Below are 57,671 nucleotides of genomic sequence, written 5' to 3' on the forward strand. Positions count from 1 at the left end.
CAAGCATCGCAAAAACACTCGCCCATACGCTCGATGCAACAAGCCTGCCCAGCTCACCCATCGGTGCCTGGATGATGAGTTTTTCACGTTTGTTAAGACGCGCGGCAAGGAACGAGACGGCAACGGCCGTTGCGGCCCATAGCAAGTACTCCTTCGATCCGTCATAAAAGGAGTACGCTCCATCCGATACCTGCAGAAACGGAAGCAGAGGAGAGAGCGGCGCCAAGACAAGACGCCCCGCGGCAAGAGGGTACAGAAGCGCGGGCATGCTTGATGAAGAGGTATAGACGCCCTCCTCCCCCGCATTCACAAGCGCATCCGCATAGGATGCTGACAATTCCTGCTCAACACGGGTTATTCCCGACTCGAGGTATTCAACCCGTCCGTCGATGCCAGCCGCGCTCCTGAAGACGGGCAGAGCACAAAGAACCATCAACGCAACAACGGCAACACAGAGCGACCTGGAGGAGAGGAGCGACCTAAAGATTGCCTTCGAGATTTTGAGCATATTCATCGCCAACCTTAACCTCATCCAGTCGGAACAGAGGGGCCGAACAAAATGCTCGGCCCCTCCTCGCATCTAGTAGGTGCTATAGACAAATTGCCATTTATCAGTTGTGCCAAGAACACCACAGGAACACATTGCAGCGAGGCGGGATTCCCTATGATGCGCGGATCGGCGATAGCCATTTCGGTAGGAGATCGTCTTGTAAGAGATGTTGAACATCGAGATGCTGTGCCCGCTCACGCCGCGAGGACAGCTGTAGCTCCAGTAGGTATCGACGACGTCGTCCGTATACCCGAGGGGCTCAACGAGGGCACACTGGCTGCTCTCCTGGGAAGGAGGCATCGGGGTATCCGCAAAAGCGGGGGCTCCCGGCAGCAACAGACAAAGAGCGAGGCCGAGGAAAACCAAGAGCTTACACGACTTAACAGTACTGAACATAATCCTCTCCAATCTAGAGGGGTTTCGGTTGCAGCATGCTGTGATTACTTGCCGGCAAAATCAATTTAACATAAACTGTTAAAAAGTAACCTGAGGTTTTTAAATTCTTCGGAGGTTATTATGAGTTACGACAATCGCACTCCCCGGCTTCATTCCTTCCGCATCGCATGTGCGATAGCCTCTGCGGCCCTTTGCGTCACCGCCATCGCACAAGTGGCGTTCTCCTTAAAGCCAGCAATCGAAGTGCTCGACAACCCTGTAATTGCAGACTCCCCCGCGTATCCAGCCCTTGCGATCTCGACATTGGCCCCTGCCGTCATCGGTATCGCCACGACCATCCTCAGCGCCGTTCTCGTGTGGACGATCAAGAGCGGAGACCCCTTCAAGAAAGGGTCTGCGACATGCTTGAAGGTGCTCGGCATTCTCTTCGTTGTTCAAGCTGCCACCAGCTTCTACGCCGGCTCACTCGAAACCTCCGTTTCGATGTTTGGCGGCGAGGGGGCCGTCGGCGCCCAAGAGATCGCTTCATCATTCGACTGGACCTCTCTGGTTCTCGGCATCGTCTTGCTCATGCTTTCCCAGCTCTTCTTGTACGCCCGAGAGCTGTACCTCGACTCCGACGAGATTGCGTAAGGAAACGCCATGCCCGTAATTGTTCGCCTCGACAAGATCATGGCCGAGCGAAAGATTTCCTCGAACGAACTTGCCGAAAGGATTGGAACCACGCCCGTGAACCTGTCCCGTATAAAAAAAGGGCATATTCGCGGCATTCGCTTCAACACACTCGAGCAGCTATGCCTCGCCCTTCGTTGCCAACCCGGAGACCTTCTCGAAGTCATGAGCGAAGAGGATGCCCGAAAGGAGTTCGGACTCGATTGGTCCGCCGAGGATTAGGGGGCGGTCGTACTCGCCCTGCACACGGGGATGCGAATCGGCGAGGTCTGCGGCCTTCGGTGGTGCGATGTGGATTTCGAGACGGGCCTGATCTCGATCAGGCACTCGGTGGCGTACGCGAAGGGGATGGGTTCGTTCATCAAGGACACCAAGACCCATGACGCCAGGGGCATCCCCATCGACCCGGTCGGCCTGCTCCCCTTCCTGAAGGAGATCCACGAGATCGACCGCGGGAAGCTGCGCTCGCGCAACCTTACCGGGGCGGTCGAGATCGGGAACTGCTACATCCTGTCGGAGCCGGGCGCGGCCTTCGCGACGGCGAGCTATATCCGCAGGGCGTTCAAGACGTTCTCGGAGACCAACGGCCTCATGGGCACCAACGACGAGCTGATCACGTTCCACGGCCTGCGCCACACGTTCGCCACGCAGTGGATCCGCCAGGGCGGCGATATCAAGGCGCTCCAATCGATCCTCGGGCACAAGGACGCCATGGCGACGCTCAACGTCTACGCCGACATCGAGCCAATCTCCAAAATCCATAACATGCTGCGTGTCTCGCCGTGCCTCTGGCGCGGGTACCTCGGGCCGAGGGTCGATCCGGGACCCATGTTCCAGCAGAGAATCCAGGAGTCCATCGAGACGCTCCAGGCGTTCGGCTACGGCGTCACCGAGCCGGACGACCGAAATATCGTCATACGCGACGTGAAGACGATCAGTCGGCTCTACCCCACCGAGTACGCCGCGGTGCTGGGCCCATCCCAACTGAGGTCACGGTGGCCCGATAGGGGCGCCGCCCGCGGCATGCGCCGCGGAGCGGTATCCCCCACCGAATAGTGGGGGATGCCCCCCGTTTTCAGTTTGGAATCAGCGGTCGGAGGCGTTCGGCTGACTGCGGGAACGGCCTATCCGCTCGATGTGTTCGGCTGAGTTCGGAAATCAACCCAACACGAGCTGGACGCGCGCCAGACGGCTCTTCCCCATGCGGCCTGCCCCCTCACGCTCATGTTGCAGACGTGTAACGCCGCTGTAAGCGCACCCCTTTTGGCGCCAGACAGGTACAATGATGAACACTGTACCGTAGCGGAGCGCCCCGCGCGCGCCGCAATCACGCGAAAGGGTTTCCCATGGCCGAGATCTCGTCCTCCCGTATCGTCATCACCGTCCTTGGCAAGAACCGCCCCGGCATCGTCGCCGGCGTCACCCGCGTTCTGGGCGAGGCCAACGTCGACATCCGCGACATCACGCAGTCCATTATCGAGGACATCTTCACCATGACCATGCTGGCCGACACCGCCGAGTCCAAGCTCGACTTTGCCGAGCTGCAGAAGGCCCTGGCCGAGGCCGGCGAGCTTTCGGGCGTCAATGTGTCCATCCAGCGCGAGGACGTCTTTAACTTTATGTACCGCCTGTAGCGAACAAGCCGCTGGGGATAGCCTGACGCGCGCATGCCCATGCAAGTCACCCCGATGCGGCCCGGAGAGGAGCGCGCATGGCCTACGACGCCAAGAAAATCTATTACCGCTTCGATGACCACTTGAGCCGCCTGGTTCTGGATTACGAAGCAAGCCGCCAGATTTCGCCTGAGAGCGAAAACCTCTACCACGGCCTGCCGACCGACCCTTATGACGAGGGCCTGTTTGTCGAGCACAATGTCAAGCGCGGCCTGCGCAATGCCGACGGCTCGGGCGTGGTCGCGGGCCTCACTCGTATCTCGGATGTGCACGGCTACAACAAGGTCGACGGAAAGGTCGTGCCCGATCAGGGCAAGCTCACGCTTCGCGGCTACAGCATCGAGGATCTGGTCAACAATGCCCAGGCCGAGAATCGCTACGGCTACGAGGAAGTCGCCTATCTGCTTATCACGGGTTCGCTGCCCAACAAGGAAGAGCTCGACGGCTTTTGCGAGCGCCTGGGCGCCTTTAGACATCTGAGTGACGAGTACGTTAAAGAGTTCCCTATGACCACGGTGTCTTCGAGCATCATGAACGTGCTCCAGCGCGCCGTACTGTTGCTCTACGCCTTCGATGCCGAACCAGACGTGATCACGCCCGAGCACGAAATCGACGTCGCCATTTCCATGCTTGCACGTCTCCCGCGCATCGCCGCCTTCGCACACATGGCCTCGGTCGCCAAGCTTCGCGGCTCCGAGGTTCACGTGCCACACCCCACGCCCGGCCTTTCCACCGCCGAGACCATCCTGCAGGTCCTGCGCGGCGGCATGGCGTTCACCCGCGATGAGGCGATGCTGCTCGACGTTATGCTCATGCTGCATGCCGAGCACGGCGGCGGCAACAACTCCACCTTCGCCTGCCGCGTGCTGTCGTCTTCGGCCACTGACCCGTATTCCGCCTACGCCGCGGCTATCGGATCGCTCAAGGGCCCGCGCCACGGCGGTGCCAATGCCAAGGTCGTGTCTATGCACGAGGACATCCGCGCGCATGTCTCCAACTGGGAGGACGAGGACGAGGTCGCGGCCTACCTGGGCAAGATCCTCGACAAGCAGGCCTTCGACGGCACGGGCCTCGTCTACGGCATGGGCCACGCCGTCTATACGCTCAGCGACCCGCGCGCCGAGGTATGCCGCCGTTACGCGCGCGCACTTGCCGCCAAGAAGGACTTGGGCGAAGAGTTCGCACTCATCGAGCGCATCGAGCGCCTGGCACCCCAGGTCATGCGCGACCACGGTATGACCAAGCCCATCTGCGCCAACATCGACCTGTACACGGGCTTTATCTACAAGATGCTCGGCGTGCCCGAGACGCTCTTTACGCCGCTGTTCGCCGTCGCCCGCATGGCAGGCTGGTCGGCGCACCGCATGGAAGAGCTCTTCTGCGCGCACCGTATTATTCGCCCGGCCTATCGTCCGGTGATCGAGCCGCTGGAGTACAAGCCACTCGCCGACCGCTAGGACGCGGACCGTTATAGAACTCGAGCGTGGCCAGGGCATCGCCGCCCTCGGCCACGCTTTTTATGCCAGCAGAAAGGGCTGCATCAAATGATTGTGTTTTCCGATATGGACGGAACGCTGCTGACGAGTGATAAGCAGATGAGCGACGCCACCTGGGCGATGCTCGACGAGCTTGCGCGCCGCGGCATTGAGTTTGTGCCCTGCACGGGACGTCCACTGTCAGGCGTCTTTGAGCCCATCCTCGCCCATCCCGCCGTGCACTACGCGGTCTGCGCCAATGGTGCCAGCGTCTGGCAGCTCGACAACGATACGCCCACCGATGCCTCACGTGCTACGCGCATTTTGAGCCGACCACTCGACCGCACCATCGCCCACCGCGTCCATAGCATTGCCGCCGGCCATGACGTCACCTTCGATATCTTCGCGGACGGGCAGTGCTTCCTCCCCCGCTCGCTCTACACGCGCCTGGACGAATTCTGCGGCGGCGACCCCCACATCGCGGCTTCGCTCAAGCGCACACGAACACCGATCGACCTGGATGTCGACAGCAAGATCGACGAGGTCGAAACGCTCGAACGCATCGCCATGTACTGGCACGACCCGGCCGATCGCGACACCATCGCGGCGGCGCTCGACACGCTCGAAGGCATCGAGGTCACGCGTTCGTACGCCATGAATATCGAGGTCATGGGCGAGGGCGCCACCAAGGGAACGGCCCTCACGTGGCTATGCGAGCACTTGGGCGAGCGTCTCGCCGACGCCTGGGCGTTCGGCGACAACATCAACGACATCCCCATGCTGCAGGCAGCGGGCCACGGCACGGCCATGATCAACGCCGAGCCCGAGGACCGCGAGGCCTCCGACGCCATCACCGAATACGACAACGACCACGACGGCGTCGCCCGCACCATCATGGACGCCCTCGCCTAGCAGCAGCAACCCGGCAGAAAAGGAACGTCCCCATCTGCCGGATTAAGCAAGGCTCTCCAGAACACGGCGGAGTTCTTGCTGGACGGCGTGGTCGCGGTTACGACCCACCATGCGATCGGCCACCGCCTTGAGCGCGGGGCGCGCGTTTTCCATCGCGCAACCCGTGCCGACAAAGCGAATAATCTCGTAGTCGTTCATCGAGTCGCCAAACGCCATAACCTCATCGCGCCCAATGTCATAATGCTCCGCGAGCTGCGCAATACCCGAAGCCTTCGATACGCCGGGCTGCATGGCGTCGATCCACGCGTTGCCCGAAGGCGCAAAAGTAAAGAGCTGACCGAGTTCGCGCTGTAGTACGTAAGCGCTGTCCATAACAGCACCGTCATCGCAAAAGATACTCGCTTTGATGATATTTACGCTGGGATCGGGCAGCTCCCAAATGCGCTCGGCATTGGGAAGGTCCTTATCGACCTCGCGCACGAACTTGCTCTCGTCATCGAGCAAAAAGGACTTGGCTCGGTCAAAGAGCGCAAGATGCAAATTGGGAAACGTCCTGACGGCCTGGGCGAGTTTTCGAATCGCCAGGTGCGAATACACCTCGCGGTCTACCATTTTGCCGTCGGCGTAGACCTGGGCACCGTTAGCTGCGACAAAGTCCATCTTGTCGCGAACGGGCGCAAAGAACTCGCACAGGCGATCGTAGCGGCGGCCTGACGATACGGCAAAATGCACGCCACGCTCGCGCAGCGCCAAAATTAGTTCGTAGGTCTCGGGAGGCACCTGGCCGTTTTCGTCAAGCAGCGTGCCGTCCATATCGGATGCAATCAGTTTAAACATAGAAAAGCTCCCTTCGGGCTTGTTGGAATCGAACGTGTATCCGATTCCAACGTACCCAAAGGGAGCTCAAATATAAGACGCCGCAGTCATAAACGTTACATAGACCCGGCAAATAGCTCACGCGTGCCAGAGGTCTCACGGTCGCGGCGTCAGGCGACACGCCAAAGAGTGTCCCCGACGACTAGTCGTTTAAGAACGTCCCCAATGACTAGTCGGCGTAGGTGAAGGTTGTAACGTCGAACATGCCCTCGGGGCGGATGCGGAGCGTCGGGATGACCGGCAGGGGCAGGAAGATGATGCCCATGATGGGGTCGAGCGGCGGCTCAATACCCATGGCGCGTGCCTTGACCATAAAGTCGTCGTGCTGCGCGGCGACATCCTCGGCCGTGCCCTCGCTCATCAGGCCGCCGAGCGCCAGAGGAATGCGCGCCACGACCTCGCCGTTGCGCACCAGCACGTGGCCGCCCTGGCCAACAGCCTCGACGGCAGCCATCATATCGGTCGCGTTGTCGCCCACCACGCACACGTTATGCGAGTCGTGGCCGATCGTCGAGGCGATAGCGCCGCCCGTGATGGTAAAGCCGCGCACCCAGCCGCGACCGATGTGCTTGCCAACAAGACCCAGGCCCGCAGGACCATCACCGTCGGCGCCCTCGGCTTGCAGCGACACGCCGCGGCCGTGACGTTCGATCAGCATAATGCGGCGCAGGCCCTCGTCAGTCTCGGGACGAACCATGCCCGTGATAGCCATGCCCGGGATCACATCAATAACCGCCTCGCCCGGCTTAAAGGCATAATCGAACACGTCAAGCGAAAGCTTCGGCAGCTTAACGGAGGCGCGCAGCTCATCGGCAAGGGCCGCAACCTCGGCCATCTCGGGTGCAATCTCGCCCACAAAGGCGCCGTCCTGTGCCACGAGCGCACCGGCGGCATACACGAGATGCGGAGCCGCGACAAACGTCAGGTCGTTGAGCACCAGCAGGTCGGCGCGCTTGCCCGGGGCGATCGCGCCGCGGAGCTCATGCGGGTCACGACAGCCGTGGTCCAGGCCAAATGCCTCAGCCGTGGAAAGGGACGCCATGGAGATAGCGACCACCGGGTCGATGCCGGCCTCGATGGCCACGCGGCAGGCATTGTCGATCATGCCGGTCGAAAGAGCATCGGAGGGAGCGCGGTCGTCGGTCGCAAAGCAGCAGCGGCGGGCGCGGGCAGGGTTCTCCAGCAGCATCGGGGACAAATTAGCCAGGTCGTGGCTGCACGTGCCCTCACGCAGCATCACATACATGCCGCGGGACAGCTTGTCGAGCGCCTCCTCGGGAATCGTCGACTCGTGGTCGGCAATGATGCCTGCCGCGGCATAGGCGTTGAGATCCTTGCCGGCAACGAGCGGGGCGTGACCGTCGACCTGCTTGGACGGCGTCTGGTTGGCAGCGTCGATACGAGCACAGGTCTCGGGATCGGCCATAAAGACGCCCGGCAGGTTCATCATCTCGCCCAGGCCAAAGACATCACCCGGATGCTCGGCAAAAAACGCCTGCATATCGGCGGCCGAAATAACGGCACCGGCCTGCTCATCGGGCAGCGCGGGCACGCACGAAGGCATCATGTACTTGATGGAGATGGGTGCGCGGCGACCATCCTCGATCATAAAGCGCAAGCCGTCGAGACCGGCAACATTGGCAATCTCGTGGCTGTCGACAATGGCGGTGGTAGTACCGCGCGTCGCGGCCATGCGAGCATACTCGGCGGGACGGATGTTCGAAGACTCGATATGCAGGTGCCCGTCAATAAAGCCGGGAGCAAGATAGCGGCCCTGGCAGTCGATAACCTCGGTCGCCTCGTAGGTGCCGGCGGCATCGTCGCGACCGTCGTAGAGCACGCCGACGATTACGCCATCCTTGACGGCAACGCTACCGGGTGCCACGCGCTGGCCATATACGTCGACAATCTGCGCATTGGTAAACAGCGTGTCGACGGGCACGCGACCCTCGGCAGCGTCGATCACAGACCTCATGACCTCAACGGACATACATACTCCTTTAACCGTAGAAAAAAGCTGCAGGGCGGACAGACCTTCACCGCAGCAAACCAATAGCCATTGTATGCCCAAACGATGGGACAGCAATACACCCCCCTGCAAATGACGAGAGTGGATAATCTCCCACTTTGAGCCCACAAACAGGCCAAAAACGGAAGATTATCCACTCTCATTCTGTGAGGTTAACTTACTCGTTAGACCAACTTAAATCCTTTGCGCTTGCCTACGGAGAGGGTGTCGCCCAGCTTGAGGGCGCTGGGGTCGATGTTGTAGCTCTTGGGAGCCACGGCCTCGCCGTTGATCTTGACGCCGCCGCCGTCGATATCGCGGCGGGCCTGGCCGGCGCTGGCCGAAAGGCCCAGGTCCTTGAGCAGGCCAGCGAGGTAGATCTGGCCCTCGTCGTTGACGGTCAGCTCAACGTGCTTCTCGGGGAAGTCGGCAAGCTGCCCCTCCTTGAACACGCGGTCGAACTCGGCCTGAGCCTCGTCGCCGGCACCGGCGCCGTGGTAGGTGTCGCACAGGTCGCGGCCAAGAGCGCGCTTGAGCTCGTAGGGGTCGGCAGAGCCATCGGCCAGAGCAGCATCGATCTTGTCGACCTCGGCCGGGGTGAGCGAACTGGCCAGACGATAGTACTTGCCAATCATCTCGTCGGGGATGGACATGGTCTTGCCGAACATATCCTTGGGAGCATCGGTCAGGCCGATGTAGTTGCCATAGGACTTGGACATCTTGCGCACGCCGTCGGTGCCCTCGAGCAGCGGCATGGTAAGCGCGATCTGCGGCTCCATGCCCATCTTCTCCATAAGCTCGCGGCCGGCGAGCAGGTTAAAGAGCTGGTCGGTGCCGCCCATCTCCACGTCGGCCTTAATCTGAACGGAGTCGAAGGCCTGCATCACGGGGTACAGGAACTCGTGCAGGGCGATCGGCGTCTGGGACTGGTAGCGCTTGGTAAAGTCGTCGCGCTCAAGGATGCGGGCGACGGTAAACTTGGAGCACACCTGCAGCAGGCCGGCCAGATCCATCGAAAGGATCCAATCGCCGTTGTGCACGATGGTGGTCTTCTCGGGGTCCAGGATCTTCATGGCCTGGCTCACATAGGTCTCGGCGTTGGCCTCGATCTGCTCCTGCGAAAGCTGCGGACGCGTGGAGTTCTTGCCCGAGGGGTCGCCGATCAGCGCGGTGCCGTTGCCGATGATAAGGGTGACGTTGTGGCCCAGGTCCTGGAACTGGCGCATCTTGCGCAGCGGCACGGCATGGCCCAGGTGCAGATCGGGGCTGGTGGGGTCGACGCCGAGCTTGATGTTGAGGGGCTCGCCCTTCTCAAGCTTCTTGCGAAGGTCGGCCTCGGGGACGATCTTCGCAGCGCCCGAGGTGATGATACGCATTTGCTCGTCAACAGACAGCATTGGGTATCCTCCTTTTGCTATAGCACCCTCACCGGATACGGCGGTGCTGGAAGTTCATAAACTCACTTATGATAACCAAAACGGCGCGACGCGGCACCTATGTCAGGAAAATCCTCGTCCTGCCGCGTGCATCGATGGCAACTGGCAAACGCGTGCCATCCCGCTCAACCAGATAGCGCGCCTGCCGACGACGCATGCAATCGTGACAACATGCCCCGGCTTGCGCCGCATCGGTGGCGCAAGCCCCCTCGGCGGTCAGCAGGCAGTGCTCGCACACCATGAGCTCGGTGTGGTCGGCATCGACGGGGCCCAGAACACCAAGTTCGGCCGTCAGTTCGGCAATACGCTCCGCATCATTGCCGAGCAACTCGGCCGGCAAGTACACCCGACCCGCGCCGAGCCCACGTAGCCAGGCAAGCGTAGTCCGGTTCGCACAGAACACCGGCGCCGCCACGTCAAACGTCACGCCCAGCTCGCGAGCGATCACCACCTGCCCCAGGTTGCGGCAGACGACGCGCCCGGCACGCTGCATCAGTGAGCGGGTCCGGTCAGCGTCACCCGTGCGGCACACCTCGTCGAGCACCACAACGGCGTCGGACAAATCGAGTTCTCCGCGCGGGTCGGCATCCATCAGCTGCCAAGCAAAAACCATGCGAGCGGGAATCGCGCACTCCACCAACTCCGTCGACGCACCGCCATCCACCGCAACGTCCTCAAAGGGTAGTACCTCAACGGCACGCGCAACGGGCGCAATCGCATCTGCCTCGGCCCGCATGCGCTCCAACACCGCCGCCGTCTGATCCAACACGCCGGCGCTGCGAATCAGGTACACCTCGCAGCCCGTGTCCACCTTACGCTTGCAATGCACGACAACGCGTTCCCCCGCCGCGGCACTCACCGGGCAGGGCACCTGCGGCCAGCGCTTGGGCACATCGGGACGCGCGTCGACACCCGGATAGAACCGAATCTCGAGCGTGTCACCCGCCGCCACGGCGGCGTCGAGCTCAACGGCCACCTCTTCGTGGCCCACAGCGACCAAGCGCCCCACGCGCACGCCCTGGTTGATTGCACGCTCAAAGCTCATAAGCTCGGCGCCCGAACGCCCTCGCAGGTACGCATCGGTAAACCCACGGTTAAACGACCTTCCCAGCTCGCGTTCGAGCGCCGGCACCGCATTGGCATCCCACGTGCCGTCGCGCAGCATATCGAGCGCGTGACGCCACGCCCTCACCACGTTAAAGACATAGTCGGGATTCTTCATGCGACCCTCGATCTTGAGCGACGCCACGCCGGCGGCAACAAGCTCGGGCAGGTGCGCAATGCCCAGGTAATCACGCGGGCACAGCAGACGGTCCCCCTCAACGGCGACGACGCTCTCCCCCGCCTCGTCCACTAGGTCGTACGCCAGGCGGCACGGCTGTGTGCAGTCCCCGCGCATCGCCGAGCGCCCGCGCCTCAGGGCTGAGAACTCACAAGCACCCGAGTAGCCAATGCAGATGGCCCCGTGGCAGAACACCTCGATAGGCACGCCCGTACCGCACAAGGAGGCAATCTCGTCGACCGTCAGCTCGCGTGCCGTCGTCACGCGCTCGACCCCCAGCTCATCGGCGGCAAGCCGCACGGCGCCTTCGCTATGAACGCCCGCCTGCGTAGACAGGTGAATCTCGACGCCGGGAATCGCCGCACGCAGCGCGCACGCCAATCCGGCATCGGCAACAATCAGGGCATCGGCGCCCAGCTCCAGTGCATGAGCTCCCAACGCCACCGCGTCGGACAACTCATCGTCAAACACGAACACGTTGAGCGTCACGTACACACGCACGCCATGGGCATGCGCCACGGCACAACCGCGCGCAAACTCGTCATCCGTAAAGCCATGGGCGCTCACACGGGCGTTAAAGTCGCCCAACCCCGCATAGATGGCATCGGCGCCCGCGGCGATGGCCGCAAGCATCTGGTCGAGTCCGCCCGCCGGCGCCAGCAGCTCGGGCAGCGCCGCACCGGCACCATCCAATCCAGTCTCGTATTGTCCGCACGGCCCCATCGTCCGAATCGCCATCGGCAAACTCCTTACCAAGGTATGCATTCACTCTGAAAAATGCCGTCTTCCAGCATACACGAGGCCTCGCGCGCCCCGTTTGGTTTATCGTGTAATAACTTATGTCCATCCTGCCCCGACGGCACATCCACCGTCCGGCACGACATACCTGGAGGTCAATATATGGGTCCTCGCCAACGACAGGGACGCAGCCGTTCAAAGACGCATGCCCTGCCCATAATCCTGCTCTCGTTTTTGGGCTTTCTGCTTATCGCGGGCGTGGCATTTGGCATCGGCATGGTCGGCAACGTCAACCGCTGGCTGTCCGATCTGCCCGACTACACCGACGCCAACGCGTATCTGGTGAGCGAGCCCACCGAGATCGTCGACTGCAACGGCAACAAGATCGCGAGCTTCTACACGCAAAACCGCAAGTCCATCACCAAGGACGAGGTCTCCCCCTACGTGCTGCAGGGCACCGTTGACGTCGAGGACGAGCGCTTCTACGAGCACGGCGGTATCGACCTGTGGGGTATCGCGCGTGCTGCGGTGGCAACCCTCGGCGGCGGGCACGAAGGCGCCTCGACTATCACCCAGCAGCTGGTGCGCAACACCATCCTGCAGGAGGAGCAGTTCGACTCGACCATCGAGCGTAAGGTGCGCGAGGCCTACATCGCCGTCAAGATGGAGGACATGTACTCCAAAGACGAGATCCTCATGATGTACCTCAACACCATCTATTACGGCCACGGCGCCTACGGCATCGAGGCCGCAGCCGAGACCTATCTGTCCAAGAGCGCCGCCGACCTCACCCTCAGCGAGGCCGCGCTGCTCATCGGCCTTCCCAACTCGCCCTCGCAGTACGACCCCACGGTCAACCCCGACCTGGCGCTGTCCCGTCGCAACAAGGTCCTTGACAACATGTTGCGCCTGGGCCACATCACGCAGGAGGAGCACGATGCCGCACAGGCCGAGCCCATCACCCTCAACGTGACCGAGATTTCGGGCAGCGGCGTCGACATATACTCGCAGCCCTACTTTGTCGCCTATGTTAAGCAGCTGCTGGAGCAGGAGTTCTCGACCGACGTGCTCTTTAAGGGCGGCCTGACCGTCAAGACCACCATCGACCCCACCATGCAACAGGTGGCCGAGGAGGCTGTGCGCTCGCAGCTCGACACGCTTTCGCTCGACGGCCTGGACATGGGCATGGTCGTCGTAGACCCCAAGACCGGCTACATCAAGTGCATGGTGGGCGGCTACGACTACAACGCCGACGAGAATCACGTGAACCACGCTACGGCAAAGCGCCCCGTAGGCTCCACGTTTAAGGCCTTTACGCTGGCAACTGCCATCCAAAACGGTATGAACCCCAACGTCACCCTCAACTGCAACTCGCCTCTTACAGCCAAGGGCACTACGACCAAGGTGCAAAACTATGCCAACCAGAGCTATGGCAACATCACGCTTAAGCAGGCAACGGCGTACTCATCCAACACCGGCTACATTCAGGTGGCAGAAGCCATCGGCAACAACAAGATCATGTCGCTCGTCAAAAAGCTCGGCATCGATCCCGCCAAGGACAATATCGAGGACGTTCCCGTCATGACGCTCGGCACCGGGTCCATCTCGCCGCTCGAGATGGCATCGGCCTACGCCACTTTTGCCAACGGCGGCCATTATCGCCAGCCGATCGCCATCACCGAGATCGACTCGCGTACCGGCTCGGTGCTGTACCAGCACACCGACAATCCCACGCAGGTGCTCACCGAAGGCGAGGCTGCCGCGGTTACCGACGTTCTATCCGGCGTCATGCAGGGCAGTGGCACGGGTGCCGCCGGCGCGCTGAGCGTCAACCAGCCCTATGCCGGCAAGACGGGTACCACTGACAACACCACCAACCTGTGGTTCTGCGGCTACACGCCGCAACTGGCGTGCGCCCTGTGGACCGGTTATTCCGCAGGCGAGATTCCCATCCAAAAGTACGGTACGGACCTGCTGGGCGACAGCACCAACCTGCCCGTCTTTAAGAAGTTCATGAACACTGTTTTGGCTGGAACCGAGCGCGAGGAGTTCCCGACCGGAACGGCCCCCACGTACAAGAACAATAACGTCTGGAAGTTCTACGGCACCAACAACACCAAGAAGACGGAAAGCGACGAGGACGAAGACAAGGACGAAGAGGAAACCACCACCACGACGACCACAACGACCACGACCACCGAGACCACAGGCGGCGACACCACCGGCGGCACCGGTACGACCGGTGGCTCGACGGGCGGCTCCACTGGTGGTTCGACCGGCGGCGATGGCGGCACGCCTACGCCTACGCCCACTCCCGACCCCTCGCCCACGCCCACTCCCGACCCCTCGCCCACGCCTGACGATACGGTCGGCTAGAAATCATCCGGCCATAAGCAACAAGGCCCCCGAGCAGCTTATTAAACCGCTCGGGGCCTTTTAGTTTAAAGCGACCTGGTGGGCGGTCTTTATGCCTGCAAACAAAAAAAGGGGGTACCGACCAACGTCGATACCCCTTACAAGCCACTATGTCAGCGCACGCAGGGCCAAGCGCACGACCCGCACGCCTACTTGCGAGAATTGCTCAGCTTATTGATCAGCGCCTCGAGACGCTCGCCGTCCTCGGCCGTCTGGGCAATAACCAAAATCGTATCGTTGCCGGCAAGCGAGCCAAGCACATCGGGCAACTCTGCCGCATCAACGGCGGCGGCGATGCCGGAAGCCGTGCCAGGCTGAGCCTTGATCATAACCAGATTATCGGTGCGCAGAACGCCCGTTACGAGCTCGGAAACCATACGCTGCAGGTGCAGGTCCTCTGCCAGAACATAGATGCCCTCAGGGAGCTTACGCAGCCCCATATCGGCAATATCGCGAGAGACAGTCGCCTGCGTGCAATCAAAGCCCATAGCGCGGAGCTCATCGACCAGCACGCGCTGCGTGCGGACGTCCTTATTGCGCACAATATCTCTAATGGCATCCTGGCGCCCATTGCGTTTTTTAGCCATACAAACCCTCACTCCAAAAGATGGCGGAGACAATCAATCAATAATTGAATAGTTTAACGCTATTTGAAAGCTTTTGTGTATAAGAACGCATTTCGAAACAATTCCATGTAAGTTTGTTTCGAAATGATCGCCCCTAGGCAGTTTTGGCACCAGTTCGGTTAAGAAAAGCAGCCAAATGCGTATACATCACGCAACGCGTAGGCTTCGCGCTTGCAATTGGCCCAAACAACAAACCGAGTCCGCGGTGGTCATCCTTAAGCGCCGCAACCATCTGACGAGTTCGGGGTGCCTCGAGCATATCACGCATACGGGCGGAGCGCTCAATTGATGACACCCCATGCGGGCTCAGACACAAATTCTCGATGCAGGCGACCAGTCCGGCAAAGTAGAACTTCTGGCTTGCCAGCATGAGCCAACCACCGCTATCTGCTTCCGAGAGTGAGTCCGCAAGCTCATCGAGCGCTCGGGTGTCATCGGATACCTTGGCATACATGGTGGGATCAAAGGCATCTGTAAGCTTAGGCGCCGCCGCGTGGAAACAAGCGTCGCCGCATCCGGAGACGCGCTGTGCCTGCGAGAGCGCACACGCCATAAACCCAACAGTGCGAAACGTCTTATCGCACAAAAGGCATGCTTCAAACAGCGGACGGGTGTACATCACGCCAGAGACTTGAGCAACCAGGCCGCCTAAAATCAACTGAGGCAGCCCGGCGACCATCGATGATTTGCTATCAATGGAAATATGAGTAGCATCCAAGACGCGCGAATGGCGCTCTCGATGTGCATCATAGCGGTCGAGCGACACCGTGGGGAAGACTATGTCTGCCGCAGTATCGCACGCGATATCGACCATCTTGGAAAGGGCGTGCGGAGCAAACCACTCATCGGCGTTCATGGCGATGATTTGAGAGCCGCGCGAGGCATCAAAACCGGCACGAAGACAAGCGCCGCGCTTAGCGTCCTCGACGTCAATCAAATCAATATGGATGTCCCTGTCGGCAGCAACTTGAAGCGAATGGCGCACACCGGGCGCAGCATCGCGGCAGACAACGACAATCTGCAAATCATAGAGGTCTTGGCTCTGGATACTCTCGAGCGCACGCATCGCATAGCTGGGCGAACCTTCTACCACAAGGATCACCGAAAGTCGCGGATGCGAGCCACGTCGAACCAAGTTATCCGTCCTCTCGTCAGCAGTGAATCAAACTGTCGTTCATGGTACACCCCGGCAATAAAAGCAATGAGACACCGGTTGTATTGCACGCCAAGAACAGATGTTGCACACGCGCAGCCCACAGATGACAGGTGTCGACGCACGACGCGTCGAGCCCTCCCCTAGTCGATCACGACAAGCTCGGCGGGATCGTAATCCACGCCCATAAACGTAAGGCCGCAGGCAGGAGCCGTGGGGCCCGCAGCGGTACGGTCGCAAGCATCGATGACCTCACGCATCCACCCAGGTTCATGGCGATGCATGCCAATCTCGACAAGCGTGCCCACGATCGTACGGACCATCGAATGCAGAAACGCATTACCCTCGATGGTGAACGTCAGGATGTCCTCGCCAAACGCAACCTCATGGCCAAACTCGGCACGCATCACGCAGCGATGCGTGGGCTTGCCAACGGCCGAGGCAACCTTGCAAAAGCTTTTAAAGTCCTGCTCGCCCAGCAGCGCGGGGCAGGCAGCAGACATTGCCTCAACATCCAAGGGATAGCGATGCCACCACACCGCACCGCGGGACAGCACGGGGCGCGCATCTCGATCGGCAATACGGTACGTATACGTACGGGAACGCGCGTCAAAACGTGCAGAAAAGCCTTTACGGGCCTTGTAGACCTCGTTTATGGCGATATCTTTGGGCAGCAGGGCATCCATAGCCCGCAGCCACCTACGGCGCGTACACGCGAGCTCAGCGTCCGTTACGGGCACGCTGATGTACTGAGCCACGGCATGCACGCCGGCATCGGTACGCCCCGCGCATGTCAGATCGATCGGGCGGCGAAGCAGCGTCTCGATGGCTCGACGCAGCTCACCCGCAACCGTCGTCTGTCCCGGCTGCTCGGCAAACCCGCTATACGACGAGCCGTCATAGGCGACGCGGAATACAAGGGTGGCGTCAAGCTCGAGAATCGAATTGATATCAGACGGCGCAGTCATGGGCGCTCCCAACAAACAAGCAACAGTATCGCGACAAAAAAAGAGGGGTACGCGAACGTACCCCTCGAATATAGCCTATGCAGACGGAATGTCTACTCAGCGGTCTCCTCAGCAGGAGCCTCCTCGGCAGCGGTCTCCTCGACAGCCTCGACCTTCTTGGGAGCAGCGGCCTTCTTGGGGGCCGGAGCAGCCTTCTTAGCCTTAGGCGTGCAAGGCTCGGTGACGAGCTCCATGATAACGATGGGAGCGTTGTCGCCCTTGCGGTTACCGAGCTTCATGATGCGGGTGTAACCGCCGTTGCGGTCCTGCCACATGCCCTGAGCAGCCTTGTCGAAGATCTCGGCAACGAGCTGCTTATCGCCGAGCTTGGCGATAGCCAGACGACGAGAGTGCAGGTCGCCCTTCTTGGCCCAAGTGATGATCGGGTCGACGACCGAACGCAGCGCCTTAGCGCGGGTCTCGGTGGTCTTGATGCGGTCGTTCTCGAAGAGGGCCTTAGCAAGGCTCTTCTTCATGGCCTTGGTGTGGCTCGCATCGGTGCCGAGCTTCAGGCCCTTCTTAACGTTGTGACGCATGGTCTAGTTTCTCCTCAAATATGCGAAGCATTAAGCCTTCAGGCTCAGGCCCATGGACTCAAGCTTGTCCTTCACTTCCTCGATCGACTTAACACCGAAGTTACGGATGTTGAGTAGATCGTTCTCCGAGAACTCAACGAGCTGACGGACCGAGTGAATGCTGGCGCGCTTAAGGCAGTTGTAGGAACGGACGGAAAGGTCCAGATCCTCAATCTGCTTGTCCAGCTCGGCGTTGTCGTTGGTGACCTCGGGAGCGAAGATCGAAGCCTCCTCCTCGACCTCGGGGGTCTCGGCAAGGTTCATAAAGGCGGCCATATGCTGGTTGATGATATTGGCAGCCTGGACCACGGCGTCGCGCGGGGCGATGGAACCGTTGGTCTCGATCTCGAGGACAAGGCGGTCGTAGTCGGTGTGCTGACCGACACGGCAAGCCTCAACGAGCTTGGCGCAACGGGAAACCGGCGAGTACAGCGAGTCGACGTGGATCACACCGATGGGATCGTTGTCGCGCTGGTTAGCCTCGCCAGAGACATAGCCGCGGCCATAGCCGATGCGCATGCTCATGGTGAGATGGCCACCCTCGGTGAGCGTAGCAATGTGCTGCTCGGGGTTGACCAGCTCAAACTCGGACGGAATAAAGAAGTCCGCACCGGTGACCTCGCAGGGGCCGTCAACCGAGATGGTGGCGGTCGCCTCGTCGGTCGTGCCGAGAGCCCTGAAGACAAGACCCTTGACATTCAGGACGATGTCGGTGACATCCTCGACCATGTTAGGGATGGTCATGAACTCGTGCTGCGCACCATCGATCTGAATAGCCTCGACGGCGGCACCCTCGAGCGAGGACAGAAGAACGCGACGAAGGGAGTTACCCAGCGTATCGCCGTAGCCACGCTCGAGCGGCTCGACGGAGACACGAGCAGACGTCTCGTTGATCTCTTCGACCTGAACCTGAGGCCTAATGAATTCTGACATGTATTACCTCCAGCCTCAGCAGCCCGGATGGACTACTTAGAGTAGAGCTCGACGATGAGCTGCTCGTTGATATCACCGCTGATCTGCTCACGCGTCGGCAGAGCGAGCACGTTACCAGACAGCTTCTCGATATCGACCTCGAGCCAGCCAGGGACCTCAAAGCGCTCGGAGGAAATCAGGGCCTCCTTGATGGGGAGGAGGTCACGGAACTTCTCGCCGACAGCGACGACGTCGCCGGCCTTGACGCGGTAGGACGGGATGTCCACGCGCTTGCCGTTCACGGTGAAGTGACCGTGACGGACGGACTGACGAGCCTCTTTGCGGGTGCGGGCGAAGCCAAGACGGAAGACGACGTTGTCGAGGCGAGACTCAAGGATAATCATGAGGTTCTCACCGGTGACGCCGTTCATCTTACGGGCCTTGTTGAAGTAGCCGTGGAACTGCTTCTCCAGAACGCCATAGATGAACTTGACCTTCTGCTTCTCGCGCAGCTGCATGCCGTACTCAGATTCCTTGCGACGGCGCTTGGGCTGACGGATAGATTCCTTCTTGCTGCTGTAACCGAGCTCAGCGGGATCGATCCCGAGCTGACGGCAGCGCTTAAGAACAGGAGTCCTGTCGATTGCCATATTGATACGATCCTTTCAGTTACACGCGGCGACGCTTCTTGGGGCGGCAGCCGTTGTGCGGAATGGGGGTCTTGTCCTGGATGCTCGAGACCTCGAGGCCAGCAGCCTGGAGGGAGCGGATGGCGGTCTCACGACCGGAGCCGGGGCCCTTGACGAAGACGGAAACCTTCTTCATACCGTGCTCCATGGCCTGCTTGGCAGCAGCCTCGGCAGCCATCTGGGCAGCGAACGGCGTGGACTTACGGGAGCCCTTGAAGCCCACCTGGCCAGCCGACTTCCAGGAAATGACGTTGCCCTGGGGATCGGTGATCGAAACGATCGTGTTGTTGAACGTAGAACGAATGTGAGCCTGGCCCACGGAAATGTTCTTACGGTCCGCGCGCTTCAGACGGGCAGCGCGAACGTTCTTCTTAGCAGTAGCCATCTATCTAGCGCTCCTTATTTCTTCTTCTTAGCACCGATCTGACGCTTCGGGCCCTTGCGGGTACGAGCGTTAGTGTGGGTGCGCTGGCCGCGGACCGGGAGGCCCTTGCGGTGACGAAGGCCGCGGTTGCAGCCGATGTCCATAAGGCGCTTGACGTTCTGGTTGCGCTCACGGCGGAGGTCGCCCTCAACCATGATCTGGTTCTTGTCGATATAATCACGGATGGCGTTAACCTCATCTTCGGTGAGGTCCTTAACGCGCGTATCCACGTTAACGTTGCACTCGACGCAAATCTTCGTCGCAGTGGTGCGGCCGATGCCGTAAATGTAGGTCAAACCGATCTCAACGCGCTTCTCACGCGGGAGGTCGACACCATTAATACGGGCCAACGTAGTCTCCTCTCTTAACCCTGACGCTGCTTATGACGGGGGTTCTCGCAAATGACGAGGACCTTGCCATGGCGCCTAATGATTTTGCACTTATCGCACATCTTCTTGACCGAAGGACGTACCTTCATCGTTCTTCCTTTCGGTAGCGCTCAAACTACTTCCCTACTATCTACTCGCCCAGCCGCAGGCGTTTAAAACTATGGCTGGTCTTCACACACAATCCGACCGTAGGTTGAGCTAAGCCTGCAGTCGGAAATGGAGTGCGTGTATGCGTGCCGCTATTTGTAGCGATAGGTGATGCGGCCGCGGGTCAGGTCGTACGGGGAAAGCTCCACGACAACCCTGTCACCGGGGAGAATACGGATGTAATTCATTCGGATCTTGCCAGAAATGTTGCACAGAACCGAATGACCGTTCTCGAGCTCGACCTTAAACATGGCGTTGGGCAGCGGTTCCTTTACCGTACCCTCGAGCTCAATTGCGTCTTCCTTCTTCACAAGCAATCATCTTTCTCTAGAAAACGACAGCGATTGAATATTCTACAATACGTATGCACGCATCGTAATATCTTCGTAATGGCTCCACAACTACGTGGAACTTGTTACATTTGAAATGTAAAACAAAGCCGTTCCCTGATGCCCAAGATCGCCTTGAAATGAGAAGGAATAGACCTTGGGGTCATGCCTTCGAAATTGAAAGGCGAGGTTGGGCATCAGGGGGCGGCGACTTTTACATTTCTCCGCCCTGCAGGGAGCACCAAGCACCTTGCGCGTCCGTGGTGAGAATCACCGGACCGTCATTGGTAATGGCGACGGTGTTCTCGTAGTGCGCGGCGGGCAGGTGATCGTTGGTCGTAACAATCCAACCGTCGGAGCCCGAGCTCACATGGTTGGAACCCATCGTAACCATCGGCTCAATGGCAATGACCATGCCGGTCTGGAGGCGCACGCCCCTCCCCTTCTTTCCATAGTTAGGAACGTTGGGGTCCTCGTGCATCACACGGCCAATGCCATGGCCCACATAGTCGCGAAGCACGCCGTAACCGTGAGACTCAGCGAGGGACTGAACGGCATAACCGACGTCGCCGATATGGTTACCGGGAACAGCCTGCTCGATGGCAGCCTTAAGGCAATCGCGCGTAACCTCGCACAGGGCCTTGGCCTCAGGCGTAGGGGTGCCGACGAAAAACGTCCAAGCGTTATCGCCAACCCAACCGTCGACAACGGCTCCCGTATCGATGGAGATGATATCGCCATCGCGCAGGATCATGTCGGGGTTGGGAATACCGTGGACCACAGCATCGTTGATCGATGCGCAAATAGTCCCCGGGAACCCGCCGTATCCCTTAAAGGCAGGGGTGCCGCCATGCATGCGGATAATCTGCTCCGCGAGCTGATCGAGCTCAAAAGTCGAAACGCCGGGGCGCACCATGGCTCCAACGTGGCGGAGCGCCATCTTAGATAGCGCTCCTGCCTTTTTCATCTGCTCGATTTGCGTTGCAGACTTAATCTTGATCATAGACCGAGAGCCTCTTTGACATCCCCGTACACGGTCTCGCGAGCCTGCTCACCGTTGACCGACTTGAGCAGACCTTGGCCACTATAGTAGTCGACGAGCGGGCTCGTGGACTTCTCGTAGACGTCGAGACGGTTCTTGATGGTCTCGGGCTTGTCGTCGTCGCGCTGATACATCTCGCCGCCGCACTTGGGGCAGGTGGTATCGGAAGCCGTGCCGGTGTAACCGCAGGCGCGGCAGGTACGACGCGAAGACAGACGCTCGATGATGACCTCGGGGGCCACATCGACCAGAAGGGCGCAGTCGATCTCGCGACCCATGGTGGAGAGCTCGGAATCGAGCGTCACGGCCTGGGCGGTGTTGCGCGGGAAGCCGTCGAGGATGAAGCCCTGCTGGGCGTCATCGGCGGCAAGGCGCTCCTTGACAAGATCGATCACGAGCTGGTCGGGAACGAGCTCGCCAGCGTCCATGTACTTCTTAGCCTGAATACCAAGCTCGGTGCCACCCTTGACGGCAGCACGCAGCAGGTCGCCCGTGGAAATGTGAGCGACGCCAAACTCGGCGACGAGCTCCTGTGCGACGGTGCCCTTACCGGCACCCGGAGCTCCGAGCAATACGAGGTTCATGAGCAATCCTCCTCTAGCCTATTTAAAGAATCCATCGTAATCATACATCTTGATCTGGCCTTCGAGCTTATCGACCGTATCGAGCACGACGCCGACCATGATGAGGATGGACGTGCCGCCAAATGCCTGGATCAGCTGGTTACCCGTGAAAGAGAAGATGATCGAAGGCACGATGGCGATGAGCGCCAAAAAGACAGCGCTGGGAAGCGTGATCTTGTTGAGCGCGTTCTTGATGTAGGCCGCGGTAGCTCTACCCGGACGCACGCCCGGAATAAAGCCGCCCTGCTTCTTAAGGTTGTCGGCCGTGTCATCGGGGTTGAACACCATGGAGGTGTAGAAGTATGCGAAGAACACGATGAGGACAACATTAAGCACCCAGTTGAGCCAACCGGTCGAAAGCGCAGAGGCAGCTGCCTGAATCCAGCCGATGCCGGGGAAGAACACGGCAATCTGAGCCGGGAAGTACAGCAGCGCCGAAGCGAAGATGATCGGCACGACGCCCGCGGTGTTGACCTTGATGGGCAGGTAGGTGGTCTGGCCACCCATCATGCGACGACCCACAACGCGCTTAGCGTAGGAGACCGGAATGCGGCGCTGGCCGCGCTCAAGGAAAACAATCAGCGGGATAACCAGCAAGATGATGGCGCAGATGATCACCATGGTGATGATGCCACCGGCATTGCCCTCGGTGCTGGAGAAGATCGCCTGCGGCAGGCCGGCCATGATGTTCGCAAAGATGATCAGCGACATGCCATTGCCGATACCGCGCTGGGTGATGAGCTCACCAATCCACATGATCAGCATGGCGCCCGCAGTGAGCGTGCCGACGATCATGAGGTCGAAGATGATCTCGGGAGCGCCGGCGCCAGTAAAGCTGATGCCGAAGCTCTTAAAGAGGAAAAGGTAGCCCACGGAGTTGAGGATTGCCAGAGCCAGGGTGAGGTAACGCGAATACTGCGTAATCTTGGTCTGACCGACCTCGCCCTCGCGGGCAAGCTCATGCAGGGAAGGCACAACGGCCTGGAGCATCTGGAGGATGATCGAGCTGGTGATGTAAGGCATGATGCCCAGCGAAAACACCGACACATAGCTCAACGCGCCGCCAGAGAAAAGATTCAGGAGGGCCATAGCACCTGCGGCGACCGAATTGTTATCGGTCGAGAAAAGGCCCAGCATCCCCTGGAAGGGAATGCCGGGCACAGGAACGTGCGCACCAATACGGTACACGACGAGCATAGCTATGGTAAAAAGAATCTTTTCACGCAATTCTTTGATGCGGAAAGCATTCTTAAGACCATTTAGCACGGCAGCTCGACCTTTCCGCCAGCGGCCTCGATCTTGGCCTGCGCAGAAGCGCTGACCTTGTCGACCTTGACCGTGAACTTCTTGGTGAGCTCACCATTGCCGAGCACCTTGACGGGCTCGAACTCGCTCTTAGTGATGCGAGCGGCCTTAAGAGCGGCACCGTCGATCACAGCGCCGTCCTCGAACTTACGCTCGAGACGCTCAACGTTAACAGCGGTGTACTCGATACGACGGGGGTTGCGGAAGCCCGGAAGCTTGGGCAGGCGCATAGCCAGCGGAGTCTGGCCACCCTCGAAGCCGGCACCCTTGGTGCCGCCAGAGCGGGAACCCTGGCCCTTCTGACCGCGGCCAGAAGTGGTGCCGTGACCCGAAGAATTGCCACGGCCGACGCGCTTGCGGTTCTTGGTGGAACCGGGCGCGGGAGTAAGATCGTGAAGCTGCATTTGCTACTCCTCTACAATCTCGACAAGGTGCTTGACCTTGAAGATCATGCCGCGGACGGACTCGTTGTCAGCAATCTCGCGAACCTCGCGGATCCTGTGGAGACCGAGGGCACGGACAGTACGGACCTGGTCCTGCTTGCAACCGTTGGTGCTGCGGACCTGCTTGATCTTGATGGTGTCAGCCATGCTTAGTTCTCCTTACCGACGAACATCTCGGAGACCGTCAGGCCACGGCGAGCCGCGACGTCCTCAGGGCTGGAGAGCTCCTTGAGGCCCTCGACGGCAGCCTTGATGATGTTGAGGCCGTTGTCGGTACCGAGGGACTTGGACAGGACGTTCTTGATGCCAGCAAGCTCGAAGAGGGGACGCACAGCGCCGCCGGCGATAACGCCGGTACCCTCGACAGCGGGCTTGATGATGATGCGGCCGGCACCAAAGTGGCCGAGAACCTCGTGCGGGATGGTGCCCTGCTCGGTCACCGGCACGTGGAACATGTTCTTCTTGGCATCGAGAGACGCCTTGGAGATGGCCAGGGGCACCTCAGCGGATTTGCCCATGCCAACGCCGACGTTGCCCTTGCCGTCGCCAACGACGACGAGAGCGACGAGGCTCATGCGACGACCGCCCTTGACGGTCTTCGACACGCGGTTGATGTAAACGACGCGCTCCTCGAACTCGGAGGCCTCGCGCTGCTGCTTCTGATTACGAGCCATGTGCTACATACCTCCTAGAACTCGAGACCGGCGGCACGAGCACCGTCGGCGAGGGCCTTGACGCGGCCATGGTAGATACGGCCACCGCGATCGAAGGCGACCTTGGTGATGCCGGCCTCGATGGCGCGCTTGCCAACGAGCTGACCGACCTTCTCCGCAGCCTCCTTGTTCGAGGTGTGGGTGCCCTTGAACTCGGCCTCGAGGGTCGAGGCAGAGACGAGCGTCAGGCTGGAGCCCTTGCTGTCGTCGATGATCTGGGCATAGATGTTGGCGTTAGTACGGGTCACGCGAAGACGCGGACGCTCGGAGGTACCCGAGACCTTGCCGCGAACACGACGCTGACGACGCTTGAGGCCTTCCAGCTTCGCCTTATGCTTGTTCATACGTAAACTCCTAAAAAGGTTGATCTTGCCAGCACCTGACGGGGTGCTGGTCTTATGCGAGTGAGTCGGTTACGACTACTTGGCGGCCTTACCCAGCTTGCGGCGGATGTGCTCGCCAACGTAGTGGATACCCTTGCCCTTGTAAGGCTCGGGAGGACGATGGCCGCGGATCTCAGCGGCGATCTGACCGACCTGCTGCTTGTTGATACCCTTGACGTTCACGTGGGTGTTGTCGGGAACCTCGAAGGTGATGCCCTCGGGAGCCTCGACGATCACGGGGTGCGAGAAGCCCAGGGAGAACTCGAGGTTCTTGCCCTTCTGCTGCACGCGGTAACCGACGCCGGCGAGCTCGAGCTTCTTCTCGAAGCCCTCGGAAACGCCAACAACCATGTTGTGGATGAGGGCGCGGGTGAGGCCGTGGCGGGCACGGGTCTCACGCTCGTCGTCGGGACGGGAAACGGTGAGGACGTTGTCCTCGACGTTGATAGCGAGCTTCTCAAAGACATCGAGCTCGAGCTGGCCCTTGGGGCCCTTGACGACAACGTTGTTGCCGTTGACTGCCACTTCGACTCCGGCGGGAATCTGGACAGGCTTATTACCGATACGAGACACGGTGATCTCCTTTCCTTCTACCTACCGAGCGAATTACCAGACGTAAGCGATGATCTCGCCGCCGACGTTGTGCTTGCGAGCATCGCGGTCGGTCATGACGCCATGGCTGGTGGAAATAATGGCGGTACCAAGGCCACCGCGGACGCGGGGCATGTCGGCAACGCCGGTGTACTTACGCAGGCCCGGCTTGGAAATGCGGCGGATGCCGTTGATGACCTTAGCCTTCTTGGGACCATACTTAAGCGTGATGTGCAGAGTCTTCTGGGGAACGGTGTCCTCGACATCGTAGCCCTCGATGTAGCCCTCCTCGTGCAGAACACGAGCGATCTCGACGAGCTTCTTGCTGCTCGGCATGGAGACCGTGGCCTTGTTCACAGAGTTAGCGTTACGGATGCGCGTAAGCATATCTGCGATCGGGTCTGTAAGGTTCATACAGATTCTCCTTCGTTCTTGATGAACACGTGCTCTTGGTTCTTCGCCGCCCTTAACGGCAAAGCCTTTTTAGCGCGTTTTCCCTGTTCCAAACTGATGCTTGAAACGCTGGTAGTGACTTACCAGCTGGCCTTCTTAACGCCGGGAAGCTCGCCCTTGAGTGCAAGCTCGCGGAAGCAGACACGGCACAGGCCGAACTTGCGGTACACAGAGTGCGGACGGCCGCAGCGCTGGCAGCGCGTGTACTCACGAGTAGAGAACTTCTGCTTGCGATTGCACTTGACGATCATCGATGTCTTAGCCACTTATATCCTCCTCACATAGAGTATTGTTCGCCCCAAGCGCCGCCCCCTTGTGGGAACGGCGCTTATAGGGCAGGTGAACCTATTTCTTGAACGGGAAACCGAAGGCGTCCAGAAGGGCCTTGGCCTCCTCATCGGTGTTGGCGGTGGTCACGAAAGTGATGTCCATACCACGCTGGTGATCGACGGAGTCGAAGTCAATCTCGGGGAAGATGAGCTGCTCGGTGACGCCCATGGAGAAGTTACCACGGCCGTCAAAGCTCTTGGCGGAGATACCGCGGAAGTCGCGGATACGGGGGATCGCGACGGAGGTCAGACGATCGAAGAACTCCCACATACGGTCGCCACGCAGGGTAACCTTGCAGCCGATCGGCATACCAGCGCGCAGGCGGAAGGTAGCGATGGACTTGCGGGCACGGGTAATCATCGGCTGCTGGCCGGTGATGGCGCGCAGGTCGCGCACGGCACCGTCGATGGCCTTGGAATCGGTAGCGGCCTCGCCGACACCCATGTTCACGACGATCTTCTCAAACTTGGGGATCATCATGACGTTCTCGTACTGGAACTTGTCCTGAAGCTGCTGCTTGACCTCATTGTTGTACTTGGTCTTCAGACGCGGCACATACTTCTCTTCTGCCATTGTTCACTCCTTCTTGGGGTTTTAAGCACGGGGCGTGGCCACGATGGGTTGTCCTCGTGCCTCCTGGCTGCATCCGCGCCGCTCATGGCATTTCGCGGTTTGGACTCGACGCAGCAGGAGCCGACAAAACAATCGGTACTATACGCGCATTGGGTGCGTATTTCCAGAAAAACCTCGTCTGCCTGCACAACTCCACAACTCCCCCGCACAAATATGACCCGCATGTGCCAGGGTAGCTAATTTGGGACGGGGCTTTTTTAGCTACCCTGCGACAAGGTAGCTAAAAAAGCCCCGTCCCAAATTAGCTACCCCTGGGATGCGAGTAGCGCTTGCGGGGGACGAGCTTGGTGCGGCGCAGGTGGATCATTTGGGCGGCGATGGAGATGGCGATCTCCTCGGGGTCCTCGGCCTCGATGGCGACACCGATTGGCAGGTGCAGCTCGTCGATCTGGTCCTGCGCAAAGCCCTCCTGCTCCAAGCGGGCCCGCACAAAGGCCGTCTTGCGGCGCGAACCCAAGCAACCCAGATAGGCAGGCTTGGCGCGCATGGCCTGAATCACCACATCGATATCGGACTTGTGGCCTGCTGTTGCCACGACCACCAGGTCGCGCGGACCGATGGGACACAGCTCGATCAGGTTCTTGTAGTCGACCAGGCGACGATCGTAGACACCGGGCACCCATTCGGGCGTCAACGTGCCGGGACGGTCATCGCACGCCACGACGGCAAAGCCCGCCGCCGTGAGCACACGTGCCGTCGCGGCGCCCACGTGCCCGCAGCCAAAGATGTAGGTCAGACCCTCGGGGCAGAGCGTCTCGATGTGCGCCGCGGGAATCTCGGAGGCCGCGTTGGTGTAGGTGACCTTACTCCCCTCCTCCACCAGCGAAAGCCTGGGGCAGCCCACAATGGTGTGGCGCGATTCCTCGCCATGGCACTCGGCCACATCGCCCTCGAGCGCGCTCGCGATAAACGGTTCAAAGTCGATGACGAAGTCGCCGATACGTCGATACGCCAAGACGTCGGCAACCGACTGGAACAACGGCGTCTGGGTCGCGTCCAGGTGCAGTTAGCACAGGCAGATGGCTCCGCCGCAGATCATGCCGGTATCGGAGTTCTCGCCGCCCATGGTGTAGCGGACCAGACGCGATTTACCCCCGGCCAGCAGCTCGCGAGCCTCGTCCAGCGCAAAGAGCTCGATTTTGCCGCCGCCGACCAACGTCGCCTTGTCCGAAATATGGTTGATATAGCTGGCATCGCCGCGCGGGTCGACGTCGGCGCACTTAAAGCCCTCGGTCGCCTGAACGCCGTCGGCCAAAAGGCCGCGCAAGCAGCCGTCAATCTGCGTGACCATGGGCGTATCGCCCGCGTAGCCAATCACGTCTCCGGCGCTCACGATGTCGCCGATGGTGCGGTCAGATCGAAACACGCCGACGGCGGGGCTGTGGATAACGCGCTCTTTGCCATATCCGGCGATGACGCCCGGCACGCCCGTGTTGGGCTGGGGCGAGCCCTGGGTAATGGCACGGCCCAGGAAATGCCCGCGCATGGTTTCGATCACGGCGTCGCAGTCAACCGGCGCGGTGAAGCCCGGTCCCACGGCAATAACGGCAGGCGCCATGTCGCGCGTGGTACCCAGGTTGCGCTTGGCCAGAATCGCGTCGACCACAGCCGCAGGCTTCAGTTCGCCGAGCATCTGCGCCTGGGGGTCCACCACCACGGTGACATCCCCGCCTCGGTAATCTCAAGCGCCTCGGCCGACGTCTGCGCCAAGCGGGCGCGAATGCCCTCGACCTGGACCTCGCCCAAGCGAATGGCCTCGCAAAAACTGATTGTGCGACGGATGCACGTGGGGACCGCGATATCGGCCATAACGACCGACACGCCGACGCGCACCAAACGGGCAGCGACACCCGTGGCGATATCGCCGGCGCCGCGAACATAAACAAGCATTCCCGGGGCACATCCCTGTGCTACGGTTTGAGCAGAGCAAAAGCGGTTCGACCGCTAAGCAGCGACAATCCGTCATCCTTGCCCTTAAGCCCCATAAGGTCGGGAAAGAGACTCGCAGGGAACAGCACCGGCGAGGCGGGTTCACCGTTTAGGGCAAGACGCACGGGCGCGACGCCGCCGTTGGCCTTAAAAGCGCTTATCCCGCACGCCCACGATGCAAAAAGGGGGGCACCCCGCCGGTTGGCAAAGTGCCCCCTTTACATGGTTTACCTCAACCCGGCTTTAGGCCTGGAACCAACGGGCGGCGTTGACCTCGCCGTGCTCGCAAGAGGCGCCTGAGATGTCGGCGGTCTTATAACGCAGCGACGCTTTCGTTATTTGCGAACAAGTGTGGTTTATGGCACAGTGAGCCCAAACAAATTTTTAGGAAGGCACCCATGACCCCCGCACAGATTGAGTTCTACAAGCGCCTTGCACACGGTCTGGCGCTCCAATTTGGCCCCAACTGCGAAGTCGTCGTCCACGATCTGGAAACCGAGGACGTGGACCACTCCATCGTAGTGATCGAAAACGGCCACGTCAGCGGGCGCAAACTGGGTGACGGCCCCAGCCATATCGTGTTTGAGTCCATGCACGAGGGCACCACCGACGTGCACGACCGCGAGCCATACCTCACCAAAACCACCGATGGCAAGCTGCTCAAATCGTCGACGATCTTTATCCGCAACGACGAGGGCAAGCCCGTCGGCATTTTGGGCATCAACTTTGACATTACGCTTATGAAGGCTTTTGAGCGTTCGCTCGACGCCTTTACCGGCACCGGCGGCACGGGCTACACCGAGCCCGAGCCCATTACCAAAAACATCGGCAACCTGCTCGAGGACCTGCTGCACGAGTGCGAGCAGTTTGTGGGCAAGCCCGCGGCGCTCATGACCAAAGACGAGCGTATTCGTGCCATTGGCTACCTCGACCGTCGCGGCGCCTTCCTCATTTCAAAGTCGAGCGAGCGCGCCTGCGAGTTCTTTGGCATCTCCAAATACAGCTTCTATAGCTACCTCAACGAGGCCAAGGCGGCGGCCGGCGACAAATAGTCAGCGCGCCTGCACCCCTCCCCTTTTTGGGCGCGAGTTCTGGAAAGCACGAATCCAAGACCGAGCCGCTTGGGAAGTTCCATATAATCGATGTCATTGGTATTTCGAAAGGGTGGAACAGAATGGCGTTGAGCAAGGCATCATGCACCGGTCGCGGATTGATTCCGGCAATTGATGGACATGTGCACCGCATGTTCGATGAGGGTGAAGACAACCTGTTTTCGCTGAGCCTTGACGACGTGATGGATGATCGCCCGTGGACCGCCGATGAACTCATGGGCGGCGGGGCTCGCCCGTCAAGCCCCAATCCCGCACTTGCGCCTAAGCCCGCATCTGCGCCGACTCCTGCGCAGTCGCCTGTTTCGACGCCCGCGCCTACGCCCGCACCCACTTCGGCGCCCACGCCCGCTCCCCGCCCCGCAAGCGACCCGACCGAGACGGCGGCATTTCTCGCTGCAGCGACGCAGGGCAAATCGGCCGACAGCACCGTCATGTTCAGCGCCCAGCAGTTGCCTGTTCCTGCGGCACGCAAGCCTCAAGTCACAAGGCTCGATGAGCCCGCTACCCATCAGGTGGCCTACGATTCCTGGGCTGCAGCCGATCTGGATGAGACCTCTACCGGCATGCTGGCGCTCGACGTTCCAGTTAACCCGCTTTTTGCCGCCAACACGAGCGCCGCGGACTATGAGGGCGGTGCGGCATATTCCGATTATTCCGATGGCTATGATGGCACCGGTCGCATCGAGACCGAGGATTATGGCACCGCATCGAGCGATTATCTCAACGATCCGTACGCTGCCGCGCCTGCACCGGAATATGACCCGGAGGCCGCGTCCGCACCGGCGTATACCAAAAGCACGGGCGAAGAGCTCTTCGCCGATTATTACGCCGAGGAAAAGGCACTGCGTTTCTCGGAATTTCCGCAGGCAGTCAAGGTTGCCTTTATCGCCATTATCATTGCCCTACTCGGCGTCATTGCGTTTGAGGGATTCCAGCTGTTCCGCGGCCCCACCCAAGCGGAGTCGGAGACCCAGCAAAAAGAGGACGATAACGAGTATCTGGACATCAACACCCTCAAGGGCGACCCCAACGACGGAGACGACGAGTAGCGAGGGTTAAGTGAGGGCCGGAAGAGTCGACGGCACGTTACGGCTCCAAAAGCCCTGCCATAAAGATGGGCAGATACAGCACGTCACCATCGCGGTGAAGATTACATTCCGCAAGTACCAGGGCGCGATCGATTCCGTAGCCCTTCGTTGTCAGTGCGTTATCGAGCGCCGCGTGGCACTTAAAGCTCTTGCCCGATTTGACCTCGATGGCAAACACTTCCCCATCGAACGTCTCTTCCACAAAATCGAGCTCACCGACCTTTTTGGACGTAAAGTAGCGCAATCTAAACCCATGAGCTTTGAGCTCTTGGGCAACGAAGCCCTCAAACGCCGCCCCCATGTTCATGCCAAAGGCGCCTTCCGCCTCCCCATCAAAAACGCCTTGGGCGACCCTTTTGGAATACGACGACATGAGCATTCCGGTGTCCAGGTAAAACAGCTTGAACAGATTTCGTTGCTCCCCCAATAAAAGGGGTGCAACGGGCGCCGTTACGTTATACACGGGAAGCGCGACACCCGCCTCCGATAACCAGAGAAAATGATCTGTCACCTGCGAAAAACGTTTGACACCGTTAATCGATGACAGTTTGAATCGCTTGTTTTTGGAGCCGGCCTCGCTGGGAATCAAATCATAGATATCGCGAATAACCAAGCGTAGCTCGGGCGGAGCGTACTTTGCGATGTCATCGCGATACAGGGCGTGAAGATCGCGGTGGATGTTTCGAACCTCGTCGACATTGCGCGTCGCCAAGAAGGAATTGACCGCGTCGGGCATGCCTCCCACCACCACATACTGATGGAACAGATCGAGCAAGCGGTCATACAGGTAGCCGGGGAGCTCCCCTTCATCCTTTAGACAGCCCCTGAGCATGTCAAACACGCTGGCACCAACGCCATTTGCCCAGCAAAACTCCTCAAAGTCGAGCGGGTACATCTGGACCTGCTCGACATACCCCACCGGCAGGGAATCGATGCCCTCGAGCTCAACGCCAAGGAGCGATCCGGTAAGGATGTATCGAAAGTCGCCGCGCTGGACCAGGTACTTGATAAACGTCACCACGTTGGGGCATCGCTGCACCTCGTCGATAACCACGACGGTCTTGTTCGCAACCATCGGCTGCGTCGCAGCGATAGACATGCGCATAAGCAGGTCATCCGCGCTTTTTGCCGCCAAAAACGAATCGCGCACGGACGCGTCGGCGATAAGGTCGAACGTCACGACGTTTTCGAACGATTCGTTTGCAAAGACGTTGACCAAATATGACTTTCCTACCTGTCGGGCACCCTTGACCAAAAGAGCCTTGTTAGGCGACGAGGCAAGCCAAGATTCAAACCGTGCTTTCGCTTTTCTCTGCAGCATAAGCGCACCTCTTATTACGTGCTGTTTTAGCACTAGGATACACTTTTCCGTAGTTATTAGGTGCTTATTTCGACACTTTTCCGAGGTTTTAAAGTGTGTATTACAACACTTTTCCATACTTTTATATGGGAAAATTCGACACTTTTTCGGATTTAAGCCTAACAGCAGCCGGCGAAATCAAACGCCGCCCGCGCATCATTTCGCAGGAGGCGCTTGATTTGTGTCCGCGCGCGCTGATAGACTCCATCGTGCCCGCAAGGAGCGGGCGCGTTTTATCCAGAGTCGGAGTAGAGAGTTGGCTCCACGATCCCGACGCCAACCGGCCAAGAGGCACGGTGGCCCTGCCAACATCGATGAAAGGAGTCCGTATGGACAATTTCTCTGTGCGCAGCGAGCGCAATTTCCACAACCTGGTCGTCAAGACAAACCGAATGCATCTTCTAGACGGGCCGAGCGGCCATGCCTCGGCCATGGTCAAGAACAGCCTCTCCCACCAGATGCGCTTTACCGTGCAGATGTTCGAGGAAGAGCCCTGCACCGCCGGCGACCCGCACGTGCTGCAGATTCAGCTGCTCGGAGACGATTCGCGCGAGCCGTCCAGCTGGAAGCTGTTTGCCGACGGCGCATGCATCGCGAACGGATCCGGCGCCTTTGCCCGCAAGTGTTTCTACGAGGGAGCCGAGGTGTTTTTGGACCTGTGCCGCGATGCCGTCGAGGCTGCCGCGCTACGCCAATGGAGCCAGAGAGAGTATGAGCTGCTGAGCGCGGCGCGTGGGATTGCGGGAGTGTAAGCGAACGCACCCGCCACGCGAGACCGCGACATCGTTGTTGGCAGGATTGTCCCTGCCTGACTCTTTGATTCCACGCCTGACCATATTGCCGTTCACCCGTTCGCCTCAACAGTCGCCAGCAATGCAACGCTATAATTCTGTAAACGCATTTGTATTGCATTTCGAGCGATGGGAGCGCAGATGCCCGATAGCTACAAGGAGCTCATCAAGAGCAGTCCCGACGAAACCGAGATCAGGAGCTTCCTGGTAAACGGTGACCAGGTCTCCGTGACCCTGCGCATCCCCGATACCCTGCGTGACGCTGCGAAGGAGGAGGCGGCACTGCGAGGCATGAGCTTCTCCGCCTTCGTACGCACCTGCATGATTGAAGAGCTCGCGAAGAAGGGAGCGTGAGCATGATCAGGGTTAAGACTCTCACCGTCCAGCTCATAGACGCGCAGCCGGACCGCATCCGCATCTGTCGCATCGACGGCGAGTCGCTCGTGACCGTCATCGTTCCGAGGGAAGACCTCGCCGAGGCGAAGTCGCTACCGAACATCCCGCAGCGCGGCATCTACTACCTACTCGACGAGGACCACGGCAACGTGAGCCGCGTCTATGCCGGGCAGACGACCCAGGGCATCGCCCGGCTCGACGCACACAAGGCAAAGAAGGAGTTCTGGAACAAGGCCGTCATGTTCCTCGACGATGACCAGAACATCAGCAGGGACGCACTGGACGTCCTCGAGGCAAAGGCCATCGACTACGTGCGCATCCACGGTTCGTACGAGACCGACAACTCGGCGACGCCCAAGCCCTACGTCGACCCGTACAAGGAGGAAGCCGTCGAGCGCCTGCACGAGAGGATCCTCTTCAGGATGGCGGCTCTGGGGTACGACCTCGATAGGGTCGACCAGGGCCCCGCAGGTGCGCCGACGGTCTTCCACACGAAGAAGAACGGCATACGCGGGGCGGGACGCTACGACAAGGCCACCGGGCACTTCACCGTGCTCGCCGGCTCGAAAGTGAACCTCTCGAGGCCCGTGCTGAAGAACGCGAGCGTCGCGGCCGCGCGTAGGGAGATCTTCGGCGATTCGGGCGGCATCGCAGAGCTCACCGAGGATCTCGAATTCCCGACGCCCAGCGCCGCGGCGGTGTTTGTGCTCGGCGGCAGCCAGAACGGCTGGGCCGAATGGGTAAGCGACGACGGAGAAACGCTCAACCAAGTCTATAGAAATGAGGAAAACTAGATGAACAAGCAGCAGCTGGCCTCCAAGATATGGGAGTCCGCCAACAAGATGCGCTCCAAGATCGAGGCTAACGAGTACAAGGACTACATTCTGGGATTCATCTTCTACAAGTTCCTTTCTGAGACTGAGGTTGCCCGCCTGAAGGCGCGCGACTTCGCCGAGGAGGACCTGCCCAGTCTGGTGGAAGACGACGAGGAGACAGTCGAGTTCGTCAAGGGCGAGTGCGGCTACTTCATCGCCTACGAGAACCTCTTCTCCACCTGGGTCGCCAAGAGCGGCGACTTCGAGATTTCGAATGTTCGTGACGCCCTCTCCGCCTTTAGCCGCAATATCGACCCTGCCCGCAAGCGCGTCTTCGACGGCATCTTCGACACGTTGCAGACCGGCCTCTCCAAGCTCGGCACCGACGCACGGAGCCAGTCCAAGGCCGCTCGCGACCTCATCTACCTCATCAAGGACATCCCGATGGACGGTCGCCAGAACTACGACGTGCTCGGCTTCATCTACGAATACCTCATCAGCAACTTCGCCGCCAACGCCGGTAAGAAAGCCGGCGAGTTCTACACGCCGCACGAGGTGTCCATGCTCATGAGCGAGATTGTCTCATGGCACCTGGCCGGACGCGAGAACATCACCATCTACGACCCCACGAGCGGATCGGGCTCGCTGCTTATCAATATCGGCAAGGCAGTGGCGCGACGCAACGGCGACCCAAACTCCATCAAGTATTATGCGCAGGAGCTTAAGGAGAACACGTACAACCTCACGCGCATGAATCTGGTCATGCGCGGAATACTCCCCGACAACATCGTGGCGCGCAATGGCGATACGCTCGAAGACGATTGGCCTTGGTTCGATACGGTCGAGAACAAGGATGAGACCTACAATCCACTGTTCGTCGATGCCGTGGTGTCGAATCCGCCCTACTCCCAAAACTGGGATCCGGAAGACAAAGAACTCGATCCGCGCTTCAAGTTCGGCGTTGCCCCTAAATCCAAGGCCGATTACGCTTTCCTTTTGCATGATTTGTACCACTTGCGCCCCGACGGCATCATGTGCATCGTTCTGCCCCATGGCGTGCTGTTCCGCGGCGGCGAGGAAGGCACTATTCGCAAGAACCTGGTGGAGAATCGTCATATCCAGGCCATCATCGGGCTCCCTGCCAACATTTTCTTCGGCACCGGCATCCCGACCATCGTCATGGTGCTTCGCAAGCAGCGCGAGAGCAGCGACGTGCTGGTCGTGGATGCGTCGAAGCACTTTGTGAAGGAAGGCAAGAACAACAAGCTGCGCGCGAGCGATATACGCCGCATCGTGGACGCGGTGACAACCGGGGCGACCGTTGAAAAGTTCAGCCGCCTGGTGACTATCGACGAGATACGCGCCAACGATTACAACCTCAATATTCCGCGCTATGTGGATTCGTCCGAAGCCGCTGAGAGCTGGGACGTGTACGCCGCCATGTTCGGTGGAGTTCCGAAGGCCGAAGTCGACGCTCTCGACCGCTACTGGAAGGTGTGGCCGAGCCTGAAGGGCCAGCTTTACGGCGATGACGGCGGGTCGTGCCTTGCTTCCGTGACGGACGACGTGGCAGCAACGGTGAAGGCCAACGCCGACGTCGCCTCATTTCTGGGCGGCTATCGGGATACGCTGGCCCATCTGCCTGAGGAATTGCGAAAGCGATTGGTTGATGGCGCGTTGCAGGTCGATTCCGTGGCCGAAGAAGAACGTATTGCAGCACGGCTTCGCGATGCCCTTCATGATGTCGCGCTTGTTGACGGATATGATGCCTATCAAGCTCTCGACGATGCATGGACGGGCATCTCCGGTGACCTCGAGATTATCCAAACCGAGGGTAAAGAAGCCGTGCGCAAAGTCGATCCGAATATGGTGATAAAAAAGAAAGACGGAAAGGAAACTGAAGTTCAGGACGGCTGGATTGGTCATGTACTCCCGTTCGAGCTAGTGCAAAGCCACATACTCACAGCCGAAGTTGCCAAAATAGACTCGATGGAGGTGAGGCTGTCCGCCATATCCTCGTCTTGTTCTGAATTGATTGATTCCTTGGACGCCGAGCAGCTCGACTCTCCAGTGATTAACGATTCAAACGATGCATTCGTCCTCAAAGAAATCAATGCCCATCTTAACAGCGAGATGAAATATATCTCCTCTCCAGCGATTCATGACCTGGAAGAATATTTGAAACTTCTTGATCGAAAAGCAAAAAAGCAAGAAAAGCTAGCCTTCATTGAAAAGCACCCTGAGGTTTCCTGGCAGGAAATGGAGTCAAACAAAGACGGAACTTACGGCAAAGCAAAGGTTGCATCCTATATAGGAAAGCTAAAGCTGGCAGTAGGCTTTCCCATCGATAGCTTTGAATACGTCCTTGCACAAGCGAAGGAGCTTCTCGACGAGGAGAAGTCACTCAAGAAAGCAAATAAGGAAGCGAAACTTGCGCTCGAGAAAAAGACCAAGGAGGTTATCGAGGGCTTGACCGACACCCAATGTGACGAATTGCTTGCTGCAAAGTGGATTGAGCCGCTGCAATCTGATTTGCTCGAGCTGCCCAATGCTGTCGTAAGCGATTTCATCGCAAAGATTGTCGCACTGAACGCAAAGTACGCGACAACCTATTCGGACGTATGCAACCAGATTACTGAGACGGAAAACGAGCTGGCGGCGATGCTAGGCCAGCTCACGGGCAACGAGCACGATATGGCAGGCATTGCCGAGCTGCAGAAACTGTTGGGAGGTGAATAGCATGGCTGAAAAGATCAATGTGCCCGCAATCCGCTTCGCTGGCTTCGTTGACCCTTGGGAACAGCGTAAGTTGGGGGAATTAGGGCGTATCGAAACTGGAAATACTCCACCGACCGATAATGAGGCTTATTATCAAGTCGATGGAATGCCTTGGGCCACGCCTACAGACATCGATGGGACTCCATGGCTACGTACTGAAAAAGCATTGAGCGAATTAGGTATAGCTGTCGCTCGTACCGTGCCCGCTGGGTCCATTCTTTGTACATGTATCGCGAGTATCGGAAAGAACGCAATTACGCAAACAACCTGCGGTTTCAATCAGCAGATTAACGCCCTAGCACCGAAAAAGGATTATTACGATTCGTATTTTCTTTTTACGGAAAGTGTTATTTGGTCTGACCAAATGAAGAAATCCGCCGCAGCGGCAACCATGCAAATCGTCAACAAAACCGAATTCTCAAATCTAGAAACTTCAGTGCCATCGCTTGAAGAGCAGCGGCAAATCGGCTCCTTCTTCGCAGAATTAGACAACCTCATCACCCTTCATCAGCGTAAGTTTGAGAAACTTGTTCAGTTAAAGAAATCGATGCTTGATAAGATGTTTCCCAAACCGGGTGAGCGATTCCCCGAAATCCGCTTCGCCGGCTTTACTGACCCTTGGGAACAGCGTAAGTTGGGGGAACTGCTTCTTTTCCAAAATGGTTTTAATGGCTCCAGCGAGTCATTTGGAAGCGGGATTCCGCTTATCAGTGTCATGGATGTTCTTGATGATGAATTCATTACGCACGAGACAGTAAGGGGCAAAGCTCGCCTAAATTACGAAGAAGCTAGCCGCTATTGTGTTGAGTACGGTGATGTACTGTTTCAGCGCAGCTCGGAAAATCAGGAGGATGCCGGAACGTCGAACGTGTATCTTGACCAGCATGTTCCATCCGCTTTCGGAGGATTCGTGATAAGAGGTAAAAAAGTCGATGAGTATAACCCCATTTTCATTAAATATCTTCTTGGTTCCTCTTTAATTCGCGAGCAAATTACTCACAGAGCTCAGGGCGCTCAACATATCAATGTGTCGCAGGATACCTTAGCCGATGTTGTTCTCTTGATGCCCTCCATGCGCGAACAGGAGGCTGTCGGATTGGTTTTCCTCCATCTCGCTAACCTCATCACCCTTCATCAGCGTAAGCTTGAGTTATTGAGGAATACTAAGAAATCGCTGTTGGATAGGATGTTTGTTTAACAACCATCGTGAGTTGTTTCTAGTTTCGAGCCCCAAAGCCGCCGATTTCGCTATATCGAATCGGCGGCTTTTCTTTTTGATGAGGAAAATTATGTCGCTCGCGGTGTCGCCGAACTGTCACTGATGAAGGGTGATGAGGGAGTCAAGCTCGGCTAAGCTCTTCGCAATTGCCTTCTGCTCGGCGTGATCGGCAGGCACGGCGAAGAACGATTGTGAAATCAGATTCCAATCTGCGCGAGGCATCTTAGAGCCCGAAGATACATTTGCGAGCCTTTGGAAGTTGTTCGTTTGAATCAGCCGATACAAAAATGAACTGTCACACTCTGTTGCCCTAAGGATCCAAAAATCACCAACAGCTACACCATTGAACTGCGGGTATAGCCAATTCATCAAATAAGGACGAAGCTTCCCGTATAGAACATCTCCGGCGTAAAACTTAATTCCTGTTTTGCCGCCTTCTTTGTCGCGCAAATCTTTGTTCAGCGTGCCCTCGCCGGAAACGATGTCCTCGTATTCGACTTGAGGCAAATCGGAATCGCTTGACTGAATGGAGACCCTGTCGGTCAGATCGGAGAACTTACGCTGTTCCCAGGCGAAAGACCAGCTGAATGGTGCCTTTCTGCGCTCACGCTGATGAAGGGTGATGAGGGAATCAAGTGCGTTCAAAGAAGTGCCTATCGCGGATTGCTCCAATGCTGTCGGGAAGCAAATTTGCGTATCTTGCAGAGCTGTCTTTGAGATGGAAACGACTTTAATTCCCTGCATCAAGGGCAATAGCTGATCATGGTACGCAGGGGCGTTCAAGTAATGGCCCAAATAACCAGACCCAAAAGGAAATTTGGGGCGCGCAGGTATTGTGTGCAGGCCGGAAATAACGGGCTCATTTGGCAGTTTAACCAGTTCAACGCATTTTCCCGCAGATTCGTCTTCAGCCGTGTCGGCAAAAATAACGTCGCCTATGCGAAGCGTCGAGTTCGCGTATTTCGAAAGTATCGACTCGTCGTCGGCGAAGGGCAATTTACCCGAATCGAGCCCAAGGCAATCGCCAAACTTAATGAGAATGTCTCCATAATGGATGTTGCGGGCGCTGCCGCTTTCGGAATTTAAATCAGCACGAGATAGCGTGTTATTTTGCAGAAAGTCAAAACAGTCTCCCAACTTACGCTGTTCCCAAGCGGTTATCCAGATTGAACGACTCCATCTTGGGAACAGCGTAAGTTGGGGGATTTTGGCTCTGTTGCCATGTGCAAGCGCATCTACAAAGAGCAAACCTCGGAGCAGGGCGATATTCCGTTCTTTAAGATTGGAACTTTTGGTGCGGATCCAGATGCCTTCATCTCCAATGAGTTGTTTGAAGACTTCAGGCATACCTATCCGTATCCAGCCCCGGGCACATTATTGATATCGGCTGCAGGAAGTATTGGGCGGGTTGTTGAATACCAAGGTGAAAAGGCATATTTCCAAGACTCAAACATTGTATGGCTCGAACATGATCATAGACTGAACGATGCATTTCTCAAGCCTTTATACTCGCAAATTGAATGGGGCTTAGAGGGAAGCACGATTAAGCGGCTTTACAACAAGGACTTACTGAGCGCAGAAGTCACTATCCCAGACGATAGAGAACAAAAAGTAATTGGCCAATTCTTTGCCAAACTCGATAACCTCATCACCCTTCATCAGCGTGAGCCACGGTTTGCTGATGCAGGTTAAATAAGAGTCGAGAGAGCCCTCATGACGATGTCAATGTCCTTGTTCTCAAGCTCTTGAATGACGTGCAAATAGGTTTCCTGAGTGGTGGTCATGCTTGCATGCCCGAGCCTTCGGGATACGCTGGCGATGGAGACGCCGGCGAACAGCAAGAGTGATGCATGTGTATGACGCAGCCCGTGGACGGATATGGTGGGCACGCCAACATTTTTGCAGTGGCGCGCTAAAACGCTGTTAGCCGTCGAGTTGTAGACCTTTCCCTTCGCAAATATGGGCTCAGTCGGCGGAAGGTCTTTGAGCAGCCCAGAAAGTTGCATGATGAGTTGCCAGTCGAGTTGAACCTTCCGCATCGATGAGGCGTTTTTCGTGGGGACGAATCCGCCACCGTTCTTGTAATCCCAAGTCTTGTTCACCGAGAGCGTTTGATGGGCGAAGTCAAAGTCTTCGGGAGTAAGTCCAAGGGCCTCGGAGAAGCGCAAGCCCGTTTTAGCGACTATCAGAATAAGCCAATCCCAACTCGGCCCGCCTGATAAATCAAGGTCACCGAGCATGGCATGAAGCTCAAACTGGTTGAGATACTTGATCTTTTTCGCCCGCGGCTGTTTCCCTTTGATGATGGCCTTGCGCGTAGGGTCGCGGGGAATGAGTCCTTCGTCAACTGCATCAAGGATCGCCCCCTTAAGCTGATGGTGGAAGTCCATGGTTGTCTGGCGCTCGTGGTGTTCTGCGTAACCATTGATGAGCTGCTGGTACGAGGTCCGGTCGAGATCTTTTATCTTGAGGTCTGGAATCAGCTTGGCAAGCCAAGACTGCGTGAGCCGGTACTTTCCCATGGTGACCTCACGGATGGCCCCTTCTTTGTAGACGCTAATCCATTGCGAGTAGTAGTCGCAGAAAAGAGATTCTTCATTGATACCGATTGGCATTTTTACCCTCTTTCATCATGTGAGTTGGCTCACGCTGATGAAGGGTGATGAGGCTATCCATTGAATCGATTGCCGTCCCTATAGCTCGCTGTTCGTCCAAAGACGGCACTAAGGTCGACTCTTCGAGGAAGTCGGACGACACAAGCTCATGCATCATGGTGGATGCTTTTGTGGAGCGCGTTAAAACGTCCTTCATCAGTTTCTCGTTGTTGATGGCGTGCTTCCAGTAAGCGAGATCGAAATTATTGCCAACAGGTCGAAATACCTTGAAGACGTGGGAGACTATGCCATCGCCAATTGTGTTTTCAACGAAACGGCCATGGGCAAAACGCTTGCTTCGATTGCCTTCAAAGGCGATGTCACCAAGACGCATTACATTGTAAGTTGCTAAATATGAGTCCTCAGTCACGTATACGACAGAATTGAAATACATGTTCGCAACGGAAATTATCTTATCGCGGCCGAAGCTCATATCGTTCTTTTCAGATACGGGTCGATATAGTTCCCCGAACTTACGCTGTTCCCAAGTTGAAACGAGGGGGCGCATGGTCGCATGCGTCCCCTCAGATAGACTAACTTTCGATTTCGTCTGTTCAAAAAAGCCGCTCATTCGTCGATGTCGAAGCCGCCTTCTAGGATGAACTTCTTCAACAGCGCCGCCGCACGGGTGTTCACCTTGAACAGGGGGAGCGTCCTGCCTTCCTTCTGCTCAAAGAAGGCCTTGGCGCGCGCTTTGTCCACCGAGTCCTTCAAATCGTCGAAGCGTCCGAACTCGTTAATGTTCGATTCCGTCAGGTCAAGCGCAGCCATGTTGGCAAGAAGCTCGCCGTCTATGCCGAGCGCCTCGACGATTCGCTCGACTTGAGCGTTTTTCGCCTTGCGGGCATAGGACGTGATGTAATCCCTCAACGTCTTGTCGTCTTCCAGGGCGACGTCCCCTCGCTCGACATCGTGGAGGAACAGCTCGGCGAAGCGTTGGTCATCCTGACTTAGGGATGCGAACGATCGGTGAAGCTCCTCACGCGCGGCGGCAAGACCCTCGTCATCCTGCTCAAGGCATTTCAGCCACTTCTCGAAGTTCGCGTTCATGTAGTCGCTGTCTATGAGCCCCGTGTCGATCTCGGTTATATGACCATCGAGCTCGTAGGGCGCTTCGGGCGCGTCGCCAGGCCCGCCCCCTCCTGCGAACAACTCCTTGTACCGCTGCACGAGAATGAAATAGGTCCGCTCGTCGATGACCGGTTGCACGAAGAAGGACTTGCCCCTCGGCTCGCCTTCCTCCGGCTCCTCCTCAAACTCGTAGGTGTCCTGCTCCCATGTGAAGCCCTGCACCTTCGCGGCCTCGAGGAACTCGCTGAGCTCAACGAACTCCTTGGCGAACTTGCGCCTGGCTTCCTGCGATGCGGGGAGCTTGGAGAGGTCTCCTACGCCAGCCGCTTCGAAGACCATGAGTATCTCCTGAAGGCGTGCGTCCATCAACGCGATATTCTCCGGTAGTTTCTGGACAAACATGTCGAGCGGTCGGTCTCCCGAATACAGCTTCACTGCCGCTTCGATATAGCCCTTCATGGTGTGGGGATGACGGTAATAGCGGATCGTGCCGAAGGGCTTGTCGGGGCCGAACAGGCGATTCGTGCGGCTGAACGCCTGGATGATGCTCTCGTAGTCGATGACCTTGTCGAGGTAGAGTGTGTTGAGCCATTTGGAGTCGAAGCCCGTGAGCATCTGGTCCACTACGATGAGCAGGTCGATACGAGAGTCGCGGTTGGAGTCGACGTTGACGTAGGGTTTCTTGTGAGACAGGCGCGCCGAGATGTCCTTCTTCATGGCGGGCCATGTAGGGATGGTGAACTCCTGGCCGTATGCCTTGTTGTAGTCTTCTATGAGCTCGACCAGGGCATCTTCCTTCACCGTAGAGCCGGCGTTGTTATCAATGCTCGGGTCGAAAAGGGCGGTCACCTTCATCTGCGAGGCGCGTTCCTTGAAGGCTCGGTAATAGTCGATTGCCTCCGGAATGGAGCTCGTCGCCAAGATTGCATGGAACTTGTTGCCGTGGGAGAGCACCGGGAAACAGCGCAGGATGTCCTCTACGACCTTTTCGTGGTGCGGAGTGCCGGGCCAGTATTGGGCGCGGGTAAGGAAATCCTCGATGCCCTTGATATGGTTGCCGGCGCTGTCGACCATCGGTCCCATGGGTACCTTTGCCGAGTCCATATAGTAGTAGAAGACCTTGCTCTTTCGATCGTCGAAGATGGCTTCGGCTACTGTTGCGGCTTTCGCTTGCTCTAGGGCAACCGCTTCGCGCACGTCGTGGTCGTCGAAGGTCGTCACCATATATGGGTCGAAGCCCAGGACGTTGCCGTCGCGGATGCCGTCTGCGATGCTGTAGCGGTGCAGACACTCGCCGAACACCATTGCGGTGGTGGAGCCCTTCTTCTGGTTCTCGTCAAGAATCGGCGTGCCTGTGAAACCGAAGAACAGCGCGTTGGGGAACGCGCGGCGTATGTCCTGGAGCATCTCGCCGAAGGTGGAGCGGTGGCACTCGTCGATGACGAACACGATCCGCTTGGAGGCCAGGCGGTTGAGTTCCGCCTGGGTGATCCTACCCTCGCCGGCCTTCACGTTGCTCATCTTCTGGATAGAGGTCACGATGAGGCGGTTTTTGGGGTCGTCGCTCGCGAGCTTCGACTTCAGCACCTGCGTGTTCTCGGTCCCCTGCACGTCGTCGGAGTCGTCGGCGAATGCGCGGTACTCGGAAAGCGACTGCGTGCCCAGCTCGATACGGTCCATGAGAAAGACCACCTTGTCGGCGTCATGGGAGTCGGCTATGAGCTGGGCCGACTTGAAACTCGTCATGGTCTTACCGGAGCCGGTGGTATGCCAAATATAACCGCCGGGGCGCCCCGGAGCGCTACTCTTTGGTCTCTCGTCCCACTTGCACCTTCGTACCTTGTCGGATATGGCGGCGGCAGCGTAGTACTGGTAGCTGCGCATGACCTTCAGGCAGCCGTCCGAGCTGTCGGCCACAGTGTAGAAGCCGATGAGCTGGTGCGCCATAGGGATGGAGAGCAGAGTGGAGGTGAATCGCTTCCATTCGTCGGTTCCGGGTTTGTCGCCCGCGCAGACAGGCTCGTTGTTGAAGTCCTCCCAGTGGAAGAAGAAGTTCGGGTTGAACGCGCCCGTGCCAGGGTTGGCGAAATAGCGCGCCTCGTCGGGGGTCATCCCCACGAAGATCTGCGTCAGGCGGAAGAGCCCCGTGAACACGCCCTCGTGGGCATACTTCTCGATCTGACTAGTGGCCTGGCTGACGGGGATGCCGCTGCGCTTGAGCTCGATATGAATGACCGGCATGCCATTGATGAGCAGGCACAGGTCTCCACGGCGGTCGTTCAGGATCTTGTTCTTCGCGGGATAGACCGGCTGCTGAGCTATCTGGTAGCGACTCTGGCCGGCTGCGATCTCCTGACGATCATAGATCTTCAGGCTCACCTCCTTGCCCAGGTGAAGCGCGTCGTCGGGGTTGTCGCGCGTGACGGCGACGGTCTTTCCGTTGATGAACCCGTTGAGTGCGAGCGGGGTCTTCAGCGTTTCGATTTGTTCGATGACCTGCGCCATCTCGCTCTGGGTGAGCGGGCAGCCGTTCAGGCGGTCTATGTCGGCGTTGTTCTGGAACAGAATCTTCGCCCAGTTGTCGATGAGGTCCTGCTCGGTGGGATAGCGAAGTACACCCCCTGCGTCGTCCCAGCCGTGCTGCTTCAGCACGGTGATGACTGCTTCCTCGAACGCCGCCTCTTTATCGAAAACCATAGCAAAACCTATCTGCACAATTGCAAAAAGCGCATTTAACTGTTCCAAACATTATAGGTCACGCGGCAATTTCCCCGGGATGGCTCAAGCCTCCCTCTGACTTGACTGACAGGTTTTTGAGGCTTCGTGAGTTCATGCGGGCGGCCGCTGCACCTCCCATCCCGGCAGTGCAGGCCCCAGGTCCGAGCACCCGAGCATGGCGAGCGTGGTCAGGTTGTCGATGCTACGGAAGCCATAGTCCTGCCCGAGGGCCATCTGCTACAAAACTCACCCGTCTCCAGGTTTACAAAGTCTTCCAATTTGACTTCCGCTTTAAATTCAGATCCGTACTCTCCCGCCATCGTCTGGCTGTCCAGCTTAAAGCCGATGTTGAATAGAGTTCCGTTTTTCTTTTTCCTAATCAAGCCATTTGCCAGCATAAACGCAAGCACTCGATGATGGGCAACGATGTCGTCCACGTTTAGATAAAAACAGCCGACTCCGCTGCCGTCAAAGACTTCAGCCGCGGTGTGCTTACACTCCGCAACGGCACCTTCAAGAACCGCCTTTCGACAAACACTCTCGGCGAAAGCAATATCGCCGAAATAGAACATCCATTTTCCGCACTTATAATCCAATAGTTCGGTTGCACGGTCACCATTTATGTAGTACGACCAATAGCCGTTATCAACTCGCACAATACGGCCATCGTCAGTCAATAATGTCCTATTTTCCATCCAGAGCCTCCCACTCCTTTCTTTCTCCCATTGCAGTAAATAAGTAACAGGCAACCAGCTACAATCCATGTCCTCGTTTAATGCCATAAGCCGTCACTACACGAATCAATAATTCAATCTGTACCGACCATCATCAAGCCGCCGAATTAACCCAGCGCACTCCGCGGCATTTACCGCTGCCTGAATGGTTTTAACAACCGTACTACCCTTGCGCGCAAAACCTAGCGCTCTTGCCGTCTGAGACACGATGTCGTCAATCGCCAACGTGCCATTTTTCGAGCACATACAATACAGCACTGCCGCAATCAGCTCTTCTTTGGCAAATTGTTCGACCGTTCTGTTTGCCACATCGTCATTCGGTCTAAAAAAGCTGCATTTACCAGGATCTTGGGCATTGGCCCAAATATACTCACGCCCATTAAACTGAGTAACGGCATGCTCGACACGATTGAGCACGCTCTGGTTTGTCGCGTTAATGTTGACGCCGCTCCGCTCAATTCCAAAACTAGCACGAACATCATTAAATAAACGCTGCTTTTCAATAGGTGCTTCAATTGAAATGATTTTACACATTCGATCGGCAGCGGCGCGCATGCATGAATCGGAGTCATAGGCACCATGGGAAAGTGGCGATGTTGCAATGTTTGCAGAAACGTACGGAACACATACTGGACCGCTGGCAGTCGAATCATGTTGAGCGCCACCGATTGCAGACGTCACGGTCCGCTCTGGCTCACCCGAAACCATATACCATGCGGATTGAAACGACGTCGATTTTGATCCCTGCTCGCTAAATCTAAATTTAACATGATAGTTTTTCTCGAAACTATCCCTGTATTGTCTGAATACCGGGTGATCAATAACCCACAGCGGCCCCTGCTTGCCGCGCTTATCAACGAAGGAAATGTGCAGTGATTCCAATGCGACGAGCAGTGCATCTTCCTGCTTATTCTTGGCTGGCACTTTGACCGTTTTTAAGCGGGGCTCGCGCGAAGCATCCGCTCGCATGTCCTTGGGATACAGAAGCCATGCGGAGCGGCCTCCCGTAACCTCGGCGCCCTCGGCACGATAGTCACAATCGTAGTCAAAAGAAGAGCAGACTTCTTTTATCGATGTCCGAATCGACAGATCGCCGAGCACCCAAATCGCGCTTGGCTGATGCGCTTTATAAAACTTATAGTCCGCCTTACCAAGAGAAAGGAGGAGTGTCTTTTCGCACGAGTTCTCCCCCGCTGCCGACGCATGCTGTTCATCCACTCGAATGCGTCGATTACCTGCACCAGCAGATATATCCATATCGGCAGGGTTGCCTTTCGCGCCATCGTCCTCCAGCTTCTCATCCGGTTTGCACGGCTGCCTCACCTCTTGGAGAGCGGCTGCGATGGCCGAATCTCGAGCAACCGTGGACTCGAGTGTGTTCTCGTCCACTTCGTCATCGAAATTGTCGCGAACCGCCTCGAGCACTCGCTCGAGGCGTTCGCTGGTGTCACGGGCAACCGTGGGGAGCTGTTGGCCTGGCTTAATGTCGTAAATAGCGAGTTCGGCTACAACTCGATCCATCGTTGCATCCCGATCGCTGTAGAACTCACTACCTCGGATACGGATGAAATCCCATCCCACACGCTCCAGAATCGTCTGTCGCTCCATGTCCGCGATAATTTGCCCCTCGGTTGAATGCCAACGATCGCCGTCACATTCGATAGCAACGTTGTGGTGATCGCTTTGCACGACAATATCAATGCGGTAGCTTCCGACTTCCTTTTGCTGCTCATATTGATAACCGCGCTTGGAAAGCTCAGTGCACACCTGCAACTCAAAATCGGACTCGGCTTTTTCTTGCGCCTCCTCAATCTGAGCGTCAAACGTATGCGGATCGAGCATGTACTCAATTAGCTGCCTACGCAGGTCGCCACTCTTTAGATCACGAGCTGGATCAAGCGAATATACAAGCCACATCTGGTCTTTCGCGCGGCTCGCAGCAACGTTGTAACGCTTCTTGTATGCGTCATCCGAGCCCGTCCCCATAAAGCGCAAGGGAGTCTCGGATTCGTTGCTGTCAACCATGCTTAGAATCATGACATCGCGTTCATCACCCTGGAAACCCGCAGCGTTGCCGCAAATAATCTCATGTTTTTCAAACTCAGCGGGATCCATCTCTTTAAGCAGTTCGTTTCGAATCAGGTCAGCCTGCTCTTCTCCCAGCAAGGACAAAACGCCAAATGTCTTGTTCTCATATTCTGGCTGCTCAAGACAGGCGCGGATAATCGCAACTGCGGCTTTGGCCTCTTGCTGGTTAATCTTCGCCTTACCCGAGCGCATGCCGCTTTCGACGCGAAAAGGAACCAACGCCGGTGTCAATCCACCCGCATCGGCGTCTCTCAACGCCTTGATTTTTCCACCATACGATAACCCATTGCTAAAGCCGATGATATCCGGCACACACCTAAAGTGCTCGGTAAGCATGATGGGTGAAAAACCCTGCTGGGCAATTTCGTAAAGCGAGTATCTTGCTCGATACAGATGGGCGTTGGGAATTCCCTTTCCCTCGATATACGAAGCAGCCAATCCGTCGGCAGTGGATTCCTTTGCACCGACAGAAAGAGGGCTCACTTGTTTGTCATCACCAACAACAATTACCTTTTTTGCAAGATACGTAATAGCCAGAGCGGTCATGTCGGCCTGGCTTGCCTCGTCGATGATTACGATATCAAACAGATTGTTGGCGGGGTCAAAAGAGTCAAGCGCTTGGCCAATCGGCATAATCCATGCCGGCACAGCCCTTTGGCATTTCGCCATGAGAGCACGGGCCTTCGAGCGATGCCGTGATGCGTTCTTGCCCGTTCCCTTACCAATTCGCGCGACCGTCTGCTTCCAGCCGTTCAGCGCAACCTTAAGCTCTGTATTGCTCTCAAGGTCCTTGTGAATCTTGAGCCACGCCATCATGCCTGCCAATTTTGCCGTTATGTCACGATAGCGTTTGCCCAGCTCAGATATTTCCTTATGGGGATTGGAAGAGTTTGCACGATCGGCATACTCAACGATTGCCTGGCACTGCTTGTATTTCCATGCTCGTTCGATACCCCGCGGAACGCTCGTGGCCCCGTGAACGCCCTCGCGCTCACGAACGGCTTGTGCCCATCCCGGAGCAATTTGCGACAATTGATTCAGCTGCTCATGTCGGCGCTTAACTGCCGCCCTTATTTCGCACAGCCACTGTAGACGATTGTACTGATCGCGATATGTTTGCACTAAGCCGAGTTCGGGGTCAACCGCTTCGCCGAAATCCCCAACAGGGCGAAGCTGCACAATGCAGTCGTTCAATGCAGCAGCGGTCTCACAGTGCTTGGCCGAAGCGTCCTCGATTCTCTTCAAAACGTCTTCTGCCCATGTCTTAATCGCCCTTATTTTTTTGAGTGCGGCACACAACTTAAGGTAATCCGTGAGACCCGTTTCCAGCACTTGCAAGGTTTTGGCCACGACCTCTTTTTCAGAAATCATGGTAGGGCAGTCAAAGATCGCTACATGAGAGATGCCGTTTGAGTCCAATGCGTCAAACAGCATGTCAATGCACTCGGCTTTCCACACAAGGGCCGCCTTAATACCCTCAATATATCGAAATGCCACGTGCTCGGGCTCGCTGCTATCCAGCTCTGCAAAGCAGCTCACGCCAACGGTTCCCATAAGCGCATCCCATTGAATGGCGCAAACGTGTCGCTCTTCCATAAGCCCTATGTAGTCCAGGATGGCATCGCAGTCCTCGGGCGAAGCCACCTGTGCCCCGTTGACCGTCACGCCATCGGGCAAGCTCTTGACCGAAGAAAACAACTTTCGCAGGCCCGTTTTACCTAAGTAATCTTTGTACCCGCTTACAAGCGTGCGCAGTTGTTGATAATCGCTGTTGTCACCAAGCGCAACCTGCCTCGGAAACCACTTGCTTCGATATGACGAGGCTCGCTGTTCAAGCGACTGAACCTCATCGCAGAGACGATGCCAGATCGTTATCTCGCCCTCGCCCCTCAAAGATCTCGCAGCGACCTCTCGCTGCCACTCCTCGCTCAGAGCCCCGTGCATTACAAGGTTCTTCACCGTGCCGAATGCTTCGGACTCATCGTCCAAAACGGGGAGAACAGCCGATCCGACCTCCACCGCTCCCCCATCGTCGCATAGCTCCCAACCGTGGCGACGAATCAGCTCGTCCGCCAAAGAACTGGTCTGGCTGTATTTCTCAAACTCCTGTGCATAGACGTCTGGCTTGGGGAGCAAGGCCATCCAGTCAACATCCTGTAGACAGATCGCCTCTGCCTCATCTTCTGCAGAGGCAATGCCGTTGCTTTGGTAAAGTTCCTCGACAATCGAAATATCAAGCTGCGCCAACAGCTTCACCTGGCCGGGAATAATGTCGCCCAGCTCTTCCTTATTCTTTGCAACAAATTGTGCGGCATCATGCGGAGTGAGGGTTTCATTCCCCAGCTCAAACTGTTTGTTCTCGGCCTCTCGTTCAACAAAGGCAGATTTGCGCGCCTTTGCAAGATCAACCAGTATCTCTTCTCGCTGACAAGATAGTTCCTGCACGGATTTATTCAGTTCACTTATCGAATGCTCGGCAAGATGGTTGACGATCGCTTCTACCGAATCACGAGCGTCCTTGCCGTTAGATGCCAGCGAAGACACACAAAGGCTTCTTAGCTCAGGAGGCATCTTGTCGGCAAGAACCGTCAAAGCCTTTGAGGTATAGCTCGTTACAAGCACCCTTTTGCCTTGTGCCAAAAAGCTGCCCATCAGGTTTGCAATCGTATGAGTTTTACCGGTACCCGGAGGGCCCTGAACGAGAACGGCGTCATCTTGCTCGATTCGCTTGGCAATCTCTAACTGCGCACGGTTGGCAGGTTTCGCCAATAGAATCTCGTCGTCTTCTCCGTTTGCCTCCGCTAAGCGCCGAGAAACCGTAGACCCATCCGATAAATCCTCAAGGACCGGGGTGGTTTCATCGTGCGAAAACTCGCCAAGAAGGCCGTTTAAGAACGCAGGGACGCGCTGAGTCTCATCAATCGTTTTTACAATTCTGCCGATAGCGCCCGCGGTTCCATCAGGGCGCTGCCTAAAGATTAAATAGAAACCGGGTCGAACGTCTATATCGGCTTCTTGGTCTCGCGCAGCATCAGCGCGGTCAAAATAACGAGACTTGGGCGATAGCTGATTCACGAGCAGTTTGGCTTCACGGGCAATTGCATCACGATCAAGCGGATGCACTTCTTCCTCGTCGAGCCTCTGTTCCGCCTCACTAATCTTGCTCATCGTCAGATTCTGAGACTGAGACAGCAGGTCCTTTTGAATCAACGTACTGGAATCGACATCTTCAACGGAAATGATTCCCTTTTCCGCATCGAGCTCAATCTTCATGTTTCGAGTAAAGACTGGGTGATCAACCCTCTTGTCTTCGGAAAGCCGAACGTTCATCGATGCGGCAACGACCTCGAGTTTATCGGGGTCGCTCTTGAGTTTTTCTTTCATTTTAAACAGGCGCTCATACACCCCAGAGGCTTCTGTCGCCTTAGTTTGGTATGTGACCCATTTGTCTCGCTCGCCGCCCCATTCCTCAAGCAGTTGAGCTCTAGCGGGATCGGACATAAATAGATCTTGCGGCGCTTCTTCATTTGCCTCCGCAAGCTCCTCGGGTGGAAACTTGAACCCTATCTGGTTCTTATAGCTTTCCCATCCGCCTGCAATCCACGGCGCGATCTCATCCGGAGGCTGCGGGCACGTTTTGAACTCCGGTTTAGCGACACTCAAAACCGGACCATCGTTATTAGCGGAATCGCGAAATCGCACCTCGATCCATCCGTTATCTGTTGGCAAGCTCTCCAAATCAACGCAGTCCGAAGCGTAATCGTTTACGCTGCGAACGATCTTCATCCTAATCTTGGAGAACTCTTCCAAGTATCCAAAAAGGGCCTCTGCCTTATCTACAACCGATAAGTTATTGAGATCAGAACCCATTTGACACCATCCACGCAGTCATCTATCTCGGCCAGCACAATATGTTACTAGCTTACGCGGACAACCTAACTACGCCGGCATTAAATCGGCAAGCGTGCGTTTACATGCCTAGATGTCAGAAGGGATATCCGACTCAACGAAATGCATCACACGCATATGAATCTCTACAATCTCATATCAATATAAAATGAGCCCCGGTGACTTGAATCAGAGGTCATTCCCGGAGCCATTGACTTATAGCTTATCCGCATACGGAAGTTTTATCAAATGGGCTTCAATTGCGGCAGTCGAGAGCCCCTACCTCCCCTCCGCCTTCAGCTTCAACAGCAGGTCTCCCAGCTCGGGGCACTTCTTGGAAAGGTGCGTCTGGACTCGCTCGCCCATCCCCCACCGCTGGCGGATCTCCTGGGCGCGCGAACTCACATGATAGTCCCCCTCCATCATCTGCTTGAGCAGCTTGGCGGTCACGCGCGCATCGGCCAGGGCGCTGTGGGCGTGACCCGTCGACTCGTCAAACTCGATGCCAAACCACGTTGCCGCGTCACTCAAAGAGACGCAACCGTGGCTGCCCACGTCCATGATCGAGGTGTAAAACGCCTGCAGGTCGGCCCAGTCCGCAGGAAATGCGAAAAGATCGATGTGCTTTGCCTGGCACTCGGTCAAAAGCTGTCGACGATCCGCTCCGCTCCAACAGACCACCTGGGCGGAGTAGCGACCGATCCAATCGCTGAGCCTTTTGATCACCACATAGAGCGGATCGGCCATCGCAGTGTCCACGGCCGATATCCCTGTGAGCTCGCGGACGGGGAACGTAACGCCTTCGGTAAATTCCGTCTGTACAAACTGCGAGAACTCGCCCATAACGTTGCCGTGGTAATCGAGCTTGACGGCGCCGACCTCGATAATCTCATTGCGCAGCCCACGGCGCTGGCGCTGCTTTGGCGCCGGCGCAAACTCAAAGTCCAGCACAATCTGGCGCGCAAAGTTCGTCGTATCGATAGCCGAGATACACGGCGTCTTTTCAGCCGACACGATTAGGGCCTTTCTCCGTTGCCTGCCGCTTGCTACATAGGCGGCTACATTGCCGTAAGGATAGGCGCTCGTGCGGACATGAAAGCGGGGCGCAATACCATGCGCCAGGCGTGCGCCATGCAGACGGTTCTAAAGGGAACACCGCTTTATTCAAATGTGTGAAAAATAGAATTTAGGCCCGGTGACTTGAATCAGCGGTCATCCCGGGCCCATCAGAGCTCGTAGAGCTCTTGGTTGCTTTGGTCTTGCTCTTCACGGCGCTTATCGAACTTTCCGAGGCACTCAAGCAGCATTCGAAGCATAACAAGTCGCTGCCATTAAGGCACTGACCTCTTGACCAAGCAACGGCGCTGCCCAGCTCTCCACAACTTGGGCTGCCGTCGACTTTATTCTATCCGCGAGCATCTGGTTTACCAAATGGATTTTCGGTAAAGGAAGCACGGCACGCCCGCAATACCACTACGCCCCAAGTGCCGCCATGGGGATCACCGCCACGCCGTCGTCGCGTGTGTAGGCAATGCTCCCCTTTCCAACCACGACCGCCAAAAACGCCGGCGCGGCATTCTGGGCGGCAGGATTGGAGAGCACTTTCCTCTCCAGCGCCTTGAGATTTCTCGCTCCATCGTCTGCTTTCGCATCACTCAGCTTGACCTCGATGGCTCCCCAGCGCCCGTCGTGCTCTACGATCAGATCGACCTCAAAGCCCTTCTCATCTCGGAAATAATGGACACTGTTGTCGACACCGCCGTAGGTGGAAAGGAACACGCACACGTCGCGCAGAACGAGGTTCTCAAAGAGCATCCCCAGCGTTTGCATATCGCCAAGCAGCCGCTCAGGGGTAGCCCCCAGCAACGCCGCCGCAAGTGACGGGTCACAGAAGTAGCGCTTGGGGCGCACGCGAACGCGGGCCTTCGAGCGCATGGGCGGCTCCCATCCGCACAGGTCCTCGGTCAGCTTGAGCCTGTTGAAGAGGTCCAAGTACGCAGCGATGGTCCTCTCGTCGGGGCCCGCCTCACCGTACGAGGCGTCCTTTATGAGCGTCTTGTACGTGACAGCCTGGCTCTCGTTCATGGCAAGAGCTCGCAAAAGGCCGTGTGCAAGCTCGGGCGATCATGCGATATGCGAAATTACGCCATTCTCAATGCTGTTTTTACGCTACTTTCAATGTAGTTTTTACGCCATGTCGGATGCAGTTTTTACGCTATTTTCATTGAAGGTTTTACGCTTGGCATCCTTAGCGCGACGCTCGCTCAGCCCCTGACCACCGGATTGCCCGAATTCCGGGATGCTGCCTCCGCTCCAAACAAAAGGCCCCAGCTCGCGATGAGCTGCCTCCCATTTCTTGAACATATGAGCTTCCGCTTGAAGGGCGATCCGGAAAGCGCGACCCATTCCGAGCATCACATCAGAGCGCGCTTGGTTATCTCCGCCCTCACATCTCGGCAAACGAAATCAGCTTGGTATCTCCCCTGCTCTTCGCAGCTTCCTGACATCCTTGCGTAAAGCCACGCTTCGAGAAGATCACGTAGCTTTTTTGCTGCCGCCTAAAGAGCTCGCTTCGATGCACGAGCTTTTGCAGCACGTCTTCGCCCACCGGCTCATTGCACCATTTGCATTCCGCAAACAGCGCAGCGCCATCACCATCATCAACAATCAAGTCGATTTCTTCCTGCGTTTGCGTGCGATTATCCGTCCCCCACCAGCGTCCAACGGTCGCAGGGACCACGTCGAGCTGGCCCGCCCGCGCAAGTTCGTACACGTACTGCCTGCATATAAGCTCAAAGACCGTGCCCATGTAATCCGATAAGTACGGCTCAATGCGCTTGTACGCCATCTCGGCCATATCGTTTTGAATCAGCCCGATGTTCTGCGGCACAAACTTGTACCAGAACCTAAACATCTGGTCGCTCAGCAGATACACGGCTCGCTTATTGCTCGTCTCGTTTAGGGGCAGCTCGCGCTCGACAATTCCAAGCGACGCCAGCTTATCCACATAGCTCTTTACATTGCTTGCAGGAATTCCCGTAGAGCTCGCAACCTCCGAGATTCTCGAGCGCCCCTGAGCAATTGCTTGCACGATCGCATCATACTGCTCGGGATTACGGCACTCTTGCAAAAGCAAGTTGCTCGGCTCCTCAAAGAGATAGCCCGTAGGGGTAAGGAATAGACGTCTGATGTTGTCCTTGAGCGATGCGGCGGAATCGACTTTCTCGATATACGCGGGAATGCCGCCCGTCATGCCATAGCAAACCGCAGCGTCTTCGCGATCCATGTCGTGCCACAGGCCGAGGGTCGTCGTAAAATCGAGCGGCATGATCTTAAACTGGGCCGTACGCCTACCGTATAGTGGGCTCTCGTAGCCCAACACCTGTTCCTCCATAAACGAAAGAGACGAGCCGCATAGAATCAGCATGAGCTTGGTCTCTTTGTACAAGTGATCGATCTTGTCTTGCAGCAACGAGCTGATCTCGGGATTTGATTGAGCGAGATAGGGATACTCGTCAATCACGACAATCAAACGTTCCGCGCGGGCCATGGTGGCTAACGCATCGAATGCCTCGTCAAAACTACGAAACGACACACCCGCAGCACCAACCGAGCCCGCAAGTATCGCCTGGCTAAAGCCGTGCAGGTTTGCCTCTGCGTTAGTGCGACGAGCTTGAAAGTAAATAGCCTTCTTGCCTTGGATGAACTCTGTGATAAGACGCGTTTTACCCACACGACGACGGCCATAAATCACAGGCATCTCAAATGAACCCGCGTCATACAGTCGATTGAGCTCGGACATTTCCGCTGTTCTTCCGATAAACATAGGGCCTCCCTTCCTTTACGTTATAGCTAGCTATATTATACCTTCCTATAATATAGCTAGCTATAACGTAATATGGCAATCGGCACGCATGCGAAAGAGGCGGCGCCCCGCCACGCGTGGAATGTCCCGGAAGCACCGGGGCAAATCCGCCCCACGAGCGCTTGTCGGACTTTCCAAGGCACTCAAGCAGCGTTCGAAGAAAAAGAAGAGGGATCGACGCCGTTAAGGCATTGACCCCTTGATCTAAGTAACGGCGTCGCCCAGCTTTCCACCACTTGGGCTGCCGTCGACCTTATTTTACCCGCGGCACTAATTTAGGACAGCTCGGCAAACGAGATCAGCCCAACGTCTCCCCTACTCTCCGCGCCATCCGAATTCTCAAAACGCAAGGCGTCCCCCGGCGACAAGTGGTCAATCACCCCTGCGATGCGCTTGGCCATTTGTGGTGCAGCTGGCTCATATCCGTGAGCATCCCAGTAGCGCAGATAATCCGCGAACTGGCGCGTGGTCGCATAGTAGAACAGGTCATAGTCGAGCTCGGCATCGGAGCAGTTGGGGCGAGCGTTCGCCATAATGCGAAAATCGACGAGCGCGCACACACAGAACTCATCGAAGCCGTGCCCAGGAATCTGCGACGACAGAATGGCATGGTACTCCGCTCGATGCTGCATTACGTGTTCGAGGATATGCCGCACCATGTCCTCCATGTTGCACTGCGAATCGCGCAGATCGTTCGCGAGGATTCGAGCATACATCGCGGTATGCTCTTTGACGAGCGCGGCGGCGAGCGCATTTTTGTCCGAAAACTGACGGTAGAAACCCGTGCGTCCGTAGCCGCTACGACGGATGATGTCACTCGCCGTTATCTTGGAATACGACTTTGTTCGCAGTAACTCGACAAGCGCCTCTAAGTATGCTTTCCTCGAGCGATTCATGGATTACCGGCTTCGCAAAATGAATGATGGTTAATTATGTGTTCTCTTATGAACACTTTTGGATATTTTATCCCCTAGTAATGCCGAATGAAATAGACCAAACTTAGTTTATCAGCGGTTTTGATACCGTAATTCACAACATAACGGAGGGAACAGATGGGCAAACTTGATGGAAAGGTCGCAATCGTCACGGGCGCGACGTCGGGCATTGGCCAGGGTGTCGTCTGGTGCTATTGCGAGGAAGGTGCCAAGGTCGTTTTCTGCGGTCGACGCCGCGAAAAGGGCGAGGCATTCGAAAAGGAGCTCCGCGATGCTGGGCATGACGCGACCTTTGTGCAGGCGGATATGACAAACGAGCAGGATGTCGATATGCTCTTTTCCGCGACCATCGAGGCGTATGGCAAACTCGATATCTTGGTCAACAACGCCGGCATGATGACTAACTTCCAGGTCGAGACCATGGACATCGCCAACGATTTCGACCGCGTGATGGCCCTCAACCTTCACAGCTACGTCTATGCCACGCAGCTTGCCGTCAAAGCCATGACGGACGGCGGCGCAATCGTCAACGTCGCAAGCATCGGCGGCCTTGGCGGTTGCCCCGGTATGAGCAGCTACGGCGCCAGCAAGGCTGCCACGCTCTCGTTCACTCGCTCGATGGGCGCGGAGCTCGCTCCCAAGGGCATTCGCGTCAACGCCATCTGTCCCGGAACGATCTTCTCCGAGATGATGCCGCGCGACGGCGAATTCACCCAATACACGCTGGCAAAGATTCCCATGGGTCGCGGCGGAGAGCCGCGTGAGATTGGCACAGTCGCCGTGTTCTTTGCGAGCGATGATTCCAGCTACGTAACGGGAACGCAGCTCATCGTCGACGGTGGCATGACCGCCTAGACATGGTTGCCGCACACACCGCGGCGCTTGGGCGATTGAGCGATGCGGCGGTTTTTTGGTTCTGCCTCATATAATCCAATGCCTCCTGCCCGGCCCTTCGAAAGAGGGGTCGGGCTTTTGTTGTGACCGAGGGACGATGGAAGGCACGGCATATACAGTTGATGTTGAGCGCGGA

General features: G+C 57.4%; 56 protein-coding genes and 1 pseudogene (1 of these 57 only partly in view). 16 read left to right on the plus strand and 41 right to left on the minus strand.

Going from position 1 to position 57,671, the window contains the following annotated elements:
- Positions 1-514, minus strand: partial view of a hypothetical protein gene (locus DW029_RS01580; RefSeq protein WP_117743532.1) — the beginning only. It extends 1,709 nt beyond the left edge of the window; the window shows 514 of its 2,223 coding nt (coding positions 1-514); its start codon is at positions 512-514; the stop codon falls past the left edge of the window.
- Positions 515-1,066: 552 nt separating this feature from the next.
- On the opposite strand from DW029_RS01580, the gene DW029_RS11130 reads away from it, so the two are divergent.
- The 6 genes from DW029_RS11130 to DW029_RS01620 all read left to right on the plus strand — a co-directional run bounded on the left by DW029_RS11130 (position 1,067) and on the right by DW029_RS01620 (position 5,678).
- On the plus strand, positions 1,067-1,579 hold the full coding sequence (locus tag DW029_RS11130) for a DUF2975 domain-containing protein (protein WP_118405657.1): 513 nt from the start codon (positions 1,067-1,069) through the stop codon (positions 1,577-1,579).
- Positions 1,580-1,588: 9 nt separating this feature from the next.
- Entirely contained in the window at positions 1,589-1,840 is a 252-nt protein-coding gene (locus DW029_RS01600; protein WP_006235292.1) for a helix-turn-helix transcriptional regulator, read from the plus strand.
- Between the two features lie 18 nt (positions 1,841-1,858).
- Positions 1,859-2,674, plus strand: a complete 816-nt coding sequence (locus DW029_RS01605; RefSeq protein WP_255413791.1) for a site-specific integrase — start codon at positions 1,859-1,861, stop codon at positions 2,672-2,674.
- A gap of 290 nt (positions 2,675-2,964) precedes the next feature.
- Entirely contained in the window at positions 2,965-3,252 is a 288-nt protein-coding gene (locus DW029_RS01610; protein WP_006235289.1) for an ACT domain-containing protein, read from the plus strand.
- Positions 3,253-3,329: 77 nt separating this feature from the next.
- Positions 3,330-4,748: a citrate synthase gene (locus DW029_RS01615; RefSeq protein WP_117763192.1), complete on the plus strand. Its 1,419-nt coding sequence runs from the start codon at positions 3,330-3,332 to the stop codon at positions 4,746-4,748.
- Between the two features lie 87 nt (positions 4,749-4,835).
- A complete protein-coding gene (locus tag DW029_RS01620; protein WP_118345106.1) occupies positions 4,836-5,678 on the plus strand; it encodes a Cof-type HAD-IIB family hydrolase in 843 nt (280 codons plus the stop codon).
- 42 nt (positions 5,679-5,720) lie between these two features.
- Here DW029_RS01620 and DW029_RS01625 read toward each other — a convergent pair whose 3' ends face one another.
- The 4 genes from DW029_RS01625 to DW029_RS01640 all read right to left on the minus strand — a co-directional run bounded on the left by DW029_RS01625 (position 5,721) and on the right by DW029_RS01640 (position 12,018).
- Positions 5,721-6,515 carry a Cof-type HAD-IIB family hydrolase gene (locus tag DW029_RS01625; protein WP_118345107.1) on the minus strand — a complete coding sequence of 265 codons (795 nt, stop codon included), beginning with the start codon at positions 6,513-6,515 and terminating at the stop codon, positions 5,721-5,723.
- Between the two features lie 208 nt (positions 6,516-6,723).
- A complete protein-coding gene (locus tag DW029_RS01630) occupies positions 6,724-8,544 on the minus strand; it encodes an adenine deaminase (protein WP_118345108.1) in 1,821 nt (606 codons plus the stop codon).
- A 203-nt stretch (positions 8,545-8,747) separates the two neighbouring features.
- Entirely contained in the window at positions 8,748-9,959 is a 1,212-nt protein-coding gene (gene tyrS, locus DW029_RS01635; protein WP_117743540.1) for a tyrosine--tRNA ligase, read from the minus strand.
- A 97-nt stretch (positions 9,960-10,056) separates the two neighbouring features.
- Positions 10,057-12,018, minus strand: a complete 1,962-nt coding sequence (locus DW029_RS01640; RefSeq protein WP_158572588.1) for a U32 family peptidase — start codon at positions 12,016-12,018, stop codon at positions 10,057-10,059.
- 162 nt (positions 12,019-12,180) lie between these two features.
- Between DW029_RS01640 and DW029_RS01645 the strand changes: the two genes are divergently transcribed.
- Positions 12,181-14,394 carry a transglycosylase domain-containing protein gene (locus DW029_RS01645; protein WP_117763198.1) on the plus strand — a complete coding sequence of 738 codons (2,214 nt, stop codon included), beginning with the start codon at positions 12,181-12,183 and terminating at the stop codon, positions 14,392-14,394.
- 188 nt (positions 14,395-14,582) lie between these two features.
- Here DW029_RS01645 and DW029_RS01650 read toward each other — a convergent pair whose 3' ends face one another.
- The 24 genes from DW029_RS01650 to DW029_RS11620 form a co-directional block, all read right to left on the minus strand.
- Positions 14,583-15,020 carry an arginine repressor gene (locus DW029_RS01650; RefSeq protein WP_006235280.1) on the minus strand — a complete coding sequence of 146 codons (438 nt, stop codon included), beginning with the start codon at positions 15,018-15,020 and terminating at the stop codon, positions 14,583-14,585.
- Between the two features lie 133 nt (positions 15,021-15,153).
- A complete protein-coding gene (locus DW029_RS01655; protein ID WP_158572589.1) occupies positions 15,154-16,194 on the minus strand; it encodes a glycosyltransferase in 1,041 nt (346 codons plus the stop codon).
- Positions 16,195-16,355: 161 nt separating this feature from the next.
- Positions 16,356-17,180, minus strand: a complete 825-nt coding sequence (truA, locus tag DW029_RS01660) for a tRNA pseudouridine(38-40) synthase TruA (RefSeq protein WP_118098927.1) — start codon at positions 17,178-17,180, stop codon at positions 16,356-16,358.
- Positions 17,181-17,272: 92 nt separating this feature from the next.
- Positions 17,273-17,755 (minus strand): 50S ribosomal protein L17, encoded by a 483-nt coding sequence (gene rplQ, locus DW029_RS01665; protein ID WP_089573564.1) that lies wholly within the window; start codon positions 17,753-17,755, stop codon positions 17,273-17,275.
- A 30-nt stretch (positions 17,756-17,785) separates the two neighbouring features.
- A complete protein-coding gene (locus DW029_RS01670; protein ID WP_117734359.1) occupies positions 17,786-18,727 on the minus strand; it encodes a DNA-directed RNA polymerase subunit alpha in 942 nt (313 codons plus the stop codon).
- 32 nt (positions 18,728-18,759) lie between these two features.
- Entirely contained in the window at positions 18,760-19,356 is a 597-nt protein-coding gene (gene rpsD / locus DW029_RS01675) for a 30S ribosomal protein S4 (protein ID WP_006235275.1), read from the minus strand.
- 19 nt (positions 19,357-19,375) lie between these two features.
- The gene (gene rpsK / locus DW029_RS01680; RefSeq protein WP_006235274.1) at positions 19,376-19,780 is read right to left on the minus strand and encodes a 30S ribosomal protein S11; all 405 of its coding nucleotides are present in this window, start codon (positions 19,778-19,780) and stop codon (positions 19,376-19,378) included.
- A gap of 14 nt (positions 19,781-19,794) precedes the next feature.
- Positions 19,795-20,169 carry a 30S ribosomal protein S13 gene (gene rpsM / locus DW029_RS01685; protein ID WP_022094275.1) on the minus strand — a complete coding sequence of 125 codons (375 nt, stop codon included), beginning with the start codon at positions 20,167-20,169 and terminating at the stop codon, positions 19,795-19,797.
- A 14-nt stretch (positions 20,170-20,183) separates the two neighbouring features.
- Positions 20,184-20,297, minus strand: coding sequence for a 50S ribosomal protein L36 (rpmJ, locus tag DW029_RS01690; RefSeq protein WP_006363204.1), 114 nt, complete (start codon positions 20,295-20,297; stop codon positions 20,184-20,186).
- 150 nt (positions 20,298-20,447) lie between these two features.
- Positions 20,448-20,666 carry a translation initiation factor IF-1 gene (gene infA / locus DW029_RS01695; RefSeq protein ID WP_035137443.1) on the minus strand — a complete coding sequence of 73 codons (219 nt, stop codon included), beginning with the start codon at positions 20,664-20,666 and terminating at the stop codon, positions 20,448-20,450.
- Between the two features lie 232 nt (positions 20,667-20,898).
- Complete coding sequence (gene map / locus DW029_RS01700; protein WP_117743545.1) at positions 20,899-21,687, minus strand: type I methionyl aminopeptidase; 789 nt, start codon at positions 21,685-21,687, stop codon at positions 20,899-20,901.
- Positions 21,684-22,310, minus strand: coding sequence for an adenylate kinase (locus tag DW029_RS01705; protein ID WP_118345111.1), 627 nt, complete (start codon positions 22,308-22,310; stop codon positions 21,684-21,686). Before DW029_RS01705 ends, map begins: the two co-directional genes overlap by 4 nt.
- Positions 22,311-22,328: 18 nt before the next feature.
- The gene (secY, locus tag DW029_RS01710) at positions 22,329-23,615 is read right to left on the minus strand and encodes a preprotein translocase subunit SecY (RefSeq protein WP_118345112.1); all 1,287 of its coding nucleotides are present in this window, start codon (positions 23,613-23,615) and stop codon (positions 22,329-22,331) included.
- Positions 23,609-24,058 (minus strand): 50S ribosomal protein L15, encoded by a 450-nt coding sequence (gene rplO, locus DW029_RS01715; protein ID WP_006235267.1) that lies wholly within the window; start codon positions 24,056-24,058, stop codon positions 23,609-23,611. Before rplO ends, secY begins: the two co-directional genes overlap by 7 nt.
- A 3-nt stretch (positions 24,059-24,061) precedes the next feature.
- On the minus strand, positions 24,062-24,244 hold the full coding sequence (rpmD, locus tag DW029_RS01720; RefSeq protein WP_006235266.1) for a 50S ribosomal protein L30: 183 nt from the start codon (positions 24,242-24,244) through the stop codon (positions 24,062-24,064).
- 2 nt (positions 24,245-24,246) lie between these two features.
- Positions 24,247-24,771, minus strand: coding sequence for a 30S ribosomal protein S5 (rpsE, locus tag DW029_RS01725; RefSeq protein WP_055252236.1), 525 nt, complete (start codon positions 24,769-24,771; stop codon positions 24,247-24,249).
- Positions 24,772-24,785: 14 nt separating this feature from the next.
- Complete coding sequence (gene rplR / locus DW029_RS01730) at positions 24,786-25,154, minus strand: 50S ribosomal protein L18 (protein WP_006235264.1); 369 nt, start codon at positions 25,152-25,154, stop codon at positions 24,786-24,788.
- A gap of 75 nt (positions 25,155-25,229) precedes the next feature.
- Complete coding sequence (gene rplF, locus DW029_RS01735; protein WP_006235263.1) at positions 25,230-25,766, minus strand: 50S ribosomal protein L6; 537 nt, start codon at positions 25,764-25,766, stop codon at positions 25,230-25,232.
- A 33-nt stretch (positions 25,767-25,799) separates the two neighbouring features.
- On the minus strand, positions 25,800-26,198 hold the full coding sequence (rpsH, locus tag DW029_RS01740) for a 30S ribosomal protein S8 (RefSeq protein WP_006235262.1): 399 nt from the start codon (positions 26,196-26,198) through the stop codon (positions 25,800-25,802).
- A 119-nt stretch (positions 26,199-26,317) separates the two neighbouring features.
- Positions 26,318-26,503 (minus strand): type Z 30S ribosomal protein S14, encoded by a 186-nt coding sequence (locus tag DW029_RS01745; RefSeq protein ID WP_022094280.1) that lies wholly within the window; start codon positions 26,501-26,503, stop codon positions 26,318-26,320.
- A gap of 79 nt (positions 26,504-26,582) precedes the next feature.
- On the minus strand, positions 26,583-27,140 hold the full coding sequence (gene rplE / locus DW029_RS01750) for a 50S ribosomal protein L5 (RefSeq protein ID WP_006235260.1): 558 nt from the start codon (positions 27,138-27,140) through the stop codon (positions 26,583-26,585).
- 301 nt (positions 27,141-27,441) lie between these two features.
- Complete coding sequence (locus tag DW029_RS01755; protein WP_158572590.1) at positions 27,442-28,155, minus strand: XdhC family protein; 714 nt, start codon at positions 28,153-28,155, stop codon at positions 27,442-27,444.
- Between the two features lie 51 nt (positions 28,156-28,206).
- Positions 28,207-28,857: a selenium-dependent molybdenum cofactor biosynthesis protein YqeB gene (gene yqeB / locus DW029_RS11615; RefSeq protein WP_233543762.1), complete on the minus strand. Its 651-nt coding sequence runs from the start codon at positions 28,855-28,857 to the stop codon at positions 28,207-28,209.
- The gene (locus tag DW029_RS11620) at positions 28,818-29,090 is read right to left on the minus strand and encodes a hypothetical protein (RefSeq protein WP_233543763.1); all 273 of its coding nucleotides are present in this window, start codon (positions 29,088-29,090) and stop codon (positions 28,818-28,820) included. Before DW029_RS11620 ends, yqeB begins: the two co-directional genes overlap by 40 nt.
- A 437-nt stretch (positions 29,091-29,527) precedes the next feature.
- Here DW029_RS11620 and DW029_RS01765 point away from each other — a divergent pair, with 437 nt between their 5' ends.
- Together DW029_RS01765 and DW029_RS11420 are read left to right on the plus strand one after the other, a co-directional pair.
- Positions 29,528-30,181, plus strand: coding sequence for a transcriptional regulator (locus DW029_RS01765; protein ID WP_117734355.1), 654 nt, complete (start codon positions 29,528-29,530; stop codon positions 30,179-30,181).
- 122 nt (positions 30,182-30,303) lie between these two features.
- Complete coding sequence (locus DW029_RS11420) at positions 30,304-31,290, plus strand: hypothetical protein (RefSeq protein WP_118345114.1); 987 nt, start codon at positions 30,304-30,306, stop codon at positions 31,288-31,290.
- Between the two features lie 37 nt (positions 31,291-31,327).
- On the opposite strand, the gene DW029_RS01775 is transcribed toward DW029_RS11420, so the two are convergent.
- Positions 31,328-32,767: an ATP-binding protein gene (locus DW029_RS01775; RefSeq protein ID WP_370220039.1), complete on the minus strand. Its 1,440-nt coding sequence runs from the start codon at positions 32,765-32,767 to the stop codon at positions 31,328-31,330.
- 251 nt (positions 32,768-33,018) lie between these two features.
- Between DW029_RS01775 and DW029_RS01780 the strand changes: the two genes are divergently transcribed.
- From DW029_RS01780 to DW029_RS01800, 5 genes are all read left to right on the plus strand, one after another.
- Positions 33,019-33,441, plus strand: coding sequence for a hypothetical protein (locus DW029_RS01780; RefSeq protein WP_118345116.1), 423 nt, complete (start codon positions 33,019-33,021; stop codon positions 33,439-33,441).
- 180 nt (positions 33,442-33,621) lie between these two features.
- Positions 33,622-33,834: a YlcI/YnfO family protein gene (locus DW029_RS01785; RefSeq protein ID WP_233541079.1), complete on the plus strand. Its 213-nt coding sequence runs from the start codon at positions 33,622-33,624 to the stop codon at positions 33,832-33,834.
- Between the two features lie 2 nt (positions 33,835-33,836).
- The gene (locus tag DW029_RS01790; protein ID WP_118345117.1) at positions 33,837-34,670 is read left to right on the plus strand and encodes a GIY-YIG nuclease family protein; all 834 of its coding nucleotides are present in this window, start codon (positions 33,837-33,839) and stop codon (positions 34,668-34,670) included.
- Positions 34,671-37,430: a type I restriction-modification system subunit M gene (locus DW029_RS01795; RefSeq protein ID WP_118345118.1), complete on the plus strand. Its 2,760-nt coding sequence runs from the start codon at positions 34,671-34,673 to the stop codon at positions 37,428-37,430.
- Position 37,431: 1 nt separating this feature from the next.
- Positions 37,432-38,667, plus strand: coding sequence for a restriction endonuclease subunit S (locus DW029_RS01800; protein WP_118345119.1), 1,236 nt, complete (start codon positions 37,432-37,434; stop codon positions 38,665-38,667).
- A gap of 117 nt (positions 38,668-38,784) precedes the next feature.
- Here DW029_RS01800 and DW029_RS11625 read toward each other — a convergent pair whose 3' ends face one another.
- A complete protein-coding gene (locus DW029_RS11625) occupies positions 38,785-39,825 on the minus strand; it encodes a hypothetical protein (RefSeq protein WP_233543765.1) in 1,041 nt (346 codons plus the stop codon).
- A gap of 57 nt (positions 39,826-39,882) precedes the next feature.
- On the opposite strand from DW029_RS11625, the pseudogene DW029_RS01815 reads away from it, so the two are divergent.
- Positions 39,883-40,380 (plus strand): annotated as a pseudogene (locus tag DW029_RS01815) (restriction endonuclease subunit S); the annotation flags it as partial.
- On the opposite strand, the gene DW029_RS01820 reads toward DW029_RS01815, so the two are convergent.
- The 10 genes from DW029_RS01820 to DW029_RS01865 form a co-directional block, all read right to left on the minus strand.
- Positions 40,377-41,303 carry a site-specific integrase gene (locus DW029_RS01820; RefSeq protein ID WP_118345121.1) on the minus strand — a complete coding sequence of 309 codons (927 nt, stop codon included), beginning with the start codon at positions 41,301-41,303 and terminating at the stop codon, positions 40,377-40,379. The pseudogene DW029_RS01815 and the gene DW029_RS01820 overlap by 4 nt on opposite strands.
- Positions 41,284-41,775, minus strand: a complete 492-nt coding sequence (locus tag DW029_RS01825) for a hypothetical protein (protein WP_233543766.1) — start codon at positions 41,773-41,775, stop codon at positions 41,284-41,286. The genes DW029_RS01820 and DW029_RS01825 overlap by 20 nt, the downstream gene beginning before the upstream one ends.
- 134 nt (positions 41,776-41,909) lie before the next feature.
- A complete protein-coding gene (locus DW029_RS01830; RefSeq protein WP_118345123.1) occupies positions 41,910-45,110 on the minus strand; it encodes an HsdR family type I site-specific deoxyribonuclease in 3,201 nt (1,066 codons plus the stop codon).
- 209 nt (positions 45,111-45,319) lie between these two features.
- Positions 45,320-45,826 carry a hypothetical protein gene (locus tag DW029_RS01835; RefSeq protein WP_118345124.1) on the minus strand — a complete coding sequence of 169 codons (507 nt, stop codon included), beginning with the start codon at positions 45,824-45,826 and terminating at the stop codon, positions 45,320-45,322.
- 105 nt (positions 45,827-45,931) lie between these two features.
- The gene (locus tag DW029_RS01840) at positions 45,932-51,823 is read right to left on the minus strand and encodes an AAA domain-containing protein (RefSeq protein ID WP_118345125.1); all 5,892 of its coding nucleotides are present in this window, start codon (positions 51,821-51,823) and stop codon (positions 45,932-45,934) included.
- A 297-nt stretch (positions 51,824-52,120) separates the two neighbouring features.
- Positions 52,121-52,855 (minus strand): 3'-5' exonuclease, encoded by a 735-nt coding sequence (locus DW029_RS01845; protein WP_158572591.1) that lies wholly within the window; start codon positions 52,853-52,855, stop codon positions 52,121-52,123.
- Positions 52,856-53,314: 459 nt separating this feature from the next.
- Positions 53,315-53,926 carry a DUF4143 domain-containing protein gene (locus DW029_RS01850; RefSeq protein ID WP_233543767.1) on the minus strand — a complete coding sequence of 204 codons (612 nt, stop codon included), beginning with the start codon at positions 53,924-53,926 and terminating at the stop codon, positions 53,315-53,317.
- Between the two features lie 102 nt (positions 53,927-54,028).
- Positions 54,029-54,205, minus strand: a complete 177-nt coding sequence (locus DW029_RS11220; RefSeq protein ID WP_158572592.1) for a hypothetical protein — start codon at positions 54,203-54,205, stop codon at positions 54,029-54,031.
- A gap of 82 nt (positions 54,206-54,287) precedes the next feature.
- The gene (locus DW029_RS01860; protein ID WP_118345128.1) at positions 54,288-55,667 is read right to left on the minus strand and encodes an ATP-binding protein; all 1,380 of its coding nucleotides are present in this window, start codon (positions 55,665-55,667) and stop codon (positions 54,288-54,290) included.
- A gap of 314 nt (positions 55,668-55,981) precedes the next feature.
- The gene (locus tag DW029_RS01865; RefSeq protein WP_118345129.1) at positions 55,982-56,602 is read right to left on the minus strand and encodes a TetR/AcrR family transcriptional regulator; all 621 of its coding nucleotides are present in this window, start codon (positions 56,600-56,602) and stop codon (positions 55,982-55,984) included.
- Between the two features lie 156 nt (positions 56,603-56,758).
- Here DW029_RS01865 and DW029_RS01870 point away from each other — a divergent pair, with 156 nt between their 5' ends.
- The gene (locus DW029_RS01870) at positions 56,759-57,496 is read left to right on the plus strand and encodes an SDR family NAD(P)-dependent oxidoreductase (RefSeq protein WP_117734339.1); all 738 of its coding nucleotides are present in this window, start codon (positions 56,759-56,761) and stop codon (positions 57,494-57,496) included.
- Positions 57,497-57,671: the final 175 nt, after the last annotated feature.

The sequence above is a fragment of the Collinsella sp. AF38-3AC genome (assembly GCF_003474365.1).
Lineage (GTDB): Bacteria > Actinomycetota > Coriobacteriia > Coriobacteriales > Coriobacteriaceae > Collinsella.

What these genes read in the sequence shown, in the direction of transcription:
- DW029_RS11130 (WP_118405657.1), top strand. Translation starts at nt 1,067, where the DNA reads ATGAGTTACGACAATCGCACTCCCCGGCTTCATTCCTTCCGCATCGCA.
- DW029_RS01600 (WP_006235292.1), top strand. Translation starts at nt 1,589, where the DNA reads ATGCCCGTAATTGTTCGCCTCGACAAGATCATGGCCGAGCGAAAGATT.
- DW029_RS01610 (WP_006235289.1), top strand. Translation starts at nt 2,965, where the DNA reads ATGGCCGAGATCTCGTCCTCCCGTATCGTCATCACCGTCCTTGGCAAG.
- DW029_RS01615 (WP_117763192.1), top strand. Translation starts at nt 3,330, where the DNA reads ATGGCCTACGACGCCAAGAAAATCTATTACCGCTTCGATGACCACTTG.
- DW029_RS01620 (WP_118345106.1), top strand. Translation starts at nt 4,836, where the DNA reads ATGATTGTGTTTTCCGATATGGACGGAACGCTGCTGACGAGTGATAAG.
- DW029_RS01625 (WP_118345107.1), bottom strand. Translation starts at nt 6,515, where the DNA reads ATGTTTAAACTGATTGCATCCGATATGGACGGCACGCTGCTTGACGAA.
- DW029_RS01630 (WP_118345108.1), bottom strand. Translation starts at nt 8,544, where the DNA reads ATGTCCGTTGAGGTCATGAGGTCTGTGATCGACGCTGCCGAGGGTCGC.
- tyrS (WP_117743540.1), bottom strand. Translation starts at nt 9,959, where the DNA reads ATGCTGTCTGTTGACGAGCAAATGCGTATCATCACCTCGGGCGCTGCG.
- DW029_RS01640 (WP_158572588.1), bottom strand. Translation starts at nt 12,018, where the DNA reads ATGGCGATTCGGACGATGGGGCCGTGCGGACAATACGAGACTGGATTG.
- DW029_RS01645 (WP_117763198.1), top strand. Translation starts at nt 12,181, where the DNA reads ATGGGTCCTCGCCAACGACAGGGACGCAGCCGTTCAAAGACGCATGCC.
- DW029_RS01650 (WP_006235280.1), bottom strand. Translation starts at nt 15,020, where the DNA reads ATGGCTAAAAAACGCAATGGGCGCCAGGATGCCATTAGAGATATTGTG.
- truA (WP_118098927.1), bottom strand. Translation starts at nt 17,180, where the DNA reads ATGACTGCGCCGTCTGATATCAATTCGATTCTCGAGCTTGACGCCACC.
- rplQ (WP_089573564.1), bottom strand. Translation starts at nt 17,755, where the DNA reads ATGCGTCACAACGTTAAGAAGGGCCTGAAGCTCGGCACCGATGCGAGC.
- DW029_RS01670 (WP_117734359.1), bottom strand. Translation starts at nt 18,727, where the DNA reads ATGTCAGAATTCATTAGGCCTCAGGTTCAGGTCGAAGAGATCAACGAG.
- rpsD (WP_006235275.1), bottom strand. Translation starts at nt 19,356, where the DNA reads ATGGCAATCGACAGGACTCCTGTTCTTAAGCGCTGCCGTCAGCTCGGG.
- rpsK (WP_006235274.1), bottom strand. Translation starts at nt 19,780, where the DNA reads ATGGCTACTGCTAAGAAGAACGTTCGCGCTGCCCGTCTGAAGCGCGCG.
- rpmJ (WP_006363204.1), bottom strand. Translation starts at nt 20,297, where the DNA reads ATGAAGGTACGTCCTTCGGTCAAGAAGATGTGCGATAAGTGCAAAATC.
- map (WP_117743545.1), bottom strand. Translation starts at nt 21,687, where the DNA reads ATGATCAAGATTAAGTCTGCAACGCAAATCGAGCAGATGAAAAAGGCA.
- DW029_RS01705 (WP_118345111.1), bottom strand. Translation starts at nt 22,310, where the DNA reads ATGAACCTCGTATTGCTCGGAGCTCCGGGTGCCGGTAAGGGCACCGTC.
- rplO (WP_006235267.1), bottom strand. Translation starts at nt 24,058, where the DNA reads ATGCAGCTTCACGATCTTACTCCCGCGCCCGGTTCCACCAAGAACCGC.
- rpmD (WP_006235266.1), bottom strand. Translation starts at nt 24,244, where the DNA reads ATGGCTGACACCATCAAGATCAAGCAGGTCCGCAGCACCAACGGTTGC.
- rpsE (WP_055252236.1), bottom strand. Translation starts at nt 24,771, where the DNA reads ATGGCTCGTAATCAGAAGCAGCAGCGCGAGGCCTCCGAGTTCGAGGAG.
- rplR (WP_006235264.1), bottom strand. Translation starts at nt 25,154, where the DNA reads ATGAACAAGCATAAGGCGAAGCTGGAAGGCCTCAAGCGTCGTCAGCGT.
- rpsH (WP_006235262.1), bottom strand. Translation starts at nt 26,198, where the DNA reads ATGAACCTTACAGACCCGATCGCAGATATGCTTACGCGCATCCGTAAC.
- rplE (WP_006235260.1), bottom strand. Translation starts at nt 27,140, where the DNA reads ATGGCAGAAGAGAAGTATGTGCCGCGTCTGAAGACCAAGTACAACAAT.
- DW029_RS11620 (WP_233543763.1), bottom strand. Translation starts at nt 29,090, where the DNA reads ATGCTTGTTTATGTTCGCGGCGCCGGCGATATCGCCACGGGTGTCGCT.
- DW029_RS01765 (WP_117734355.1), top strand. Translation starts at nt 29,528, where the DNA reads ATGACCCCCGCACAGATTGAGTTCTACAAGCGCCTTGCACACGGTCTG.
- DW029_RS11420 (WP_118345114.1), top strand. Translation starts at nt 30,304, where the DNA reads ATGGCGTTGAGCAAGGCATCATGCACCGGTCGCGGATTGATTCCGGCA.
- DW029_RS01775 (WP_370220039.1), bottom strand. Translation starts at nt 32,767, where the DNA reads ATGGAAAAGTGTTGTAATACACACTTTAAAACCTCGGAAAAGTGTCGA.
- DW029_RS01780 (WP_118345116.1), top strand. Translation starts at nt 33,019, where the DNA reads ATGGACAATTTCTCTGTGCGCAGCGAGCGCAATTTCCACAACCTGGTC.
- DW029_RS01785 (WP_233541079.1), top strand. Translation starts at nt 33,622, where the DNA reads ATGCCCGATAGCTACAAGGAGCTCATCAAGAGCAGTCCCGACGAAACC.
- DW029_RS01790 (WP_118345117.1), top strand. Translation starts at nt 33,837, where the DNA reads ATGATCAGGGTTAAGACTCTCACCGTCCAGCTCATAGACGCGCAGCCG.
- DW029_RS01795 (WP_118345118.1), top strand. Translation starts at nt 34,671, where the DNA reads ATGAACAAGCAGCAGCTGGCCTCCAAGATATGGGAGTCCGCCAACAAG.
- DW029_RS01800 (WP_118345119.1), top strand. Translation starts at nt 37,432, where the DNA reads ATGGCTGAAAAGATCAATGTGCCCGCAATCCGCTTCGCTGGCTTCGTT.
- DW029_RS01820 (WP_118345121.1), bottom strand. Translation starts at nt 41,303, where the DNA reads ATGCCAATCGGTATCAATGAAGAATCTCTTTTCTGCGACTACTACTCG.
- DW029_RS01825 (WP_233543766.1), bottom strand. Translation starts at nt 41,775, where the DNA reads ATGAGCTTCGGCCGCGATAAGATAATTTCCGTTGCGAACATGTATTTC.
- DW029_RS01830 (WP_118345123.1), bottom strand. Translation starts at nt 45,110, where the DNA reads ATGGTTTTCGATAAAGAGGCGGCGTTCGAGGAAGCAGTCATCACCGTG.
- DW029_RS01835 (WP_118345124.1), bottom strand. Translation starts at nt 45,826, where the DNA reads ATGGAAAATAGGACATTATTGACTGACGATGGCCGTATTGTGCGAGTT.
- DW029_RS01840 (WP_118345125.1), bottom strand. Translation starts at nt 51,823, where the DNA reads ATGGGTTCTGATCTCAATAACTTATCGGTTGTAGATAAGGCAGAGGCC.
- DW029_RS01850 (WP_233543767.1), bottom strand. Translation starts at nt 53,926, where the DNA reads ATGAACGAGAGCCAGGCTGTCACGTACAAGACGCTCATAAAGGACGCC.
- DW029_RS11220 (WP_158572592.1), bottom strand. Translation starts at nt 54,205, where the DNA reads ATGTTCAAGAAATGGGAGGCAGCTCATCGCGAGCTGGGGCCTTTTGTT.
- DW029_RS01860 (WP_118345128.1), bottom strand. Translation starts at nt 55,667, where the DNA reads ATGTTTATCGGAAGAACAGCGGAAATGTCCGAGCTCAATCGACTGTAT.
- DW029_RS01865 (WP_118345129.1), bottom strand. Translation starts at nt 56,602, where the DNA reads ATGAATCGCTCGAGGAAAGCATACTTAGAGGCGCTTGTCGAGTTACTG.
- DW029_RS01870 (WP_117734339.1), top strand. Translation starts at nt 56,759, where the DNA reads ATGGGCAAACTTGATGGAAAGGTCGCAATCGTCACGGGCGCGACGTCG.